Origin of the sequence: Streptomyces sp. NRRL F-525, assembly GCF_000716605.1 — a bacterium.
GTDB lineage: Bacteria > Actinomycetota > Actinomycetes > Streptomycetales > Streptomycetaceae > Streptomyces.
Map to the genome: position 1 here is coordinate 1 of NZ_JNXE01000053.1, position 48,506 is coordinate 48,506.

The following is a 48,506-nucleotide window of genomic DNA, read 5'->3' on the forward strand; positions in this document are numbered from 1 at the left end:
GAGGCGCTGGAGGTCCTTTCCGCGGATGGTGTGCGGGTGCGTCGGGTGGCGGTGGACTACGCCTCCCACACCCGGCACGTCGAGGCGATCGAGGAGACGTTGGCCACCGCCTTCGCCGACATCCGCGCCCAGGCGCCGCTGATTCCCTTCTACTCGACGGTTACTGGTGAATGGGTCCGCGAGGCGGACGTCCTCGACGGCGGCTACTGGTACCGCAACCTGCGCAGTCGGGTCCGCTTCGGTCCCGCGATAGCCGCTCTCCTCGCCGAAGGCCACACGGTGTTCGTCGAGTCCAGCGCCCACCCCGTTCTGGTCCAGCCGGTCAGCGAAATCGTCGACCAGACGGACGCCGATGCTGTGGTGAGTGGTTCGCTGCGCCGCGACGAGGGCGGTCCCCGCCGCCTGTTCACCTCGATGGCCGAGCTGTTCGTCCACGGTGTCGCGGTCGACTGGACCGGCATGCTCCCCGAGGGATCCGCCGGCCAGGTCGACCTGCCGACGTACGCCTTCGACCACCAGCACTACTGGCTCCGGCTCGGTCCGGCGGGTGACGCCGCCTCTCTCGGCCTGGCGGGTACCGATCACCCGCTGATCGGGGGAGTCGTGGCGGTGCCAGAGACCGGCGGTGTGCTCTGCACTTCCCGTCTGTCGCTGCGTACGCACCCCTGGCTGGCCGACCACGCCGTGGGTGACACCGTCCTCGTGCCCGCCGGGGCCTTGGTGGAACTGGCTCTCCGGGCCGGTGACGAGGTCGGGTGCGGCACGTTGGACGAACTGGTCGTCGAGGCGCCGCTCGTGCTGCCCGAGCAGGGCGGTGTCCGTGTCCAGGTCGCCGTCGGCGGACCGGCCGAGGACGGTGCTCGTACTGTCGCCGTCTACTCGGCTCGTGAGGACGCCACCGGCGACACCGGTACAGATGCCTGGACCCGCCACGCCACCGGCACCCTCACGGCGGCCGCCGCTCCCGCCCCCGGCTTCGACTTCACCGCCTGGCCGCCCCCCGGCGCCCGACGCGTCGAGACGGACGAGTTGTACTCCGAGTTGGCAGGCCACGGCTATGCGTACGGCCCGGTGTTCCAGGGCGTACGGGCGGTGTGGCGGCGCGGCGAGGAGGTCTTCGCCGAGCTCGCCGTACCGGATGAGGAGCGTGAGGAAGCGGGCCGGTTCGGTGTGCATCCCGCCCTGCTGGACGCCGTACTGCATCCCATGCTCCTGGAGGCTGTGACCGCCGGTGGGGACGCGGGCGAGGGCGGTTTCCGGCAGCCTCTCGGCTGGCACGGGCTGGGGTTGCACGCGGTCGGCGCGACCGTGCTCAGGGCGCGGATCGTGTCCACGGGAGAGGGGACCCTGTCGTTCGAGGCGGTCGACCAGGCCGGTGGTCCGGTCCTGACGGCGGAGGCGGTGGAGTTACGGTCGCTGAGCCCCGAGCAGGTGCGGGCCGGTGCGGGTTCTCCGGCCGACGACGCGCTGTTCCGCGTCGAGTGGACCCAACTGCCCGGCACCGAGAGCGTGTCGGCCGGGACCACGTCCTGGGCCGCGGTGTCCAGCGCGGGCGAGGTGACGGCCCTGGTCGAGGCGGTGGCGGCAGGCGGTGAACTGCCGACCGCCGTGCTGCTGCGGGCCGTCACCGTGGCCGACGACACTCCGGTGGAGGTGACCAACCGGGTTCTCGCGGCCGTGCAGACATGGCTGGCAGCTCCGGGCCTCGACGCGGTCACGCTGGTCGTGGCGACCCTGGGCGCGGTGGGCGCCGGGCCCGGGGGCGCGGTCACGGATCCCGCAGGCGGCGCGGTCTGGGGCCTGATCCGTGCCGCGCAGACCGAGAACCCCGACCGGATCGTGCTGCTCGACCTGGATCCGGAGATCCGGGCCGCCGACCTCGTCCGCGATCCGGATCACCACGGCGACGCCACCGCGGGTCTGCCTGCCGGCCTCGATTCCGTGATCGGTGCGGTGCTCGGCTCGGGAGAACCCGAGGTGGCCGTGCGCGGCGCGGCCCTCTCGATCCCGCGGCTCGCCCGCGCCTCCGGCGCGGGGCGGACGCAGGTGCCGGCGGACCTGGACCCGGACGGCACCGTACTGATCACCGGCGGTACCGGCTCGCTGGCCGGCATCCTGGCCCGGCACCTCGTCGTGAACCACGGCGTACGGCACCTGCTGCTTGTCAGCCGCCGAGGCCGCGCCGCCGCCGGAGCGGACGAGTTGGTCGCCGAGCTGAGCGGACTCGGCGCGGCCGCCGTCACGGTGGAGTCCTGCGACGTCACCGACCGGGACGCGCTGGCGGCGCTCATCGAGGCGATCCCGGCCGAGCACCCGCTGACCGCTGTCGTGCACACCGCGGGTATCGCGGACGCCGGCGTGATCGGCACGCTCGACCCGGCCCGGGTGGCGGAGGTCTTCGCGCCGAAGGTGACGGCCGTCCGGCACCTGGACGAACTGACCCGCGAACTCGCCCCGGAACTCAAGGTGTTCGTCGTCTTCTCCTCCGTCTCGTCCGTCTTCCTCGGCGCGGGCACCGGCAGTTACGCGGCAGCCAACGCCTATCTCGACGCGATTGCCCACCAGCGCCGGGCGGTGGGCCTGCCCGCCACCTCGCTGGCCTGGGGGCTCTGGGAGCAGACCGCCGGCGGTATGGCGGCCGGCATGGACGACCTCACCCGAAGCCGGATGAACCGGCGAGGCGGCGTACTGGCGATGACCCCCGCCGAGGGCATGGAACTCTTCGACGCGGCACTGCGCACCGGCGACGCCCTGCTCGTTCCGGCCAAGCTGGACCTGCGGGCGTTGCGTGCCGACGCGGCGGCGGGCCGTGGTGTCCCGACCCTGCTGCGCGGCTTGGTGCACACCGGCCGACGGCAGGCACGTGCGGCGGCAGGGGAGAGCAGTGGCGGGCTCGCCGCCCGGCTCGTGGGGCTCGCGCCCGACGAGCAGGAGGCACTGCTGCTGCAACTCGTCCGCTCGCAGGCGGCGACCGTGCTCGGGCACCCGGGGCCCGAGAGCGTCCGGACCGAGAGCGCGTTCCGCGACTCCGGCTTCGACTCGCTCACCTCGGTCGAGCTGCGCAACCGCCTGCGCGAGGCGACCGGACTCAAGCTGGCCGCCACGGTCGTCTTCGACCATCCCACCCCGCTCGCCTTCGCCCGCTTCCTCCACGGCGAGCTGGCTGAGGCGACCGGCGCGGCGCCGGCCGCCGGCGAACCGGTCCCGGTCCCGCTCGCCGACCCCGACGAGCCGATCGCGATCGTGGGGATGGCGTGCCGTCTGCCGGGCGGTGTGGCGAGCCCGCAGGACTTGTGGCGGCTGGTCAGCGAGGGTCGGGACGCGATGTCCGGCTTCCCGGACGATCGCGGCTGGGATGTCGAGGGCTTGTTCGACTCGGACCCGGACCAGGCCGGTACGTCGTACGTGAGCCAGGGCGGGTTCCTCTACGACGCGGGCCTGTTCGACGCGGGATTCTTCGGGATCTCGCCGCGTGAGGCCCTCGCGATGGACCCCCAGCAGCGGCTGCTTCTCGAAGGATCGTGGGAGGCGCTGGAGCGGGCCGGGATCGCCCCGGACTCGCTCAAGGGCACGGACGCCGGTGTCTTCTTCGGCGTCATGGGTCAGGCGTACGGAGCGGGCGGCACCGTGCCCGCCGAACTGGAGGGCTTCACCGGCACCGGCGGCATGGGCAGCGTCGCCTCCGGCCGCGTGTCGTACGTGCTCGGTCTGCAGGGCCCGGCGGTGACCGTGGACACGGCCTGCTCGTCCTCGCTGGTCGCGGTGCACATGGCTGCCCAGTCGCTACGGCAGGGTGAGTGCTCGCTCGCCCTGGCCGGCGGCGCGACGGTGATGGCGACGCCGGGGACGTTCGTGGAGTTCTCGCGGCAGCGGGGTCTGGCGGTGGACGGCCGGTGCAAGTCGTACGCGGATGCAGCGGACGGTACGGGTTGGGCCGAGGGTGCGGGTGTGGTCGTACTGGAGCGTCTGTCGGAGGCGCGTAGGAACGGGCATCGGGTGCTGGCGGTCGTACGGGGTTCCGCGGTGAACCAGGACGGCGCTTCCAACGGCCTGACAGCGCCCAACGGGCTTTCGCAGCAGCGCGTGATCCGCAAGGCGCTCGCCAACGCCGGTCTGTCGACGGCGGACGTGGACATGGTCGAGGGGCACGGGACGGGCACGGTCCTGGGCGACCCGATCGAGGCGCAGGCTCTGCTGGCGACGTACGGGCGGGATCGCGATCCGGAGCGGCCGCTCTGGCTGGGCTCCCTGAAGTCGAACATCGGCCACACACAGATGGCGGCCGGTGTCGCGGGCGTCATCAAGATGGTGGAGGCGCTGCGGCACGGCGTGATGCCGCCCACCCTGCATGTCGATGCCCCGTCGTCGCAGGTGGACTGGTCGGCGGGCGCGGTGGAACTCCTGGCGGAGCCGCGGGACTGGCCGGAGACGGACCGGCCGCGTCGGGCGGGCGTCTCGGGCTTCGGCGTGAGCGGGACGAACGCGCACGTGATCCTGGAGCAGGCGCCTGAGCCCGAGCCGACATCTGAGCCCGAGTTTGAGCCGACGGTGGATGTCGTCGGTGGTGTGGTGCCGTTGGTGGTGTCGGCGCGTAGCGCGGGTGCGCTGGCGGGGCAGGCGGAGCGGCTGGCGTCCTTCCTCGCTGCCGAGGAGGTGTCGCTGTCCCCTGTGGCGGGTGCGTTGGTCGCTCAGCGGGCGGTGCTGTCCGAGCGTGCGGTGGTGGTGGCCAGTTCGCGTGAGGAGGCGTTGGCGGGGCTTGGTGCGTTGGCGCGGGGCGAGTCGATCCCTGGTCTGGTCAGGGGGAGCGCCGGCGATTCGGTTCGTACGGTGGTGGTGTTTCCGGGTCAGGGTTCGCAGCGGGTGGGGATGGGCCGTGAACTGTACGAGCGGTACCCGGTGTTCGCGGCGGCTTTCGATGAGGCGTGTGCCGTGCTGGACGCGCAACTGTCGGGCTGGGTGGAGCACTCGGTCAGGGATGTGGTCCTGGGCGAGGCTGGTGATCTGAGCTGGACGGTGTTCACGCAGGCTGGGTTGTTCGCGGTGGAAACTGCGTTGTTCCGCTTGGTGGAGTCGTGGGGTGTCAAGCCGGATGCGGTGATGGGCCACTCCATCGGTGAAATCGTGGCGGCGCATGTCGCCGGGGTGTTGTCGTTGGCGGATGCGGCTGCGGTGGTCGCTGCGCGAGGTCGGCTCATGCAGGCGTTGCCCTCGGGTGGTGCGATGGTGGCCGTGGCGGCTTCGGAGGCGGAAGTCGCAGCGCTGCTGGGCGACGGCGTGGACCTGGCCGCGGTCAACGGTCCGGCGTCGGTGGTCCTTTCCGGCGTAGAGGACGCCGTTCTGGCGGTGGCGGCGAAGCTTGCGGAGCAGGGCCGTAAGACGAAGCGGCTGACTGTCTCGCATGCGTTCCATTCGGTGTTGATGGAGCCGATGCTCGACGAGTTCGCGAACGTGCTGTCCCAAGTGACGTGGTCGGAGCCGGAGTTCGCGGTGGTGTCGAACGTGACCGGGAGGCTTGCGGAGCCGGGTCAGTTCACCGACCCGCAGTATTGGGTGGACCATGTCCGTCGTCCGGTGCGTTTCGCCGACGGCGTGGCGGCCGCGGCGGGCGACGGCGATGTGGTGTTCGTCGAACTGGGCCCTGGTGCGGCGCTGTCGAGTGTCGTGGGGGAGTCCGCCGGTGAGCAGGCGGCTTGCGTCGCGGCTCTGCGGGACGGCCGCCCCGAGACGCAGTCTCTTCTCGCGGCAGTCGCCGAGGTCTTCGTGCGCGGAGGGTCGGTCGACTGGGCGGGCATGCTTCCGGTCGCCGGTGTTTCGCACCTCGACCTCCCGACGTACGCCTTCGACCACCAGCACTACTGGCTCCGCCCCACTCCTGCGGTCGACGCCGTCGCGCTCGGCCTCGCCGGTACGGCGCATCCGATGCTCGGTGCGGTGGTGAGGCTTCCGCAGTCGGACGGGCTGGTCTTCACTTCTCGTCTCTCCCTGCGTACGCACGCGTGGCTCGCCGACCATGCTGTCGGCGGGGTCGTCCTCGTCCCCGGTACCGGACTGGTCGAGCTGGCGGTACGGGCCGGCGACGAGGTCGGGTGCGGCACGCTGGACGAACTGGTCATCGAGGCGCCCCTCGTCGTCCCCGCCCAGGGCGGTGTCCGCGTCCAGGTCGCCGTCGGCGGCCCCGACGAGCACGGCGCACGCGCCGTCGATATCTATTCGACCCGCGACGAGGGCACGGAGGGCAGCGGCGCCGACGTGTGGATCCGTCACGCCACCGGCCGGCTGGTGCGGGAGGCCGTCGCGCGCGCGGCAACGGTCGACTTCGCCGCCTGGCCGCCGCCGGGCGCCGAGCGCGTCGAGGTGGATGTCGACGACTTCTACGCGGGTCTGATCCGGATGGGCTACACGTACGGCCCGGCGTTCCAGGGCCTGCGTGCGGTGTGGCGGCGTGGCGAGGAGGTCTTCGCCGAGATCGCCCTGCCGGAGGACCAGCGCGACAGCGCCACCAGGTTCGGCATCCACCCCGCTCTGCTGGACGCCGCCCTGCACTCCAACGGGTTCATCCAGCCGGTCGACGCCCCTGGCGGAGTGGACCGGTCCCGGACCGTGCTGCCGTTCGCCTGGAACGGCCTGGCGCTGCACGCCACCGGTGCTTCGGTGTTGCGGGTGCGGGTGGCGCCGTCCGGTCCGGACACGGTGTCGTTGCAGGCGGCCGACGAGACCGGCGGTCTCGTCCTGACCACGGACTCACTCGTGTTCCGGGAGGTCTCCGCCGAGCAGCTGGAGGCGGCCGGTGCGGCGGGTGACGACGCCCTGTTCGGTGTGGAGTGGACCGAACTGCCCGCCGCGCCCGCGCGTGCGGCCGTGCCGGTGCCGTCCTGGACACCGGTCGCCACCGCCACCGACGTTGCGGCGCTGGGCGCCCGCGACGAAGTGCCGTTGGCAGTGGTCGTACGAGCGGTCGCCGCGGAGGACGACGACGCGCTCGGACTCACCGCCCGCGTGCTCGGCGTGCTCCAGGCCTGGCTGGTGGCCCCGGCCTTCGAGAGCGGCAAGCTGGTGGTGGTCACTCAGGGCGCGGTACCGGCCGGCGGCGACGGTGACGTCACCGACCCGGCCGGCGCGGCCGTCTGGGGTCTCATCCGCACGGCCCAGGCCGAGAACCCCGATCGGATCGTCCTCCTCGACACCGACGACAGTGCCTTCGAGGGTGACTTGGGCGTGGCGCTGGCCATCGATGAGCCCCAACTCGCGGTTCGCGGCGAGAAGTTGTTCGTGCCGCGTCTAGTGCGTGCCGCCGCCGTCGAGTCGGTCGGGGGCCTTGCTCCGGTTGCCGCGGGCACGGTGCTGGTGACGGGTGGTACGGGGTCGCTGGGCGCGTTGGTGGCCCGTCATCTGGTGTCCGAGCATGGTGCGCGGCATCTGCTTCTGGCTAGTCGGCGTGGTGCGGATGCCGAGGGTGCGGCCGAACTGGTCGCGGAACTGCGGGAGTTGGGTGCGGAGTCGGTGGCGGTGGCGGCGTGTGATGTCGCCGACCGGGAGGCCGTGGCCGCGCTCCTCGATTCCGTCGCCGACGAGCATCCGCTCTCCGGGGTTGTGCACACGGCTGGTGTGTTGGACGACGGGGTGATCGGGGCGCTGACGCCGGAGCGGTTGGCGTATGTGTTCGGACCGAAGGTGGCGGCCGTAGACCACTTGGACGAGTTGACCCGGGGCATGGATCTGTCGATGTTCGCGGTGTTCTCTTCCGCGTCGGGTCTGTTCGGGTCGGCGGGGCAGGGTAACTACGCGGCGGCGAACGCCTACGTGGACGCGGTGGCCCACCGGCGCCGGGCGGCGGGCCTGCCGGGCACCTCACTCGCCTGGGGCCCGTGGGAGCAGACCGTCGGAATGACGGCGGGAACCGAGGCGGCCCAGCGCACCCGTACCAACCGGCGTGGCGGCATCGTGCCGCTCCGGCCGAAGGAGGGGCTGGCCCTCTTCGACGCGGCCCTGAGCGGTGACCGAGCGCTGTTCGTGCCGATCGACCTGGACCTACGGGCCGTCCGCGCCGAGTCGACGACGGGCGGGGGCGTGCCACCCCTGCTGCGGGGCCTGGTCCGAGGCACCCGCCAAGTGGTGCGAGCCGCGTCCGGTGACAACGGTGACGCCCTGCGCCGCCGGCTGGCCGGGCGCGCCCGGGCCGAGCAGGAGGCCGTGCTCCTCGACCTCCTTCGCACCCAGGTGGCGACGGTGCTGGGGCACAGCGGTCCGGAGGGGGTCGTGGCCGGTACGCGGTTCAAGGACGCCGGCTTCGACTCGCTCACCTCGGTCGAGCTCCGCAACCGCCTCCGCGAGGCCACCGGCCTCAACCTGGCCGCGACGGCGGTCTTCGACTACCCGACCCCGCTCGCACTGGCCCGCCACGTACACGCCCAACTCCTCCCGGACGGCGCGAAGAGCGGAACGGAGGTCGACGAGGAGCGGCTGCGTCACGTCTTGGCCTCCCTCCCACTGGCCCGGATCCGGGAGGCCGGACTGCTGGACGCCCTGGTGGAGCTGGCCGCCCTCGACACCGCCGCGCCCGGTGCCGGGCAGCCGGACGAGACCGACGGGCCGGAGACGCTCGCCGGTCTGGGCGTCGACGACCTCGTGCAACTGGCGCTCGGTGACAGCGACGAGGACCTCGAAGGCTGATGCGGTACCTACTGATGAGGACAGCTGAGTGAGTACTTCATATGACAAGGTCGTCGAGGCGCTGCGGAAGTCGCTCGAAGAGGTCGGCTCGCTGAAGAAGCGCAACCGCCAACTCGTCAATGCCTCACGGGAACCGATCGCGATCGTGGGCATGGCCTGCCGCCTGCCGGGCGGTGTGGCGAGCCCCGAGGACCTGTGGCGGCTGGTCACCGAGGGCCGCGACGGTGTGTCCGGCTTCCCGGCCGACCGTGGCTGGGACCTTGACGGCCTGTTCGACGCGGACCCCGAGAAGACCGGCACGTCCTACGTCGACCAGGGCGGATTCCTGCACGAGGCGGGCCTGTTCGACGGCGGCCTCTTCGGGATCTCGCCGCGTGAGGCCCTCGCGATGGACCCCCAGCAGCGACTGCTCCTGGAGACCTCGTGGGAGGCCCTGGAACGTGCCGGGATCGACCCCGAGACCCTGAAGGGCACGGACGTCGGCGTCTTCAGCGGCATCATGGGCGTCGACTACTTCGCGGGTGGCAACGTGCCCCCCGAACTGGAGGGGTTCACCGGCACGGGAGCGGCGGCCAGTGTGGCCTCGGGCCGGGTCTCCTACGTCTTCGGCTTTGAAGGCCCCGCGGTCACGCTCGACACGGCCTGCTCGTCGTCCCTGGTCGCCATCCACCTCGCCGTCCAGGCGCTGCGCCGCGGGGAGTGCTCGATGGCGCTGGCCGGCGGCGCGACCGTGATGGCCACTCCCGGTCTCTTCATCGACTTCTCGCGGCAGCGCGGGCTCGCCTCGGACGGCCGGTGCAAGTCGTACGCGGATGCAGCCGACGGCACGGGCTGGGCCGAGGGCGCCGGTGTCGTCGTCCTGGAGCGGTTGTCCGAAGCCCGGAGCAAGGGCCACCGGGTGCTGGCGGTCGTCCGTGGCTCGGCGGTCAACCAGGACGGTGCGTCGAACGGCCTGACGGCGCCCAACGGGCCTTCGCAGCAGCGGGTGATCCGCAAGGCGCTCGCCAACGCGGGCCTGTCGACGGCTGACGTGGACGTGGTCGAGGGGCACGGGACCGGTACGGTCCTGGGCGACCCGATCGAGGCGCAGGCGCTGCTGGCGACCTACGGTCAGGACCGGCCTGCCGAACGGCCGTTGTGGCTGGGTTCGTTGAAGTCGAACGTCGGTCATACCCAGGCGGCTGCGGGTGTTTCCGGTGTGATCAAGATGGTGCAGGCGTTGCGGCATGGCGTGATGCCGCCCACCCTGCATGTCGATGCCCCGTCGTCGCAGGTGGACTGGTCGGCGGGCGCGGTGGAGGTGCTGGCCGAGGCACGCGAGTGGCCGGAGACGGACCGCCCGCGCCGGGCGGGCGTCTCGGGCTTCGGCGTGAGTGGAACGAACGCGCACATCATCCTGGAGCAGGCACCGGAACCCGAGACAGAACCGGCAGAGCACGCCAACAGCGAGGGCGTCGTGCCCCTGGTGATCTCGGCGGCCTCCGCGGAATCACTGTCCGGACAGGCCGAACGCCTCGCCTCCCTGCTCGAACCGTCGGACAGCGTGACTCTGCCGGACGTGGCGGGTGCGTTGGTCGCTCAGCGGGCGGTGTTGTCGGAGCGTGCGGTGGTGGTGGCCGGTTCGCGTGAGGACGCGCTTGCCGGGTTGGGTGCGCTGGCGCGGAGCGAGTCGAGTGCTCTCGTTGTTACCGGTGGCGGTGCGGGGACTGTTCGTACCGTCTTGGTGTTTCCGGGTCAGGGTTCGCAGCGGGTGGGGATGGGCCGTGAACTGTACGACCGGTACCCGGTGTTCGCGTCGGCCTTCGATGAGGCGTGTGCCGTGCTGGACGCGCAACTGTCGGGCTGGGTGGAGCACTCGGTCAGGGATGTGGTCCTGGGCGAGGCCGGTGATCTGAGCTGGACGGTGTTCACGCAGGCGGGGTTGTTCGCCGTGGAGACGGCCTTGTTCCGTCTTACCGAGTCGTGGGGTGTCAAGCCGGATGCGGTGATGGGCCACTCCATCGGTGAAATCGTGGCGGCCCATGTCGCCGGGGTGTTGTCGTTGGCGGATGCGGCTGCGGTGGTGGCGGCTCGTGGCCGGTTGATGCAGGCGTTGCCCTCGGGTGGCGCGATGGTCGCGGTGGCCGCGTCGGAGGACGAGGTCGCCGGGCTGCTGGGCGACGGCGTGGACCTGGCCGCGGTCAACGGTCCCGCGTCGGTGGTCCTTTCCGGCGTCGAGGACGCCGTTCTGGCGGCGGCGGCGAAGCTCGCGGAGCAGGGTCGTAAGACGAAGCGGCTGAGCGTCTCTCACGCCTTCCACTCGGTTCTGATGGAGCCGATGCTCGACGAGTTCGCCGCCGCGCTGTCTCAAGTGTCGTGGTCGGAGCCGGAGTTCGCGGTGGTGTCGAACGTGACGGGGCGGCTTGTGGAGCCTGGTCAGCTCACGGATCCGCAGTACTGGGTCGACCACGTCCGCCGTCCGGTGCGCTTCGCCGACGGCGTGACGGCCGCGGTAGGCGCTGGCGGAGACGTGGTCTTCGTCGAACTCGGCCCTGGTGCGGCGCTGTCGAGCGTCGTGGGGGAGTCCGCCGGCGAGCAGGCGGCCTGTGTCGCGGCTCTGCGGGACGGCCGCCCCGAGGCACAGACCCTCCTCACCGCCACCGCCGAACTGTTCGTCCGGGGCGTCCCCGTCGGCTGGAGTGGGGTCCTTCCGGCCGGTGCCGGGAACGGCCGGGTCGACCTTCCTACGTACGCCTTCGACCACCAGCACTACTGGCTCCCCGCCACTCCTGCCACCGATGTCTCCTCGCTCGGTCAGGGCAAGGCCGACCACCCGATGCTCGGTGCGGTGGTGAGGCTTCCGCAGTCGGATGGTCTGGTCTTCACTTCTCGACTCGCTCTCCGTACCCATGCCTGGCTCGCCGACCACGCTGTCGGCGGAGTCGTCCTCGTCCCCGGCACCGGACTGGTCGAACTGGCCGTCCGCGCTGGCGACGAGGTCGGCTGCGGCACACTCGACGAACTGGTCATCGAGGCGCCCCTCGTCGTCCCCGCCCAGGGCGGTGTCCGCGTCCAGGTCGCCGTCGGCGGCCCCGACGAGCACGGCGCACGTACCGTCGAGGTGTACTCCGCCCGCGAGGACGCCGAGGCCGGTGCGGCCGACGGAGCCGGTGCGTGGATCCGGCACGCGTCCGGGATGCTGGCGCCGACGACGCTCGCCGCGCCCGCTGCGAAGTTCGACTTCGCCGCCTGGCCGCCGCCCGGAGCCCAGCCGATGGACATCAGCGGCGGCTACGACCTGCTCGCGCGCGCGGGCTACGCGTACGGGGAGTCGTTCCAGTGCGTGCGTGCCGTGTGGCGGCGAGGCGAGGAGGTCTTCGCCGAGGTCGCCTTTCCGGAGGAACTGCGCGACGGCGCGGCCCGGTTCGGTATCCACCCGGGACTGCTCGACGCCGCCCTGCACTCCAGCATGCTCAACGCGGCCGCCGCCCTCCGCGGCCGGGTGCCGGACGACACGCAGGCCGACGAGCCCGTCGTACGGCTTCCGTTCGCCTGGAAGGGGCTGGCGCTGCATGCTGCCGGAGCTTCCTCCATTCGGACGCGGGTCGTGCAACTCGCGCCGGACACCATGGAATTGGAGGCGGTCGACGACGCAGGCGGTCTCGTCCTCAGGCTGGACTCTCTGGTCTCCCGGGCCATCTCCGCCGAGCAGTTGGAGGCCGCGGCCGGCACCGCACCGGGCGGTGACTCCCTGTTCACGGTCGAGTGGATGGAACTGCCCGCCCCGGACCCGGCCCCGGAGACCGGGATGCCGTCCGCCCTGCCGCAGTTCACCATCGTCGAAGCCGTCACCGGTGATGACACCGACGCGCGCGCCGAAACCCCCTACGCACTCACCAGCCGCGTACTGGAGGCCGTTCAGGCCTGGTTGGCCGACGAGACGGCCGATGACGCCTCGCGCCTCGTCGTACGCACCCGGGGCGCCGTAGCCGCCGGCGGTGACGCGGCGCTCACCGACCCCGGAGGCTCGGCCGTTTGGGGCCTGGTCCGGGCCGCGCAGGCGGAGAACCCTGACCGGATCGTGCTCATCGACGCCGAAGTAACTTGCTCCGATGGTGAGTTGAGCTCCGTACTGGACACCGGCGAACCCCAGGTCGCAGTCCGCGGTACCCAGCTTCTCGTCCCCCGGCTCGCTGTGGCCGACGTGTCGGTGCCCGCACCCGATCGCACGGTTCTGGATCCGGAAGGCACCGTCCTGGTGACCGGCGGTACCGGGTCTCTCGGCGCGGTGCTGGCCCGTCACCTGGTCACCCGGTACGGCATCCGCCGCCTTGTCCTGACCAGCCGGCGCGGCCTGGAGGCGGACGGCGCCCGCGACCTAGTGGCCGAACTGCGAGCCCTGGGCGCGGAGTCGGTCGATGTCCCGGCCTGTGACGTGACCCACCCGGAGGCTCTGGCCGCTCTCCTCACCGAGCTTGCCGGGTCCGGGCACCGGCTCACTGCCGTCGTCCACGCCGCGGGCGTCTTCGACGGCGGGGTGATCGGCGACATCAGCCCTGAGCGGATGGCCCGCGCGTTCGCGCCGAAGGTCACCGCCCTTCAGCAGTTGGACGAGCTGACGCGCCAACTCGTCCCGGATCTCGACGCGTTCGTCGTCTACTCCTCCGTCTCCGCTGTCTTCCTGGGCGCGGGCACGGGCAGTTACGCGGCTGCCAACGCCTTCATGGACGGCCTGATGGCCAGGCGTCGAGCCGACGGCCTGCCGGCCCTGTCCCTCGCCTGGGGACCGTGGGAGCAGTCCTCCGGCATGGGCGCCGACCTGGACGAGCTGGCACGCAGCCGGATGAACCGGCGCGGTGGTGTGCAGCCCCTGTCGGCGGACGAAGGCCTGGCGCTGTTCGATGCCGCCCTGCACAGCGACCGTTCCCTCCTCGTCCCGGCCAAGCTGGACCTGCACGCCCTGCGCGCCGCCGCCACGGCCGGCGCCGGGGTGCCGCCGCTGCTGCGCGACCTGGTGCGGCCGGCTCGCCGGCAGGCGGCGCGCGGGGCCACACAGGACGGCGGCAGCGGGCTCGCCGCACGGCTGGCCGGGCTTGCGCCCGCCGAGCGGGAGGCGCTGCTTCTCGACCTCGTCCGTACCCGTGTCGCCGCCGTGCTCGGGCACGCGGGTGCGGCGAAGGTGGTGGCGGAACGGGCGTTCAAGGACGCCGGCTTCGACTCGCTCACCTCGGTCGAACTGCGCAACCGCCTGCGCGAGGCCACCGGCCTCAGCCTCCCCGCCACGGTCGTCTTCGACTACCCCACCCCGCTCGCCCTGGCGCGTTTCCTGGACGGCGAGCTGGACGGGACGGGGGTCGCCCTGACCGCGGCGGGTGCGGTGACGCCGGCTTCGGCGGTCGCGCACGATCCGGACGACCCGGTGGCGGTCGTCGGCATGGCCTGCCGCCTGCCCGGCGGGGTCGCGAGCCCGGAGGACCTGTGGCGGTTGGTCACCGAGGGCCGCGACGGGGTGTCCGGCTTCCCGGACGACCGCGGCTGGGGACTGGACAAGCTCTTCGACAGCGATCCCGAGAACGAGGGGACCTCGTACGTCGACCAGGGCGGCTTCCTGTACGAGGCCGGGCATTTCGACCCCGCGTTCTTCGGGATATCACCGCGCGAGGCCACGGCGATGGACCCGCAGCAGCGGTTGTTGCTGGAGACGTCGTGGGAGGCCCTGGAGCGGGCAGGCATCGACCCGGGCACGCTCAAGGACGCGGACGTCGGCGTGTTCAACGGCATCATGGGCGTCGACTACTACGCGGGCGGCAACGTCCCCGCGGAACTGGGCGGCTTCGCGCTGACCGGCACCGGAGCGAGCGTGGCGTCAGGCCGCATCTCGTACGTGTTCGGGTTCGAGGGCCCGGCGGTGACCGTCGACACGGCCTGCTCGTCCTCCCTCGTCGCCCTCCACCTCGCCGCCCAGGCGCTGCGCCAGGGCGAGTGCTCGCTGGCCCTGGCCGGCGGTTCGACCGTGATGTCGAGCCCGAGCATGTTCATGGAGTTCTCCCGGCAGCGGGCGCTCGCGTCCGACGGCCGCTGCAAGTCGTACGCGGACGCCGCCGACGGCACCGGCTGGGCCGAGGGCGCCGGCGTGGTCGTACTGGAACGTCTGTCGGAGGCGCGCCGCAACGGCCACCCCGTCTTGGCCGTACTGCGTGGCAGTGCGGTCAACCAGGACGGCGCGTCCAACGGCCTCACCGCCCCGAACGGTCCCTCTCAGCAGCGTGTCATCCGCAAGGCCCTCGCGGCGGCCGGTCTGTCGACGGCCGACGTCGACCTGGTCGAGGGCCACGGCACCGGCACCGTACTCGGCGACCCGATCGAGGCACAGGCCCTGCTCGCCACCTATGGGCGCGGCCGGCCCGAAGACCGGCCGCTCTGGCTGGGCTCGCTGAAGTCGAACATCGGCCACGCCCAAGCGGCCGCTGGTGTCTCCGGCGTGATCAAGACCGTGCAGGCGCTGCGGCACGGCGTCATGCCCGCGACCCTCCATGTGGACGCGCCCTCCGCGCAGGTCGACTGGACGGCCGGCGCCGTCGAACTGCTCACCGAGGCCCGGGCCTGGCCGGAGGTCGAGCGGCCGCGCCGGGCGGCCGTGTCCTCCTTCGGCCTGAGCGGCACCAATGCGCACGTGATCCTGGAGCAGGCGCCGGAGCCCGAGCCGACACCTGAGGTCGAGCTGTCGGTGGATGTCGCCGACGGTGCGGTGCCGTTGGTGGTGTCGGCGCGTAGCGCGGGTGCTCTGGCAGGTCAGGCGGAGCGGCTGCTGGCGTTCCTCGGTGACCACGAGGTCCCTCTGCCGGACGTGGCGGGTGCGCTGGTCGCTCAGCGGGCGGTGCTGTCCGAGCGTGCGGTGGTCGTGGCCGGTTCGCGTGAGGACGCGCTTGCCGGGTTGGGTGCGCTGGCGCGGGGGGAGTCGGCTGCGCGGGTGGTGACGGCCGGTGCTCCGTCGTCCGAGGCGCCGAAAGTCGTGGTGGTGTTTCCGGGTCAGGGGTCGCAACGGGTGGGGATGGGCCGTGAGCTGTACGAGCGGTACCCGGTGTTCGCGGCGGCTTTCGATGAGGCATGCGCTCTGCTGGACGCGCAATTGTCGGGCTGGGTGGAGCACTCGGTCAGGGATGTGGTCCTGGGCGAGGCTGGTGATCTGAGCTGGACGGTGTTCACGCAGGCGGGTTTGTTCGCCGTGGAGACGGCCTTGTTCCGCCTGGTGGAGTCGTGGGGTGTGAAGCTGGATGCGGTAATGGGCCACTCCATCGGTGAAATCGTGGCGGCGCATGTCGCCGGGGTGTTGTCGCTTGCCGATGCGGCCGCGGTGGTCGCTGCTCGGGGTCGGCTGATGCAGGCGTTGCCCTCGGGTGGCGCGATGGTGGCCGTGGCGGCTTCGGAGGCGGAAGTCGCCGGGCTGCTGGGCGAGGGTGTGGATCTGGCCGCGGTCAACGGTCCGGCGTCGGTGGTGCTTTCGGGTGTCGAGGATGCCGTGTTGGCGGTGGCGGCGAAGCTGGCGGAGTCGGGGCGTAAGACGAAGCGTCTGACTGTCTCGCATGCGTTCCATTCGGTGTTGATGGAGCCGATGCTCGACGAGTTCGCTGCCGTGCTGTCTCAAGTGTCTTGGTCGGAGCCGGAGTTCGCGGTGGTGTCGAATGTGACGGGGCGGCTTGCGGAGCCCGGTCAGCTCACGGATCCGCAGTACTGGGTCGACCACGTCCGCCGTCCGGTGCGTTTCGCCGACGGTGTGGTGTCGGCGGCGGGCGACGGGGACGTTGTCTTCGTCGAACTCGGCCCGGGTGCGGCCTTGTCGAGTGTCGTGGCCGAATCGGCCGGCGAACAGGCGGCCTGTCTCGCGGCTCTGCGGGACGGTCGTCCCGAGGCGCAGACTCTCCTTACCGCGACCGCCGAGGTCTTTGTTCGCGGTGGGTCGGTCGACTGGGCGAAGGTGTTGCCGGTTGCGGGTGTTTCGCACCTCGACCTGCCGACGTATGCCTTCGACCACCAGCACTACTGGCTCCCGGCGGGCGGTACCGGCGCGGGCGGCGATGTCGCCTCGCTCGGTCTGACCGGCACCGATCACCCCATGATCGGCGCGTTCGTCGAGGTGCCGGAGACCGGCGGTGTGCTCTGCACTTCCCGGCTGTCGCTGCGTACGCACCCCTGGCTGGCCGACCACGCCGTGGGTGACACCGTGCTCATGCCCGGTACCGGGCTGGTCGAGCTGGCGGTACGGGCCGGCGACGAGGTCGGCTGCGGCACACTCGACGAACTGGTCATCGAGGCGCCCCTCGTCCTGCCCGAGCAAGGCGGCGTCCGCGTCCAGATCAGCGTCGGGGGACCGGACGAGACCGGCGCCCGTACCGTCGCCGTCTACTCGACCCCCGAGGACGCCACCGGCGAGCCCTGGACCCGCCACGCCACCGGCACCCTCACGGCGACCGCCGCCGCTGCCGTCCCCGGCTTCGACGGCACCGCGTGGCCGCCGCCCGGAGCCGAACCGGTCGGGATCGAGCCCGAGGACTTCTACGCGGGGCTCCTCGCCCACGACTACATGTACGGGCCGGTCTTCCGCGGCCTGCGGGCGGCATGGCGGCGCGGCGACGAGGTCTTCGCCGAGATCGCCCTGCCCGAGGAGGACCGGACGAGCGCCGTCGGCTTCGGTATCCACCCGGCCCTGCTGGACGCCGCCCTGCACGCCAAGGCATTCCTGGCCGACGACGACGAGCGCACGATGCTGCCGTTCGCGTGGAACGGCCTGACACTGCACGCTGCCGGCGCCGCCACACTCCGGATCCGGGTCGTACGGCCGACGGCCGACTCGCTGGCCCTGGAGGCCTTCGACGAGACGGGCGCACCGGTTCTCACGGCGCAGTCGTTGGTCTTCCGTCCGGTGACGGCCGCCCAGTTGGGCGCGACGGCCGGGAGCGGCGGCGGTTCGCTGTTCGGGGTCGACTGGCCGCAGGCGCCCCGGAGGGTGGAGGCGCCGACGCCGTCCTGGGTGCGGCTGTCCGACGCCGAGGAGGTGGCGACGCTCGCCGACGACGTCCTGACCGGGGCGGCCGAGGCGCCCGAGGCGGTGGTTTTGATGGCCGTCACCGAGGGCGCCGACGACAGCCCGCTGGACCTGACCGACCGGGTCCTGGAGGTCGTCCAGACCTGGCTGGCGGGCGGCGGCCTCGAAGACACGAAGCTGGTGGTGGTGACCCGGGGCGCCGTCGCGGCGGGCGGTGACGCGACCGTCATCGATCCGGCCGGTGCCGCCGTGTGGGGCCTGGTGCGGGCCGCGCAGGCGGAGAACCCGGGACGGATCGTCCTTCTGGACGCTGAAGCCCCCGAAGCCGCTGAAGCCAGCGAAGTCGGCGACGCCGCAGCAGCGGCAGAACCTATCGAACTCTCCCTCAGCGGAGCACAGTTGGGTGCCGTCCTGGCGCTCGGTGAGCCTCAGGCCGCGCTGCGCGGTGCGGGGATCCACCTTCCCCGGCTCGCTCGGGCCGATGTGCCGAGGTCGGCGGACTTGCCCGGCCGTGGAGTGCTGGATCCGGAGGGTACGGTCCTGGTGACCGGTGGTACGGGCTCTCTGGGCGCGGTCCTCGCCCGGCACTTGGTCACCGAGTACGGCATCCGGCGTCTCGTGCTGACCAGCCGGCGTGGCCTGGAGGCGGAGGGCGCCCGTGACCTCGTAGCCGAACTGCGGTCGTTGGGCGCGGAGTCGGTCGAGGTCCCGGCGTGTGACGTGACCGATCCGGAGGCGCTGTCCGTCCTCCTCGCCAAGCTCGCCGGGGACGAGCACCGTCTTACCGGCGTCGTCCACGCCGCGGGTCTCTTCGACGCCGGAGTGATCGGTGACATCGACCGGGAGCGTCTGGAGCGGGTGTTCGCCGCGAAGGTGACGGCGACACGCCTGCTGGACGGGCTGACGCGTGAACTCGTCCCGGATCTGGACGCGTTCGTCGTGTACTCGTCCGTCTCGGCGGTGTTCCTGGGGGCTGGTACGGGCAGTTATGCAGCCGCCAACGCCTACATGGACGGGCTGATGGCCAGGCGCCGGGCCGACGGACTGCCGGCCCTGTCCCTCGCCTGGGGTGTGTGGGAGCAGACCACGGGTATGGCGGCGCACACCGACGACCTCGCCCGGAGCAGGCTGAGCCGACGCGGTGGAGTGCGGTCCATGACCCCCGTGGAGGGCATGGAGCTGTTCGACGCGGCCCTGCGCAGCGACCGTTCCCTGCTCGTCCCGGCCAAGCTGGACCTGCGCGGCCTGCGGGCCGACGCCGCCGCGGGCCGGGAGACGCCCGCGCTCCTTCGCGGACTGGTCGGGGCCCAGCGGAAAGCGGCCCGGCCGGTCGTGTCGGGAGACGAACGCCGCAGGCTCGCCGAGCGGCTGGTGGGACTGTCCCCGGCCGAGCGGGCGGCGACCCTTCTGGATCTCGTACGCGCCCAGGTGGCGGTCGTTCTCGGCTATGGGGCCGACCAGCGGATCGATGCCGACCAGGGTCTCTTCGAGATCGGATTCGACTCGCTCACCGCGCTCGAACTGCGCAACAGGATCGGCGAGTTGATCGGGGCCAAGCTGCCGACCGGACTGGTCTTCGACCACCCGACGCCGGCGCTGCTCGTCGCACACCTGCACGTTCGGCTCTTCGGCGAGGACGCTCCCGTCCTGTCGGGGGTGGCCGTGTGACAGGAGCGACGGCACCGGCCGACAGGCAGAAACGCACGGCGAGAGGGGACCAGGGAGTGTTCGACGCGGAGGCCTATCTCCGGCGCATCGGCTGCGACGGCGAGACAGACGTGGACATCGAGTCGCTGCGCAGACTGCAGAAGCGGCACCTCATGGCGATCCCGTACAACATCGCGGGCCAGGACTTCGCCGACAGCATCCATCTCGTCGAACTCGACGAGGACGCGATGTTCCGGACGGTCGTCCTCGACGGACGCGGCGGCACCTGCTTCCAGCTCAACCGCCTGTTCTTCCGGCTCCTGCGCGAACTGGGCTACGACGCGAGCCTGATGGCGGGCAGCACCGCCGAGGGCCGGGAGAACTTCGGCACCGAGGTGGAGCACATGTTCATCCGGGTCGCGCTGGACGGCGCCGAATGGCTCGTCGACGCGGGCTACCCGGGACCCTCGTACCTCGAACCGCTCCTGGTCACCGACACGGTGCAGACCCAGTACGGCAGCCAGTTCCGGCTCGTGGACCAGGGTGACGGGGCCCGGGCGGTGCAGCGGCGCGGGCGGGGCGGGCGCTGGGGAGGCGTCTACGACTTCCGGCTTCTCGAACGCCGGTGGGACGACTGGAAGGAGCTGGAGGACCACGCCCGGGCGAACCCCGCGCCGGCGCCGGACGGCGAGGGCGGGCTGTACGGGCGGACCTTCGACAACGGTCAGGTCGTCCTCAAGGGCCGCCGGTACCTGACGGTCCGCGACGGCCGCGAGCGGGCCCGCACGGTCGTCGACGACGACGAACACCGGGCCCTGGTGGCGCAGATCCTCTCCGGGGACCTGCCCTGGCCACCCTGAACGACTTCCCACAGGGAACGGCAGCATCCGCAATCCGAGACGAAGGCTGGAAGGAAAACAGAATGGCGAAGAAGACGGCTGACGTGGTGGTCATAGGCGGCGGACCGGCGGGGGCGGTCAGCGCTTTCGTGCTGGCCCGCCAGGGCCACTCCGTCGTGCTCCTGGAGCGTGACGAGTTCCCGCGGTTCCACATCGGCGAGTCCCTGCTGCCGTACATGATGGGCCTGTTCGACCGGATCGGTCTGCGCGAGGCGCTGGAGTCCAAGGGCTATGTGCCCAAGTTCGGCGGCGAGTTCATCGACCCGACGGAGACCAAGTTCTTCTCCGGTGTCTTCCGGGCCGACTTCAGCCTCCAGGGCGAGGGGCGCTTCGACCGGGCGTTCCAGGTCGAGCGGGCCCGGTTCGACGCGATGCTCGTCGAGGAGGCCGGCAAGGCCGGCGCCGAGATCCACCTGGGCACCCCCGTGAAGGACCTCCTCCTCGACGGCGAGCGGATCACCGGCGTCACGTACGAGAAGGACGGCGAGGAGCACCGGATCGACGCGTCCTATGTGATCGACGCCAGCGGCCGGGCCGGCCGGATCGCGAACAGGTTCGGGCTGCGCAAGACACTGGAGAAGCTCCGCATGGTCGGGGTGTTCCGCCACTACTCGGGCCTCGACGAGCGGCACAACCTCGGCAACGAGGGTGACATCCAGGTCGGCGCGCACGACGACGGCTGGGTGTGGGCGATTCCCATCTCCAAGGACGTCATCAGCGTCGGCACCGTGATGCCGCGTGACGTGTTCCGCAGGGGTACCCCGGAGGAGGCCTTCGACGAGCACCTCAGCCGGGTGCCCCGGATCACCGCGCGGCTCACCGGGACGACCCCGGCCACGGACCTCAGGATCGAGACCGACTACTGCTACCACGCGGACACCGTCACGGGCCCGGGCTGGGTCATGGTCGGCGACGCGGGCTGCTTCGGTGACCCGATGTTCTCCGGCGGGGTGCTGGTCGCGGCGTCCACCGCGGCGCGAGCCGCCGAGACGATCAGTGCCGCGCTCGACAACCCGGCCGACGCCGACCGGCTCATCGAGGAGTACGCGAACTACTTCAAGACGGGCTACGACACCTACATCCGGCTCATCCACGCCTTCTACGACGGCGAGCTGGTGGCGGTGGCGGCCGACGCCGGGCGGACCACCTCCCGCGAAGCGTTGGAGCGCTACCTGATCCGGCTGATAGGCGGCGACTTCTGGAGCGAGCACAACGCGGTCGCGCAGGAGATGCGGCGGCGCCCGGAGTGGGACACCTTCGCACCGTTCCAGCGGGTCTTCGGCTGCCCGGCCTACCCGCAGCTCGACGAGCAGGACCGCAAGGAGCGCGCCGAGGCCCGCATCCTGCGGGTGACCGCCGGCCAGTGACGTCCGCGGTCGTGCCCGGGGGCCGCGGCGGCCCCCGGGCGGGACGGCCGGACCGGCGTATGACCGGCTTCGACACGACAGGGTGAGGCGGCGTGAGAGAACAGATACCGGTAACCATCGGTGAGCGTTCGTACGATGTGCTGATCGGCTCGGGGGTGCGTTCCTCGCTGGCCGAAGTGATCCGGGGTCTCGGCGCCCGGCGGGTCGCCGTCGTGTCGGCCCGGCCCGCGGAGCGGGTGCCCGACACCGGGGTGGAGACCCTGCTGCTGCCCGCCCGGGACGGCGAGCGGGACAAGAACCTCGCCACCGTCGAGGCGCTGTGCGCGGAGTTCGTACGCTTCGGGCTCACCCGTGACGACGCCGTCGTCTCCTGCGGGGGCGGCACCACCACCGACGTCGTCGGTCTGGCCGCCGCCCTGTACCACCGGGGTGTGCCGGTGGTGCACCTGCCGACGACGCTGCTGGCCCAGGTCGACGCGAGTGTCGGCGGCAAGACGGCGGTCAACCTGCCCACGGGCAAGAACCTGGTCGGTGCCTACTGGCAGCCCGCCGCCGTCCTGTGCGACACCGACTACCTGGCCACCCTGCCCCGGCGCGAGATGCTCAACGGCCTGGGTGAGATCGCCCGTTGCCACTTCATCGGCGCCGGTGACCTGCGCGGGCTCGGCCTCGCGGAGCGGATCGCGGCCAGTGTGACCCTCAAGGCGGGCATCGTCTCGGCCGACGAACGGGACACCGGGCTGCGGCACATCCTCAACTACGGCCACACCCTCGGCCACGCGCTGGAGGTGGCCAGCGGCTTCGCGCTCCGGCACGGCGAGGCCGTCGCGATCGGTACGGTCTTCGCGGGTCTGCTCGCGGGTGCTCTGGACCGGATCGGCCCCGCGCGGGTGGCGGAGCACCGGGAGGTCGTCGAGTTCTACGGCCTGCCGAGCGCACTGCCCGAGGGCGTCGGGGCGGCCGAGCTGATCCGCCTGATGCGCCGGGACAAGAAGGCGCTGCGCGGCCTCGCGTTCGTCCTCGACGGTCCCGGGGGAGCGGAGCTGGTCCACGAGGTGCCCGAACACGTCGTCGCCGACGTCCTCGGACGCATGCCACGGCAGCCGATCGGCCGGCTCGTCGAGCCGTCCGGCCTCCACGGAACGGGAGCTCCGGTGGCATGACGCACTTATCAGGGGGAGCGGCCGGCGAGGCCCGGGTCAGGGTCGCGCGGGAGCAGCGGCTGGCGGACCGTCTCGCCGCGGCCCTGGCCCGGCCCGCGGCCCAGCAGCCCGAATGGCCGGACCCGGCCCGGGCGCGGACGGTGCTGGCCCGGCTGCGCACCGTGCCTCCGGTCGTGGCCGAGGCCGAGACGGCCCGGTTTTCCGAGCGGCTCGCGGCGGTGGCCCGCGGCGAGGCGTTCCTGCTGCAGAGCGGGGACTGCGCGGAGACCTTCGCGGAGACCACCGAACCGCACCTGCGGGCCAACCTCGGACTCCTGAAGCGCATGGCGCAGGTCCTGGCCCACGCTGCCGGGCTGCCGGTGGTCCCGCTCGCCCGGATGGCCGGCCAGTACGCCAAGCCGCGCTCGCAGCCCGTCGACGCGCACGGCCTGCCGGTCTACCGGGGCGACATCGTCAACGGCGCCGCTCCCTCCCTGGCCGCCCGCACACCCGACCCGGAGCGGATGCTGCTCGCCCACGGGCACGCGGTCCGCGCGATGACGCTCGTCCGCCGGATGGGTGCGCGGGATCCGGCGGAGGAGCGCGCCGGCGCCCCTGTCCACGGCGGCCCCGGCGACGACCGCTCCGCCCGCGGCGCCGAGGAGACCGGCCGCGCTCCGGGCCCGGGGACCGAGGAGATCTACGTCGGCCACGAGATGCTCCTGCTCGACTACGAGTCCGCTTCGCTCCACGCCGCCGGGTTCACCACCGGTCCGGACCCGCTGCTGGCCAGCCCGCTCGCGCACTTCCTGTGGATCGGCGAGCGCACACGGGGCCTCGACGACGCGCACCTCGCCGTCGCCGAACTCCTCGCCAACCCCGTCGGGGTGAAGATCGGCCCGGGCACCACGCCGGAGCAGGCCCTCGCCTACGTCCGCAGACTCGACCCCCACGGCACGCCCGGACGGCTGACCCTGATCAGCAGGATGGGTCACGCCCGGGTCCGCGAGGTGCTGCCGCCGATCGTGGAGAAGGTCACCGCCACCGGCCACCAGGTGGTGTGGCAGTGCGACCCGATGCACGGCAACTCCCGTACGACGGCGGACGGCCGCAAGACCCGCCGCTTCGACGACATCGTCGCGGAGATCAGCGGCTTCTTCGACGTTCACCGCGCCCTGGGAACCCACCCCGGCGGCCTGCACCTGGAGGCGACAGGCGAGGACGTCACCGAGTGCCTGGGCGGAGCCCGCGGACTCGGCGAGGACGACCTGGCGGCCCGCTACCGCACCGCGTGCGACCCCCGCCTGAACGACGAGCAGTCGATGGAACTCGCCCACACCGTCGCCGGGTTGCTCACCGCAGCCCGCCGGGCCGCCGCCGCGCGGCCCGTCCTCCACCGCCCCCGGAGCCCGAGATGACCGACACCGGCACCGACATCGCCTCCGGACCCCGTACCGGCACCCCGGCCCAGACCCCGATCAGCGGCACCACCCGTCTGTACGTCGTCCTCGGGGATCCGGTCGCCCAGGTCCGGTCGCCCGGGCTGCTCAACCCGCTGTTCGCCGAACAGGGCGCGGACGCCGTGCTGGTGCCGGTGGAGGTCCGCCCGGACAGCCTGGAGCGGGTCGTCCGCGGACTGCAGCGGATCGGCAACCTCGACGGCATCTTCGTCACCGTTCCGCACAAGGCCGGCGCCGCCCGGCTCGCCGAGCGGCGCAGCCGTGCCGTCGAGATCGCCGGCACCGCCAACGTGCTGCGCCGTGAGGCCGACGGCGGCTGGCTCGCCGAGAACTTCGACGGCTCCGGCTTCGTGGCGGGCCTCGCCCGCGCCGGGCACGAGGTGCGCGGCAGGCGGGTCGCGCTGGCCGGGGCGGGCGGGGCGGGCAGTGCCGTCGCGGCGGCGCTGCTGACGGCCGGCGCGGACCGGGTCGCCGTCACCGACCCGGACCTGCCCAAGCTGGAGGCACTCGTCGACCGGCTCGCCGGGTACTGGCCCGGCCGCGTCCACGCCGCCGCCGAACCACCCCTGCACGACAGCGACCTCGCCGTCAACGCGACCCCGCTCGGGCTGCGGCCCGGCGACCCGCTGCCGTTCTCGCCCGAGGACCTCGCTCCCGGATCGGTGGTGGCCGACATCATCATGAAGCCCCACGAGACGGCCCTGCTGCGAGCGGCCGCCGCCCTCGGACTCCCCATCCACCACGGCATCCACATGCTGACCGGCCAAGTGGCTTCCTACTGCGCGTTCTTCGGCCTGCGCGCACCCGCGAACGGCTGACGCACCCACCCCGAACACCCCCGTGGCCGACCGGTCCGCACCCGGCCGGCGACGACTACCAGACCGGGGGATGTGGGGCCCCACGGGCGGTGCCTACGGTGAAAGTCGCACCTTCCTGTGTGTGATCCCCGGGGTGAAGCGTTCCGTCGGCCACGTCCCCCGCCCGCTTTATGTCGCCCGTCGGCCATCGGCCGAGAAATGTCCGAAGCGGAGATTTGGAGATACATGAACGCGCGTCCGGCACCGGAGTTCCCCTCCTGGCCGCAGTACGACGACGGCGAGCGCACCGGCCTGATCCGGGCCCTGGAACAGGGCCAGTGGTGGCGCATGGGCGGGTCGGAGGTGGACTCCTTCGAAAGCGAGTTCGCCGACTTCCACGGCGCCCAGCACGCCCTGGCCGTCACCAACGGCACCCACGCCCTGGAGTTGGCGCTCCAGTGTCTGGGCGTCGGCCCGGGCACCGAGGTCATCGTCCCGGCCTTCACCTTCATCTCCTCGTCGCAGGCCGCTCAGCGGCTCGGCGCGGTCGCCGTCCCCGTCGACGTCGACCTCGGCACGTACAACATCGACGTGGCCGCGGCAGCCGCCGCCGTCACCCCCCGCACCAAGGTGATCATGCCGGTGCACATGGCCGGGCTCATCGCCGACATGGACGCACTGGACAAGCTCTCCGCCGACACCGGAGTCACCCTGCTGCAGGACGCCGCCCACGCACATGGCGCCCGCTGGCAGGGCAAACGGGTCGGCGAGTTCGGCACGGTCGCCGCGTTCAGCTTCCAGAACGGCAAGCTGATGACCGCGGGCGAGGGCGGCGCGCTGCTCTTCCCCGACGAGGAGACCTACGAGGCCGCCTTCCTGCGGCACAGCTGCGGCCGGCCGCGTACCGACCGCCGTTACATGCACCAGACCGCCGGCACCAACATGCGGCTCAACGAGTTCTCCGCGTCCGTGCTCCGGGCCCAACTGGGCCGTCTCGACGGGCAGATCGCGCTGCGCGAGCAGCGCTGGACACTGCTGTCCGGGCTGCTCGGCGAGATCGACGGCGTCGTGCCCCAGGGCGAGGACCCGCGCGCGGACCGGAACTCCCACTACATGGCCATGTTCCGCATCCCCGGCATCTCCGAGGAGGACCGCAACGCCCTCGTCGACATGCTGGTCGACGCCGGCCTGCCCGCCTTCGCCGCCTTCCGGGCGATCTACCGCACCAACGCCTTCTGGGAGACGGCCGCGCCCGACACCACCGTCGACAAGCTCGCCGAGAGCTGCCCGAACACCGAGGCGATCAGCACCGACTGCGTCTGGTTGCACCACCGGGTCCTGCTGGCCTCCGAGGAGGCACTGCACACCACGGCCGAGATCATCGCCGACGCCGTGGCCGGCCGGTGAGGGTCCGGGCCGCCGTCGTCGGGCTCGGCTGGGCGGGCCGCGAGCTGTGGCTCAGACTGCTGCGTGAGCACGAGGACTTCGAGGTGGTCGCCGTCGTCGACCCCGACCCCCGCTCCCGGGCGGCCACCGCGGCGGCGACCGGCCTGCCCGCCGCCGCCACCGTGGACGCCCTCGACCGCCGTACCGTCGACGTCGCCGTCGTCGCGGTGCCCAACCATCTGCACGCCGAGGTGGCCACGGCCCTGCTCCGCCGGGGGATCTCCGTCTTCCTGGAGAAGCCGGTCTGCCTGACCAGCGCCGAGGCCGACGCGCTCGCCGCGGCCGAACGGAACGGCGGGACACTGCTCGCTGGCAGTGCCGCCGCCCACCGCGGCGACGTCCGGGAACTCGCCGGACTGCTGCCCGAACTCGGCCGGATCCGCCACGTGGACCTGGCCTGGGTCAGGGCGCGCGGCGTGCCGCAGCCCGGCGGCTGGTTCACCCAGCGCAGCAAGGCCGGCGGTGGCGTGCTCGTCGACCTCGGCTGGCACCTGCTCGACGTCCTCACCTCCCTCCTCGGCCCCGCCCCCGTCGTCCAGGTGATCGGCTCGGTCTCCGACGACTTCGTCAACAGCGGTGCCTGGTCCGCCGCCTGGCGCGAGGACCGGGCCACCGACGTCCCGGCCGGCGACGTCGAGGACACCGCCCGCGGTTTCCTGGTCCGCGAGGACGGCATCTCGGTCTCGCTGCGGGCGAGTTGGGCCTCGCACGAGGCGCTGGACGCCTCCGTCGTCACCGTCGAGGGCAGCGCCGGAACGGCACGGCTGCAGTGCACCTTCGGCTTCAGCCCCAACCGGGCCCCCGAACCGGTGCTCACCCTCACCCGGGAAGGCACCACACAGCGCCTCCCGCTGCCCGCCGAGCCCATCGGCATCGAGTACGGACGGCAGCTCGACGGCCTCGCCGCGCTCCTGGCCGACCCGGGCCGACGCGGCCTGGCCGTCGCCCAGGCCCGCAGCACCGTCCGGCTGGTCGAGAACTTCTACGCATCGGCGCGCGCCGCCCGACCGGCGGACCGCGCCTCCGACTCCACCACCTACAAGGAGGTGCGGACCGCATGACCACAGCGTCGGAACGCGACGTGGGAGCGGACACCGGGCGGCAGCCCGCGGTCCCCAGGCAGGCCGTCGTCTTCGACCTCGACGGGGTCGTGGTCGACAGCTTCGCGGTGATGGGCGAGGCGTTCGCCCTCGCCCACGCCGAGGTCGTCGGCGACGGCCCGGCGCCCTTCGAGGAGTACCAGCGCCACCAGGGCCGCTACTTCCCCGACATCATGCGCATCATGGGCCTCCCGCTGGAGATGGAGGAGCCCTTCGTCCGCGAGAGCTACCGCCTCGCCGACCGCGTCCAGGTGTACGACGGTGTCGTCGACCTGCTGCGGACGCTGAACGAGCGCGGTCTCAAGCTCGCCGTCGCCACCGGCAAAGCCGGGGTGCGCGCCCGGTCCCTGCTGGACGTCCTCGGCCTGCTCCCGTACTTCGACCACGTCATCGGCTCCGACGAGGTGCCCCGTCCCAAGCCCGCCCCCGACATCGTCCGGCGCGCACTCGAACTCCTCGACGTCCCCGCCGACCGGGCCGTCATGATCGGCGACGCCCCCACGGACCTGGCCAGCGCCCAGGGCGCCGGTGTCACCGCCGTCGCCGCGCTGTGGGGCTGCCACGACGGGGCGGAACTGCTCGCCGCCGGCCCCGACGTCGTCCTGCGACAGCCGGCCGACCTGCTCGCCCTGTGCCCGGCCCTGCCCGGGCACTGAACCGGAAGGGCAGCCGTGCCGCCGTGGTATCTGGGCATCGACATAGGAGGAACGAAGGTCGCCCTGCGCGCCGAGTCGGCGGACGGCCGCGCCGAGGAGCACCTGTTCACCTGGCCGCACGACGACGGCGGCCCGGACCGCGACCTGGCCCGGCTGGCGGACGGTGTCGCCACCCTGACGGCCCGTACGGGTGAGGGCTTCCGGACGGCGGGGGTCGCCCTGCCCGCCACGGTCGGCCCGGACGGGCGGGTCACCGCCTGGCCGAGCCGGCCGTCCTGGACCGGCCTCGCGCTGGGACCTGCGCTGGGCGCCCTCGTGCCAGGCGCGGGTGTCGCCTGGGCGGACGACGGCGACGTGGGCGCCCTTGCGGAGGCGGAGGCGGCCGACTGCGCCGATCTGCTCTACGTCGGCGTCGGCACAGGCATCGGCGGCGGCCTGGTCCTGGGCGGCAGGCTCTGCCCCGGTCCGGGCCGGGGCTCCTTCGAACTGGGGCATCTGGTCGTCGCGCCGGGTGGCCCCCTGTGCGTCTGCGGCCGCCAGGGCTGCCTCCAGTCGATCGCCTCGGGCCCGGCCACCCTGGCCCGCGCCGGTCGGCTCCGCGGTGGACCGGTCGCCTACGGGGAGCTGCTCGAAGCGCTCCGCACCGACCGCCCCTGGGCCGTGGCCGCCGTCGACGCCACCTGTGCGGCCCTGGCCACCGCCATCATGGGTGTCACGGAACTGCTCCACCCCGACCTGGTGGTGTTGGGCGGCGGATTCACGGCAGGCATCGACCACCTGGTCGACCGCACGGTCACCCACCTCGCGCCGCTGTCCCGCCCGGGCCGCCCCGCGCCGCCCGTCGCCGCGGCGCGCCTGGGCGGCCTCTCCTCCCTGCGGGGTGCGGTCCTCCTGGCCCGAACCGTCACCGACATGTCTTAGCCGCGCCGACTTCGGACAGTGCCGCTGCGGGGAGCGGGTACCCGCGAGGCGCCGCCGCCGCGGTCGGGCCCGTACCCACCCCCGGGCCCGCTCAGGCCCCACTTCCTCCCGCACCCGCCGGAACGCCCGCGCCCAGCTGGGCCCGCAGGTCGTCCACCAGCGCCGCCGCTCCCAGGCCCGAGGCTGCCCCGTACACGTGGTAGTCCGGGCGGACCAGCACCGCGTCGGCCTGGTGGCGGGCCAGGAAAGCGCGGTAGACACCGCTCACGTCGGCCACCGCCCCGGCCTGCGGCTCCCCGTCCTCGGGCAGCAGGCGCACCACGTGCATGCCCAGGTCCGTCAGGAACGCCGACTGCTCCTCGTCGAGGCCTGCGTCTGCGCCCGGTGCGAGCAGCAGGACGAATCCGCGGCCGACCACGTCGTCGAAGAGGCCGGTGCCCCCAGGGCCGCGTACCCGGCCCTGGGGGATCACCTCGCCGGCCGGGGCCGAGGGTGAGCCGTCGCTCGCCCGGTGCAGGAGTCCCCGGGTGAGCGGCTTCGCCGGGTCCGGGACCGTCGGACCGCGACCGCGTCGGCCCGCCAGGATCGTGGCGTCGCGCTCGGCCGCGGCCATGGGATCGGTCACGCAGATCACCCGGCCCAGCTGGACCGAGGACAGGATCGACTCGTGCACCTGCGCGCGGCGTTCCTCGGTATAGGTGTCGAGGAGAGACTCCGGGGCGAGACCGCCCAGTACCAGGTCCAGCTTCCACGCCAGGTTGACGACGTCGCGGATACCGGAGCACATGCCCTGCCCGGCGAACGGCGGCATCAGATGGGCCGCGTCCCCGGCCAGCAGCACCCGGCCCGCCCGCCACCGTTCGGCCCAGCGGGCCTGGAAGATGTACGTGGTGCTGCGCAACAGGGTCGCGGTGTCGGGCGTGACCCCGTAGGGGGCGAGGAGCCGCCAGGCGGTCTCCTCGCGGTTCAGCTCCGCGGCGCGCTCACCGGGCAGGCGCATGAACTCCCAGCGCCGGTGCCCGGGACCGCTGCCGACCAGGGTGGTCGGCCTGGCCGGATCGCAGATCTGGAGGTTGGTCGGCACGAATACGCGCGGCTCGCGCAGCCGCACGTCGCACAGCAGCCACTCGTAGGAGAAACCGAGGTCGGTGACCGGCACGTCCAGGTGGTGCCGGACGAAGCTGTTGGCGCCGTCGCAGCCCACCACCCATCGTGCGGTGTACGTCCGGGCCGCGCCGTCCTCGTCCTCGGCCGTGACCGCGACCCGGTCATCCCGCTCCTCGATCCCCACCACCTCACGCCCCCGTACCACCGTGACGCCGGGCAGCTCGGCCGCCCGCGCGGCCAGCAGTTCCTCGAGGGCCGGCTGGTGCATGGTGTTGGCGTCCGGCCACCCGTAGGGGCCCTCGGTGCGGAAGGCGATGTCGAGGAGGATCTCGTCGGCGGCCGTGCGCCACTGGTAGGCGCCCGCCGGCTCGGTGATCCGGCCTAGGCCCGCGCCCGTCCCGCAGCCGGCCAGGAGCCGTGCCGTCTCGCCGTCGAAACTGGTGGCCCGGGGCAGGGTGTACGGGCGCCGGCGCCGTTCCAGCACGGTGACCCGCCGACCGCGCTGGGCCAGCAGGACCCCGAGCGCGGCCCCCACGGGCCCGTTGCCGACGACGATGACGTCCGCGTCCACGGCGGAACGCGCGCCGGGGGGTGGTTCGTACGATGACACCTCGGGCACGGGAAACCCCTCGTCGCAGGGTGGCTGGCGCAGGCACGGCTGCCGTGCTGGGAACGGCGCAAGACTAACCAGCCGTACCGGCGTTCGGGCCGTTCGAAGGCCAGGGCTATCAGATCTGGGGATACCCGGCACCGTCCGCACGACCCTAGGCTTGCGGTATTCCCCCACCGACCACGAGGAGCTTCTTCGGCATGCCTCAAGCAACGGCGCATTTCGAGAAGTGGGTGAGCGTCACCCACCCCGCGCCGCAGAGCCCCGTGCGGCTGGCCTGCCTGCCGTACGCGGGCGGCTCCGCAAGCTTCTTCTATCCGGTCTCCCGTGCCCTGCACCCGTCGGTGGAGGTGCTGGCCGTCCAGTATCCGGGCCGGCAGACCCGGCTCCACGAGCCGATGATCGACAACATCCCCGAGTTCGCGGACGAGATCTTCGCCGCGTTGCGGCAACTGGACGACAAGCCGCTGGCCCTGTTCGGCCACAGCATGGGCGCGGTCCTCGCGTACGAGGTGGCGCTGCGCATGCAGGACGCCGGACTTCCCACGCCGGTACGGCTGTTCGCGTCCGGCCGGCGGGCACCGTCCCGCTACCGCGACGAGCGGGTGCACGCGGCGAGCGACGCCGACGTCGTGGCCGAGATCAGGGCGCTCAGCGGTACCGACGAGACGCTGCTGGGCGATCCGGAGGTGCTGGCGATGATCCTGCCGGCCATCCGCAGCGACTACACCGCCATCGAGCGGTACCGGCACGAGCCCGGGCGCCGTCTCGACTGCCCGGTCACCGTGCTCACCGGCGACAGCGACCCCCGGGTCTCCCTCGACGAGGCCGAGGACTGGGCGCGGCACACCACCGGGCCGAGTGAGGTGAAGGTCTTCCGGGGCGGCCACTTCTTCCTCGCCGACCGGGCTTCCGAAGTCATCGACCTGGTGGCGGCACGACTGAGCTACTCCTGATGGACCTCCGCGGCGCCACGGCGTCCGGCACGGACACCCGACCACCGCACGGTGCGAAAGCCCTGGTGACTCCGCGGCGGTAACGGCCGCACGGCCCACCAGGAGCCGGCCTCGAACGCCGCTCGCCCACCTCCCGTAGATCCGTCAGAACAGCCCTGGCCTCGCAGGACCGCGCGACCGACCGCCGACCCTCCACGTGAGAGAAGCCGAGATGCCCCTCGCTGCCCCTGTGCCGACGATCGGCCAGCACGCCCTCCTGGTGTTCCTGCTCCAGGTCGCGTTCCTTCTGCTGCTCGCCCTGGTGCTGGGCCGACTGGCGACGCGGTTCGGCCTGCCCGCCGTCGCCGGTGAGCTCAGTGCGGGCGTTCTGGTCGGCCCGTCGCTCCTGCAGCCGCTGCTGCCCGGCTTCTCCGACTGGCTGCTGCCCCAACGGGCCGAGCAGATGAACCTGTTGGACGCGGTCGGGCAGTTGGGTGTGCTGCTGCTGGTCGGTGTCACCGGCGCCGAGATGAACTTCGCCCTGGTCCGGCGGCGCGGCCTCACCGCGGCCAAGGTCAGCGCCGCGGGCCTGCTGCTGCCGCTGGGCCTCGGCATCGCCACCGGCTTCCTACTGCCGGGATCGTTCGTGCCCGACGGCACCACCCCGACCGTCTTCGCCCTGTTCCTGGGCGTGGCGATGTGCGTGAGCGCCCTCCCGGTGATCGCCAAGACCCTGCTCGACATGAAACTGCTGCACCGTGACATCGGCCAGTTGATCCTCTCGGCCGGAGTCGTGGACGACGTGGTGGGCTGGTTCCTGCTGTCCGTCGTCTCCGCGATGGCCACCGTAGGACTGACCGCCGGTGTCGTGGCCACCTCCGTCCTCTACCCGGTCGGAGTCGTCCTCTTCGCGGCGGTGATCGGCCGCCCGCTGGTGCGGGCCGCGCTGCGGTGGGCCGGACACTCCGAGGGCGCCATGCCGACGGTCGCCACGGTCGTCGTCCTGGTCCTGCTCAGCGCGGCGGCCACCCAGGCGATGCACCTGGAGGCCATCTTCGGCGCCTTCGTCTGCGGTGTGGTGATCGCCACCAGCGGCGTGCTGGACCCGGAGAAACTGGAACCGCTGCGGACCCTCGTCCTCGCCGCCCTCGCCCCGCTCTTCTTCGCCACCGCCGGACTGCGGATGGACCTCACCGCGCTGGCCCGGCCGGCCGTCCTGGGCGCGGCCGTCGCCGTGCTCGCCGTGGCCGTGGCCGGCAAGTTCGGCGGCGCGTTCATCGGAGCCCGGCTCAGCAGGCTCAACCGGTGGGAGGCGCTGGCTCTCGGCGCGGGCATGAACTCGCGCGGTGTCGTCGAGGTGATCGTGGCGATGACCGGGCTCCGTCTCGGCGTCCTGAACACCGAGACGTACACGATCGTCGTCCTGGTCGCCATCGTCACCTCCCTGATGGCGCCGCCCATCCTGCGCTACGCGATGGCCCACGTCGACGAGACCGCCGAGACCAGGCTCGGTATGGACCCCGCGACCGCCGCCGCCCAAGGAACCCCGGACCGCGGACCGGATGCGGTCCGGACCTTTGAACACCGAGGTGACGCATGAGCACGATGCTCCTACTGAACGGTCCCAACCTCGGCATTCTGGGCCGCCGGGAGCCTGAGCTGTACGGCACCGACACCCTGGCCGACATCGAGCAGGCGGTCGCCGACGAGGTGGGCGAACAGGGCTGGAAGGTCCTCTCCGTCCAGCGGGAGTCGGAGGGCGAGCTGGTGAGCGCCATCCACGAGCACGGACCCGACAGCGTCGGCGCGGTGGTCAACCCGGGTGCTCTGATGATCGCCGGGTGGAGCCTGCGGGACGCGCTGGCGAGCTATGAGCACCCGTGGATCGAGGTGCACCTGAGCAACGTGTGGGCGCGGGAGCAGTTCCGGCACGAGTCGGTCATCGCACCGCTGGCCTCCGGCGTCGTGGTCGGCCTGGGCGCGTTCGGCTACCGCCTGGCGGCCCGCGCCCTGCTGCACGTGACCGGCGCGGGCCGATGACCACGCCACGGGAAGAAGCCGGGAAAGGAAGCCCTGGACGATGAGGCTCACGCTCCACGAGGTCGGCGACGGTGACAAGGTCGCCCTGCTCGTCCACAGCATCATCTCGTCGGCGGACACCTGGAGCCGCGTGGCGCCACGGCTCGCCGAGCGCGGATACCGCGTGATCATGCCGGACCTGCGCGGTCACGGCGACAGCCCGCACGCCGAGCAGTACACGCCCGAACTCTTCGCCGCCGACCTGGTGAAGTCGCTGCCGGCCGGCGCCGATCTCGCGATCGGCCACTCCTTCGGCGCGTCGGTACTCTCCCTGGCGGTGGCCGACCTGAGCCCCTCCCGGGTGGTCTACAGCGACCCGGCGTGGCGGTTCACCGACAAATCGGTGGCCGAGATCAAGGAGTTCGCGCAGTTCACCAAGGCGACCACGGCCGAGATGATCCAGCAGATGTTCCCGCGCTGGCTGCCCGAGGACGTCGAGGCCGAACTCGCCGGGTACGCGCGCTGGGACATACGCGCCGTGGACTGGCTGGACAGCGCCGTGCAGTACGTGCCCGAGCGGCCCCTCGTGCCTTCACTGGTGCAGGGCGCCGGCGACCACCACCTCGTACCGGACGACCTCGCCGGGCAGCTGAGGGCGGCCGGCTTCGAGGTCCGCTACGTGGCGGACACCGGCCACTGCATCCACCGCGACGACCTGGAGGGCTTCCTCGCGTCACTCGACGGCTGGATCTGACACACCGTCAACTCCCGTTCATGCGTGCGGTGTCCGGCCCGCCGGGCACCGCACGGAGGGCGTGTTAAGGTCGCCGACATGAGCGCGGGCAACATCGATCACACCACAGCGGACACCTCCCCGGACGGCGAGAACACACCGGTCAGGCACGGTTCGTTCGAGCTGCGGGTGCACATCGAAGCCCCGCCGGAGCGAGTGTTCGCGGCCTTCGCCGAACCCGAACTGCGCACTCGCTGGTTCAAACTCCCCGGCCCGTCCCACACCGCCGAACACGAGTTGGACTTCCGTGTCGGCGGCGGCGAGCGGGCGCGCAACCGCGTCCTGTCCGAGGACATGGACGAACGGGTCGAGTACCGCTCGCGGTTCGTCGACCTGGAGCCGGCGGAGCACCTCGTGTACGTCTACGAGGCGTTCGTGAACGACGTGCGCCGCTGGGTGTCCCTGGTGACCGTCCGGCTGGCCGCGCAGGACGGCGGAACCCGTCTGGACTGGATCGAGCAGTACACCTACCTCGTGTTGACCGGCCCGGACGGCGAGCAGGACTTCGCCCACATCCGAGGCGGCACCCGACTGCTCCTCAACGGCCTGAGGCGGGCGGTCGAGGAAACACACCAGTGGGCCCCTGCCAGCCTCCGCGACCCCGAGAACTGACCGGGCGGGCACACCGGCCCATCCCGGGCAGGCCGTGGCGTCCTGCTCGGGGTGTGCGTCTGCTGACTCTGTCTCCTCCCTGAACGGGCGCAGGCCATCACGTAAGTCTCCCTGGCGAACGGGCAGTTCAGCCGCAGGAGCCACGCGTCCTTCGCATCGGACGGCGAGGTGTTTGAGCTGGTGGGGGAGGGCGGGAGCCTGCTCGACGGTGTAGCGAGTGTGTGAGGCTCCGCCTGGCGTTCGCGACGTTCAGCCGTGTGGCGTGCCCGCTACCGGTTGGCCGCGAGGAAGTCCTCCAGGATCTCGACGAACCGCGCCGGCTGCTCCTCGGCCGGGTAGTGGCCGCAGTCGTCGAGGACGACCTCCGTGACGTCGTCGGCCGCCAGCCGCATCGTCTGGGCGGCATTCGCGCCGCTCCACAGCGCGCCGCCGAGGCCGAGCACCGGCAATGTCAGCCGGGTCTTGCCGCGCCGCTCGTTCTGCGCGATCGTCTCGTCCAGCGCCCGGTAGTACGCGAAGCTCGCCCGCAGCGCGCGAGGATCCGCGGTGATCGCGTCGACGTAGACGTCGACGGCGTACGCGGGGATCGCGGTCGGCGTGGCGGCCTTGGTGGCGAACTGCCAGCCGAAGAAGAGCTGTTCCCGTCCCCGGACCAGTTCCTCGTTGAGGCCGGTGAGCCGGCCCACCCGCTCGGGGTGATCGGCGGCGAGGGCGTATGCCGTCCACGTCCCGATGTCGTGGCCGACCACGTCGAACCGGTCGTGCCCGAGCGCGGCCATCAACGCGACCAGATCGGCGGCCAGCGTGCCGGCGTCGTACCCGTCGTCGGGCTTGTCGGAGAGCCCGGCCCCGCGCGAGTCGACGGCGACGACCGTGTGCCGGCGGGCGAGGGCGGGCATCACCTCCCGCCAGGCGTACCAGGTCTGGGGCCACCCGCCGATCAGCAGCAGCGCCGGGCCGTCCCCACCGGTGACCGCGTGCAGCCGCAGTCCGTTCACCTCCACGAGCCGGCTGGTGAAGACGTCGAGGAATCCGTCAGGCAGCCGCAGCGAACTCAAGGTTGTCATGCCGGAGACCCTACCCATCTTTGAACGATCGTTACAAGATGTGTAAGCTGCTGGACCATGGCAGGCCGCAAGCAGTTCGACGTGGACGAGGCGCTACGACGTGCGATGCACGTCTTCTGGCGCTGGGGTTATTCGGAGGCCTCGATCGACCGCCTGACCGAGGGCACGGGCCTGGGCCGGGGCTCGCTCTACGGCACCTTCGGCGACAAGAGCGCCCTCTTCCGCAAAAGCCTCCAGCGGTACGCGCAGACCTACCACCCGCAGTACGAGCAGGCACTGTCCGGCCCCCACCCGAGCCCCAGCGCCGTTGTGGCCGCCTACCTGCAGGTCGCCCTGAACCGCATCGCCGACCCGACGGTCCCGGACGGCTGCCTGCTCACGGTGTCGGCAACGCAGATCCCGGCGCTCGACGCGGAGGGCCGGGCGATGGTCCGCGCCATGATCGACGGTTTGCGGGCGAGGCTGGAGCAGGCGTTGCTGGCGGCGGGGGCCGGTGAACTGGAGGCGGTGGAGCTGGCGTTGTGCACGCTGGCGACTAATAAATCCCTGGCGGTGCTGAGCCGCGCCGGTTTCTCGGGCGAGGACCTGGCAATCGTCGCGGCAGCCGCGGCCAGGAATGCCGAGGCTCTGCCAAATCGGCCGGCCGAACCGTCGGGGCCGCGATAGCGCGATAGGCGGAGGCTCGTTCGCGTCTGTGCCGCCGCCGCGAGTGGTGTTGCGACCTGGGCCGGCCCATATGCCGCCCCCTTTTTTTATGTCCGGACGTGGGGGGAGTCGAGCGCCCTGTGAGGCCGGTTCGGGTGTGCGGCATGTAGCAGGATCCCGCACAGCACCTCGTAGTCCGGGAATGCCTTGCGACCGGATACCGAAACCTGCGCTCCCGCTGCGGCGGCAACGACTCCAGACGGTCCCACACCTCGTCCGACACGATCCACGGCTACGTTCCCACATGGGACCGCTCGCCCAACTCCCGCCTCGGACAAGGCCATCGGAACCGATCCACCTCTTTGTGTCAGCCGTTGATACCGCCTTGAGCGCCGGTTGCTGCGCGTGGTTCGGGCCTGACCGCGAACACCATGCCGATGTCGCCGGCCCGCTGCACCGAGTCCTGCTCGGTGCTGACTGCCAAGCCGTGTGTGCGGAGCATCTCGCAGACCGTGTCGCGGTTGTGCTGCCAGCGCTCCACCTCGACGACGGCCTGGCGGACCAGCGGCCAGTGTCGTTCCTCGATGCCTGTGAGTACCTCGAGTTCGGCGCCTTCCACGTCGACCTTGAGCAGGTCGATGTGGTCGATGCCCTGCTCGTCGAGCACCGATGACAGGGGTCTGACCTTCACCCGGTGCGTCTCGAGCTGCCGCAGCACCCGGAGCTTGCGGCTGATGAGAAGAGTGAGGACGGGGGTGGGTATGCGGCGCAGGACCGGTCCCAGGCCGCCCTGGCGGATCATTTCGACAACGCTGGCGGTGACCCGGCGCCGCTCGTCCTCGATGTTCCCCTGATCCCGTGAGGAGGACGAGAAGATCGTGGCGGCCGGGATGTAGCTGAAGTCGAGCTCGTCGTCGCGGGACGCCAGGCCATAGGGGAGCGCGGTCAGACGTCCGTTGAAGAATTCGCGGGCATTGCGTTCGAGTGTCGCGTGGAGTGGCGGCATCGGCTCGAAGGCGTAGATCCGCACGTCTCCGTCCAGCCGTTCATAGACGGCGGCCGAGAACACGCCGATGTTGGCTCCCACGTCGAGGACCGTCGCGCCCGGCGTGCACTCGATGCCGTGGGCGAAGTAGCCGTTCACCTCCTGGCGGAGGAAGGACGCCTCCCAGCGATTGATGCTGTGCAGTTCCATCGCACTCATGGTCATGACAAGGTGATGTATCAGGGTTGCGGTCAACAATCCAGCTCCGAAGGTCGAAGGGACCGTGACGCCCTGACTGGTCGGCCCGGCGCCCCGCAGAGCACCGCCCAGGGGTGGGCACCGCGATCTGCCCCGAGTGCCTTGAGCCCACCGTCTGGTCCCCGGCCACCGGCGTGGCCCCCTGCTGGGGCGATCTGATGTGTGGTCAGGCTTAGGGGTGGCGTTCCAGCAGGTCGGACCGGGGCACCCCGGTCCGGGCCCGGACCGGCACCTCGTTGATCATTCTGCGGTGATCCGCCCGGCCGGCCGGAGCGGTTGGATCTTCCCCCACCGCACCCGTGAAGTCGTGCCGTCGCACCAGGGAGACCTCCTGCCCGGCGACCCGCGAGCTCACCGAGCCCGCCAAGAGCGATCAGAAACGATCGAGTGGCGGACCCGGTAGCTAGGACTCGACGACTACGCCGGCAGCCAGGTCACCAGCTCGAACTCGTTGCCCGCCGGGTCGGCGAGCGTGGTCCAGCGGACCTCCGGGAGATTGACCTCGTCGACCGGCTTGGCGCCCAGGCCGGTCAACCGCTCAATCTCCTCGGCGTAGTACTCGGTGACCAGGACGGGACGGAACCCGTTGTTGGCCGTGCCGACCTCGGAGACGGTGTGGAAGATCATTCGAGGGCCGCTCTCGGGGCCCGCGGTGTCGACCGCTGTGTCACCCGCGACCTTGCCCGGGCTGACCGGGCGGCCGAGGGCCTTCCCCCAGAAGCCCGCCAGGGCGTCGGAATCGGTGCAGTTGATGTTCAGAGCTGCGAAACTCACACGGACAGGGGCAGGGACGGTCATGATTGCTTCCTTCGGTGGGCTTATTCATGGGCGATCACGTTCGGTGTACGGCGACGGCGGCTCTGGCTCCCCGGTCGGGAACCCCTGTGAGAGGCCGGTGGTTCTCCGGCCGACCGGGACCGGGCGTCCTTCCGGGTCGGTCGTGCGTTGTTACGCCGTCTCGGAGATCACGTCGAATTCGTTGCCTTCCGGATCGAGGAGGGTGGTCCAGCGCATGCCGCCCGGCTTGAGATCCGCTTTCCAGGTCGCACCGAGGCCGACCAGCCGCTCGACCTCCACCTCGAGGTCCGCGGTGATCAGGTCGGGGTGCATCCGGTTCTTCGCCGACTTGCCCTCAGGGACCTGAACGAAGCACCAACGCGGCTCGGACCGGCCGGAGTGGTGCAACCCGATGGAGGCGAACTCCTTGCTCGCGCCCGGATCCAGTTCCTGACTGAGTGCCTGGGCCCAGAACCCGCCGAGTACGGCGGCGTCCGCGCAGTCGAAGGTCACCGCGTGCAGTCGGATCGTCATGATTCCTCTTCTCGTCTCATGGAGAGCACCGGCCAGCACACCTCAGTGACCAGGCCGTGCTCGTTGTCCGTGTCGAACCGGCTCACCAGGTAGTTCTCCCGGATCGCCGTGCGTGTACGTGAACCCAGGCCTTGTTCGGCGACGAAGCCGCCCAACGCGGTGTAGGTCCGGTCGAGTTCGCTCAGTGAGCCGCGATGCACCGCCACCGCCACCGGGCCCTCGGGCAACCGGCCCCCGATCTGACCGGCGGACGCGCTGAGTGGAATGAACGCGGTGACCTCGCCTACGTGTGATTCGAAGAACTCCGCGCTGTAGAGCGCGCCGTCCGGACCACCACGAAGACCGGCGTCCGAGCCGATGTCCCGGCGCAGGCCGGCGAGCGTGTCGGGCAGCCACTCGAAGGCCTCGTCCCAGGCCACCCGCGCGCTGACGAGCAAGGCCGGGGTACTGGTCAGGGTATGGAAGGCGACGTCCGGTGAGGGTGATCCACCGCCTTCGAGGAGTTGACGCAGAGAGGCCACCACGGTCTGGGTCTGCTCCAGTTGGCGCTCCATGCTGCGCAGGTGGTCGGCGATCACCTCATCCCGCACCGTCGGATCGGTCGCGTTCAGCACGACCCTGACCTGGTCCAGTGGCATGCCCAGATCTCGGAAGCGCCGGATGAGCTGAGCCGTGGGGCCCTGGGCCGTGGCATAGAACCGATAGCCGCTGCCCGGGTCGATCCGCGCAGGGCGCAGCAGGTCCAGATCGTGGTAGTGGCGCAGGGCTTTGACACTGACATGGGTCAGCCGGGAGAACTCCCCGATGCTCAGCAAAGCGGCCATCAGTCCTTCCTCCCGTTCCGGCGCGCCGTCCGAGGGCGCACGTCGCCGACTACGACGGCCACGCCCGCCAGGTCCGCGGCGGCGAACGCCACGTGGCCCGAGGTGATCGTCGAACTCGCCGCACCCGCAGCGGCCTTGTGGACAGATGAGGCACTCAGCTCGGACAAGGCGCTTATCGCGGAATCTCCTTCCAGGTGTCGTCCAACCGGTGTCACGACTCTCGGCTCTCCCCTTACAGGAGGGTCAAGACGTGATCCACCACGTACCGCGAGCTTCGGCAACCCTTGAGTCCCAGTCCCAGTCCCGGTCCCAGTCGCCGTCGCTGACCGGCCCGCTGATGAGCTCGACCGCGGGAGGGCCGAAGTCCTCGGTCCACCCATGCGGTCAGTGTTCGAGGGTGTCCGCGAGCAGGGTGGCCATGGCGGCGTCGTCGAGTCGGGACGCGTCCCAGGTCGCGGTGAACCGGGTGATGCGGTCGGCCGCGTCGAGTTCGACCGCGATGATCCCGTGGCTGCCGGCGAATCCGTTGCCGATCCACTCGTAGCCGCCTCCCCGGCCGCTGCCGAGGGTGCGGCGCACAGTGGTGCCGACGCCGTAGGGCAGACGGGTGTGGGCCCGGCTGACGTAGGCGTCGATGGCCGCGGCGCCGGCGAACCAGGTGTGCAGCGCGAGGTCCTCGAAGACGGCGTCCTCGGCGAACAGCCCGGCGGTGTCGCCGGCGGCGAGGGCGGCGCGCAGGCGGCCGAGTGTCCGACGCAGGGCCGGCGAGGAGCGTTCGGAGAGGTGTTCCTCGCCGTAGGCCGTCGGAAACTGAGGGTCGGGGGTGCGTAGCGCGTCGACGGCGGCGATGCCGAAGTGGCGTCCGTCCCAGTAGTCGACCTCGCGCACGACGAGGCCGTTGTGGAAGTCGACGGCGGCGATCGCCCGGATCTCGTGGCCGAAAAGCTCCGGCGAGTCGGTGAACTCGACGATCGCGCTGTTCTCGTCTCCGATGATTCGGGTGGCGTAGGAGCGCGCGGTGTCGGGCCACGTCGGCATGTACTGCGTGAAGGTGGCATGCAGGGCCGTCCAGTTCGGTATGTACCAGCCCAGGGTGGCGTCCGTGTAGTGCAGCGGATTCCGGGAGAAGTGCGACATGAAGCGGCCGACGTCGCGGGCGGTCTTGTCGCGGAACAGGTTGTTGACCCGGCGTACGAGCAGAGGCGTCGCGTGCGTGACGTCCTGCGGTGGATCCGGGAGGGGGACGGGCGGCGCGCTCGGGATCGCGGCGAGGGCGGGCGTCGGACCGGGCAGGGCCGTGGCGGTGGTGATCGCCCCCGCTCCTCCCAGGACGACGGCACGGCGGGTGGGCTGGCGCACGGTAGCTCCTCACATCTGGCTTCGACGTTGTCCAACCGGTGTCATGACTCTCGGCCCTCCCCTTACAGGAGCGTCAACACGTGGTCCGCCAAGCGCCTGGAGTATCCGTAACCAGCGGATTCACCAGCACTGAAAGGTCGGCCATCGCTTGACTGGGCAAGTCAAACGTAGATTCATTTCACTTGATTGGTCAAGTGATCCAGGCGAGGTATGACTTTCCCGGTCACGTAACATGGGCTCATGACTCCACCCGATCCCGAGGCCGAGCCCGAGCTGCGCCGACTCGACGAGAGCAACCGCGAGACCTGGGTCGCTCTCGCCCGCCTGCTGATCCAGCTGCCAACGGCACTCGACAACCAACTGCAACGCGACTCCGGCCTGAGCCACTTCGAGTACGGCATCCTCGCCGCGCTGTCGGAAGCCGACGAGGGGACACTTCGGATGAGCGAGCTGGCGATCTATGCCAACGGCTCGCTGTCGCGGCTGTCGCGCGCTGTCACGCGACTGGAACGCCGTGACTGGGTGACACGCACACCGGACCCGGCCGATGGTCGCTACACCCTGGCCGTGCTGACCGGCAAAGGCAGAGACGTCCTCGTCGAAGCGGTGCCGGGACATGCCGAGGCCGTCAACCGACTCGTCTTCGATTCCCTCACCACCGCCCAGGCGCGCCAGTTGCGGACCATCGCGGGCCGCATCCTGAACGCGGTCAACGCCGAAGGCGGCATGACGCCGAAGCCAGGCCCCTGACTTGCCCCAAAGTCTGTGGAGAGGTGTTCCGGATCGAGGGGACGCCTTGGGCAGGGGCCTGGGATGTTGACCTGCCCACCATTACGCGCGGTGGCGAGGGCGGGGCGGTCGGACAGGCCCTGGGCAGAACGCGGGCAGACGGTCGGCTCGGCGAGGCCTGCGGCGGATGACATCGCGATCGGGACAACCCGTCCGACAGGACAGTCGGGTCCCAGCACCTCTGTGCCGGGGCCGTGCTGGGGACAACCCGAGCAAGCGAAGCGACCTGGCACTCTACAGGTCAACGGCGTGCCGGACTCAGACTGTCTGTCGCCCCGACGCAGCGCCGGCCGGAGCCGTTCAGCTCTGTGTCTGCTGTGCTTTTCTCCGCGTCACCATGGTGACCATGACCGTGTCCTCGGCCAGGGTTCCCAGGGCGTCTCCCCGCTTCGGGGAGGCATTCCCGAATGCGAGGGTGGTCGCGGCACGAGAGAGCGAGACGACGAGGATCGCGAGGGCGAGGACAGCGAAGGCGAGGCGGGACAGCGAGAACCCGCGCGCCTTCCTCGTTCTCCACCCCTGCCCGGGTCCGCCGCGGGTTCCGACACCTGCGCGCCAAGATCCCAACGCCAGCCCGAGTGCCGAAACCCACCCGGCGGGGCCCTGGCCGTCCACCAGGCTCGAAGAACTGCCGCCCCGCCCCTCTCCCTCTCTGCGACGCCGGCCCACCCACCACAAGACAGGCACAAAACCGCGCCGCGGCAGTTGAACAGCCACCCGAACTCGTCACCATGAAACCGACGATGTTGGATAGCGGCATGGCGAGACGCAAGAAGGAGAAGCAGCCTCCTCTCGGCATTCCGAAGGGAATCGTCCTGCTGGAAGCGCCCGACGGCTGGCGCCACACCATCCTGACCGAGGACGGCGGAATGCTCTGCGGCCGCCTGAACGTAGCGCCACACACCGCCCCACAGGACGCCCGCGCTGCGGCAGAGGCAGTGGCGAAGGGGCTCGCTCGTGACTTTCACCGCTCCGACGTCGAGGTGAACTGGGACCCGCCCCAAGACCCAGGGAACTGGAACGCACAGATCACCATCGTAGTCAGGAAAGAGTTCTCCTCGCCGGACGCCGGAGGATAAACGGCAAGCTCAGCGGCCATGGCACACCCCCCTGACTTCCGAACCGGTGGTCCTCTCAAACGATCTGGCTCTCGCGGAAGTGGTGAACTGCCGCATCGCCCAGAGCGGGTTCACACCTCGCGGAGCAGTAGGAAGCCGTCCCGCCGGCGGGTGACGACGCCCAGGTCGGTACGTGCGCCGGGCTTGGCCCGGCAGATGAGGCTCACCCGCTCACCGGAACCGACTTCGACAGGTACTTCACCACTGGAGCACCTGGAAATCCTTACCTGGACAGAATGCGAGCCCACGGCGACGGGGATGTTGACCAACTCCCCGCGCCGTAGCCGGCCGACGCGCTTGCCGTCGATGTAGACCTCATAGCGCCGCAACTGCGCATAGGAGTCCGCGTCATCGCGATAGACGGACACCTCGGTGCCTGCCGAGGCAGGATCACCCGACCCGGCGGACCGCGGTCTCACCCCCATGACCTTCTCCCTCGCCAGCAGGAAGGCCGGCTGTCCGGTGACCGCCACCATCAGCTGGGCCACGAAGGCGAGGCAAAAAACTACCAACCCCGCCAAGGCCACGGCGACGGCCGCCACCGGTCCCGCACGGTGCCCGGCTCCATCGGCGGGGAGCCAGGCTCCACCTAGAAACATCACGGACAGACCACTCAGGCAAGCCGCATTGAGCAGCGAGGCACGTTCGAGCCTGTCCTGGTTGGTCGCATTACTGCTCACGTATCCGACGGCGAGTCCAGCGATCGCCCCCGCCCCCCTTCGCTGGCCAGGCCTGCTCGTCAACACCCCTCCCCGCACGGGAGGTTGAACGGCAAGCTGAACACCCCGCCCACGAGAGCCCGGTCGAGGGCGGTCAGGTCACCTTCTGCTGTACGTACGGCGTGAGTCGGACCGGTCCGATCAGGCCGTAGGCCTGTCGCGCGGATGTGCCGAACACCGTGGGGTTGCTGATCCGCAGCCGGTTGAACAACGGGGTGGCCACCTCGACCTCGATGAGGTTGGCGCCGTGGCGCAGATGTCCGCCGAGGTCCACCACGGGGTTGAGCCGGTCGACGGGGCCGAGTTGTGTTCCGTTGACGGTGACCCGGCAGGTGTCGCTGACGCTGCCGAGGCGGAGCAGCGCCCCCATGTCGGAGGTCCAGGTGTTCGGCAGGGTGACCGTTGTCCGGTAGCGGCCGATACCGCCCACGTCGGCCAGTTCGGGGATCTGCGACCACGGCAGCAGGGCATCGAGGACGAGGCTGTGCGTGGCGATCGTGGTGGTGGTCGCGGTGGTACCGGGCCGCCAGTCGTCGACCGAGAGCGTCCACCGGTCGAGGGGGACGGCTGCCGGCACCTCGGGGATCGCTGTGGTGACCTTGCGGCCCGTCGACAGGGTGGTGGTGCGGATACCGGTCGTGAAGGCTCGTACGGCCAGTGATCCGTCCGCGAAGAGCGCGGTGTCCGCGTCGGTCGCGACCGCGTGCGGACGGCTCCCGGCGCGGTCCCCGAACAGTCCCGGGGCGCCCAGGGCGACGACGGGAGTCTCGCCCGGCTGGAGTGTCACCCGGAAGGTGAACGCGTCGCCGTCCTGGGTGTATTGGGCGAGCCGGGTGACCTGCCCGCTCCAGGGGTCCAGCAGGTACGGGACCGCGCCGGACCCCTTGCGGCGGGTCGCGCGCAGCGTGACGTCGTGGTCTATGAGGGCGACGGCGGGCTTGACGGTCTCGGCATGCTTGCCGTTGCACAGGTAGTAGAAGTCGGCGTCGTCGGTGACCCGGTGGGCGTTGAGCAGGGTCGACGACACGGAGTAGACGGCGTCGGAGGTCACGCCGAGTTCCGCGAACGCCGCGCCGACCAGGGTCTTGTCGGTGATCTGGCGGACGTTCGACAGAGAGAGCAACTGGGCGGTCAGGGAACGCAGTTCGGCCTGCTCCCCGTCGTCGGGGAGACCCGGGGTGAGTGCCTGGTCGAAGGCGCCGAGGAGCACGGTGGGCAGGCCCGCACGCGCGAACTTAAGGAGTCTGCGGGCGTCGGTGACGGCCAGCGTGGGGGTGGAGCCGTAGAAGAAGTCGCCTTCGAGGAACAGGGCCTTGTAGGCGGGCCCGTCGGGTGCGAGGCGCCCGCCGGAGACCTTGGCGCTGGGCAGGTCGAGCAGGGGGCCGCTCAGGAACTGGTGGGTCCAGCCGAGCGGGACGCCCGTCGAGGTCAGCCAGGACGCGCCGATGCCGGTGGCCGTGTAGCCGGTCTGCCGGAAGACGGCGATGTCCGCGCGGGCGGTGCCCGACTGGAGAACCTCGTGGACGCGGCCGAGGTAGGTGGTGATGTCGGGCACGTGGCGCCAGGTCGGCTGCCGGGGTCCCCACGACTCGCCGTATCCCGGGGCCCCGCTGTACGGGCTGAACGCGGCGAAGCCGGGCCAGCTGACGCCCGGGGCGGTGGCGTAGGAGAAGCCGTGGATCACGGTCTGGTTGACGCCCGCCGCGTACGCGCCACCCATGGTGCGCAGGAACTTGTCCCAGGTGGTGTTGTAGGCGCCGCCCGCGTACGCGCCCGCCTCGCAGGACAGGATGCGGTGACCAGCCATGTCACGTCCGCCGGCCAGGCAGCGGTAGTCGTCGAGGTTCTTGAAGCCGAGCGATTCGCCCTCGGGGACGTCGAGAACGGCCGCCGAGGCGATCGCGTCGGTCTGGAGACCGTACGGCTGGGAACGCATCTTCATGCCGTGTCCGTGCGCCCAGGACGTGAGCGCGCCGAGGTGGTGCTTGTTGAAGAGTCCGGAGACGGTCTCCCAGAAGTCGTGCCGGATCTCCTGGGTGAGCCGTGCCTCGAAGGCGAAGATCTGGTTGCCGTTGTCGAGGACGACGGCCGGCAGATACGGCAGCAGGTCGCGTCCGGTGTGCTCGCGGAAGGCCGCGGGCAGGCCGGGCGTCCACTGCAGCCCCTTGGTCTCCAGCTCGACGGAGTCCTCGAAGAAGGTGCCGCCCGCCGATCTCAGGAGTTGACGGAGCGTGGAGTCCAGGATCGTGGAGTCCCAGTAGCGGGTGACGGCCGCGGTCCCCGCCGCGCTGAAGTGGTCGACGACATACGCGGCGGGGGAGGAGTGCGGCCCTGCCTCGGGCTGCTGCCCCGAACCCCGTTGCCAGTACGACAGGATCACCCAGGTCGCCGAGTCGGGCGGAGTCCAGCTCAGATGGCCGCCCGACACCTGGCCGGTCAGGTCGGTGACGCTCTCGGCGTCCAGGCCGGTCGCCTTGCCGCTGGAGTAGGCGGTGTTGACGCGGGCGGCCTGCACGGCGACGAGCTTCTGCTGGGTGACACCGGAGGCGGCCGCGTAGACGGAGGCCGGCACCGGGCCGTCGTAGGCCGCGCCGGCGGTCAACGTGGCCTTGCCGTAGGCGAGTTCCTTCACCGCGGCGGCGTCGTCGGGGGTCACTCCGGGCACGGCGACGGGCCAACTCGGGCCGAGAGTGAGGTCGATGGTCAGCCCGCGTCGGGCGGCCTGGCGCAGCGCGGCCGTCACACCGGCGCGCCAGGCCGGGCTGCCCCATCCATGGCGGGCGGTGTCCAGCACAGAGGTGTCGGTGATGCTGTGGTGCACGGCCGCGATCTCGGCGCCGCCGAAACCCGCGTCGGCCATCTGGTCGACCTCCCGCGCGATCTCCACCGGGTCCACCAGCCCGTCCGGCCACCACCAACGGAACCTGGGCCGGGCCGACTTGGCGGGTTGGGCGAACCAACTCGCCGTGGGCGCGGCTGTGTTGGAGCGAGTCGACCCGGAGGATGCGGCGGCGCTCGCCGTCGGACCGAGTGTCGCGAGGACGCCCGTCGTCAGAGCGGCCGCCATGACGGACCGGCGTGTCGCACCGCCGTCACGCTGCGGGTGGGTTTCGTGCATGGTTCAGCCCCAACTTGTCGTGGGTGAGTGGGTTCTGAATCGTTTCAGTCACTGCAAGTGCCGGAACCGTATTTCGCCCTCCGAGCTGAGGTCAAGAGAAAGGACAACGATTCAAAGCAAGGAGAGGCGGGAGGAGTTGGGGAAGTGATTGGCCGCGGGACGGCGGTTCGGACCTGGCGCTGGGCGGGGGCGGGTCGGTGTCCGCCGGGAGAGGCGGCGATCCCGATCCCTGCCTCACTCGTCAGTCGGACGCATGCCCTGCTTGATCCGACGCGAGGCGGTCGGATACTGCGGCGCTGCCAGTCGTCGACCTCTGCCCGTCCCGTACGCGGGGGAGACTGAAGTGCTTCTGCTTGTCGAGGGATCAGTTGAGGCTTGTGCCATGCATCGTTCGTGCCGTCATGTCGTCGTCATGTGGATGACGGGGGCCGATGCCGACCGACTGTGGTCCGAACCCATGCTGACGGCCTACTAGCACTACCTCGTAGTGGTTCAGGACGACGGGGGGTTCGCGATGCTCGCTGTGTCCGTGGTTTCCGCTCCTGCTCGTTCTCGGTGAACTCGCGCAACACGGCTGCCTTGCTGTGAGCCGCGGGTTGCCGACCGGGCTCGAGTCGGGGAGCTGGGTCCGGGAGAGCAGGGCAGGACAGGGCGGTACGCGGGTGTTCAGCCGGATGTGAGCGGTGCTTGACCGGTTGCGCGACGGGTCACTGAACTTCCGGATGAAGAATGGACAGCCGTGTCGTTCGAGACTTCTCGTGGCTGTCGGTGATGGCTGTCGTGGAGTCAGAGGTCGAGGACCGCGCGGAGTGAGTTGTCGACGAGTTCTTGTTGTTCGGGGCCGATGTTCCCGTGTGGTGTGCCGGTTTCGAAGTGGAGTGTGGAGAGCTGTAGGAGATTGACGGCGACGGCGGAGGCGTCGAGGGGGGTGGTCAGGCGAACGCTCATCGCCGTGTCGGGGTGCTGTGCCGGGGCGTGCAGGACCAGGACGAGGACAGCGCCGTATGCCTCGGCGAGTCCGTCGAGGCTGACGACGAGAACGGTGCGTGTGCCTTTGCCGGTGTCGACGTCCCAGACGTCGCCCTTGCGGATGATCACAGGGCGTCGCCT

28 protein-coding genes and 1 pseudogene are annotated in these 48,506 nt (G+C 71.3%); 19 read left to right on the top strand and 10 right to left on the bottom strand.

All coding sequences use genetic code 11. The features are described from left to right. Window positions 1-6: 6 nt before the first annotated feature. From OO69_RS44250 to OO69_RS44300, 11 genes and pseudogenes are all read left to right on the top strand, one after another. Window positions 7-8,670: a type I polyketide synthase gene (locus OO69_RS44250; protein ID WP_078652858.1), complete on the top strand. Its 8,664-nt coding sequence runs from the start codon at window positions 7-9 to the stop codon at window positions 8,668-8,670. 64 nt (window positions 8,671-8,734) lie between these two features. Next, window positions 8,735-19,360, top strand: a pseudogene (locus OO69_RS53280) (type I polyketide synthase); the annotation flags it as partial. Window positions 19,361-19,416: 56 nt separating this feature from the next. Then, window positions 19,417-20,199: an arylamine N-acetyltransferase family protein gene (locus tag OO69_RS44260; protein ID WP_078652854.1), complete on the top strand. Its 783-nt coding sequence runs from the start codon at window positions 19,417-19,419 to the stop codon at window positions 20,197-20,199. Between the two features lie 62 nt (window positions 20,200-20,261). Next, a complete protein-coding gene (locus OO69_RS44265; RefSeq protein WP_033286670.1) occupies window positions 20,262-21,605 on the top strand; it encodes an NAD(P)/FAD-dependent oxidoreductase in 1,344 nt (447 codons plus the stop codon). A gap of 92 nt (window positions 21,606-21,697) precedes the next feature. Beyond that, window positions 21,698-22,768, top strand: a complete 1,071-nt coding sequence (locus OO69_RS44270; protein WP_033286671.1) for a 3-dehydroquinate synthase family protein — start codon at window positions 21,698-21,700, stop codon at window positions 22,766-22,768. Beyond that, window positions 22,765-24,165 carry a 3-deoxy-7-phosphoheptulonate synthase gene (locus OO69_RS44275; protein ID WP_078652855.1) on the top strand — a complete coding sequence of 467 codons (1,401 nt, stop codon included), beginning with the start codon at window positions 22,765-22,767 and terminating at the stop codon, window positions 24,163-24,165. Before OO69_RS44270 ends, OO69_RS44275 begins: the two co-directional genes overlap by 4 nt. Then, window positions 24,162-25,025 (top strand): shikimate dehydrogenase family protein, encoded by an 864-nt coding sequence (locus OO69_RS44280; protein WP_051801703.1) that lies wholly within the window; start codon window positions 24,162-24,164, stop codon window positions 25,023-25,025. The genes OO69_RS44275 and OO69_RS44280 overlap by 4 nt, the downstream gene beginning before the upstream one ends. A 225-nt stretch (window positions 25,026-25,250) precedes the next feature. After that, window positions 25,251-26,411: a 3-amino-5-hydroxybenzoate synthase gene (rifK, locus tag OO69_RS53285; RefSeq protein WP_033286672.1), complete on the top strand. Its 1,161-nt coding sequence runs from the start codon at window positions 25,251-25,253 to the stop codon at window positions 26,409-26,411. Further along, window positions 26,408-27,511 carry a Gfo/Idh/MocA family protein gene (locus OO69_RS53290; RefSeq protein WP_051801704.1) on the top strand — a complete coding sequence of 368 codons (1,104 nt, stop codon included), beginning with the start codon at window positions 26,408-26,410 and terminating at the stop codon, window positions 27,509-27,511. The genes rifK and OO69_RS53290 overlap by 4 nt, the downstream gene beginning before the upstream one ends. Then, window positions 27,508-28,206 (top strand): HAD-IA family hydrolase, encoded by a 699-nt coding sequence (locus tag OO69_RS44295; protein WP_033286673.1) that lies wholly within the window; start codon window positions 27,508-27,510, stop codon window positions 28,204-28,206. The genes OO69_RS53290 and OO69_RS44295 overlap by 4 nt, the downstream gene beginning before the upstream one ends. Before the next feature lie 15 nt (window positions 28,207-28,221). After that, entirely contained in the window at window positions 28,222-29,127 is a 906-nt protein-coding gene (locus OO69_RS44300) for an ROK family protein (protein ID WP_033286674.1), read from the top strand. A gap of 91 nt (window positions 29,128-29,218) precedes the next feature. Here OO69_RS44300 and OO69_RS44305 read toward each other — a convergent pair whose 3' ends face one another. Next, window positions 29,219-30,853, bottom strand: a complete 1,635-nt coding sequence (locus OO69_RS44305) for a bifunctional 3-(3-hydroxy-phenyl)propionate/3-hydroxycinnamic acid hydroxylase (protein ID WP_234444689.1) — start codon at window positions 30,851-30,853, stop codon at window positions 29,219-29,221. A 191-nt stretch (window positions 30,854-31,044) separates the two neighbouring features. Between OO69_RS44305 and OO69_RS44310 the strand changes: the two genes are divergently transcribed. The 5 genes from OO69_RS44310 to OO69_RS44330 all read left to right on the top strand — a co-directional run bounded on the left by OO69_RS44310 (window position 31,045) and on the right by OO69_RS44330 (window position 35,203). After that, the gene (locus tag OO69_RS44310; RefSeq protein ID WP_033286675.1) at window positions 31,045-31,800 is read left to right on the top strand and encodes a thioesterase II family protein; all 756 of its coding nucleotides are present in this window, start codon (window positions 31,045-31,047) and stop codon (window positions 31,798-31,800) included. Window positions 31,801-32,011: 211 nt separating this feature from the next. Beyond that, entirely contained in the window at window positions 32,012-33,379 is a 1,368-nt protein-coding gene (locus OO69_RS44315; protein WP_033286676.1) for a cation:proton antiporter, read from the top strand. After that, complete coding sequence (locus OO69_RS44320; protein WP_033286677.1) at window positions 33,376-33,819, top strand: type II 3-dehydroquinate dehydratase; 444 nt, start codon at window positions 33,376-33,378, stop codon at window positions 33,817-33,819. The genes OO69_RS44315 and OO69_RS44320 overlap by 4 nt, the downstream gene beginning before the upstream one ends. A gap of 40 nt (window positions 33,820-33,859) precedes the next feature. Beyond that, window positions 33,860-34,552, top strand: a complete 693-nt coding sequence (locus tag OO69_RS44325) for an alpha/beta fold hydrolase (protein ID WP_033286678.1) — start codon at window positions 33,860-33,862, stop codon at window positions 34,550-34,552. 78 nt (window positions 34,553-34,630) lie between these two features. Next, window positions 34,631-35,203 (top strand): SRPBCC domain-containing protein, encoded by a 573-nt coding sequence (locus OO69_RS44330; protein WP_078652856.1) that lies wholly within the window; start codon window positions 34,631-34,633, stop codon window positions 35,201-35,203. Window positions 35,204-35,472: 269 nt separating this feature from the next. Here the strand turns inward: OO69_RS44330 and OO69_RS44335 are convergent, their stop codons facing one another. After that, window positions 35,473-36,270, bottom strand: a complete 798-nt coding sequence (locus OO69_RS44335; RefSeq protein WP_033286679.1) for an alpha/beta fold hydrolase — start codon at window positions 36,268-36,270, stop codon at window positions 35,473-35,475. Between the two features lie 57 nt (window positions 36,271-36,327). On the opposite strand from OO69_RS44335, the gene OO69_RS44340 reads away from it, so the two are divergent. Beyond that, window positions 36,328-36,936, top strand: coding sequence for a TetR/AcrR family transcriptional regulator (locus tag OO69_RS44340; protein ID WP_033286680.1), 609 nt, complete (start codon window positions 36,328-36,330; stop codon window positions 36,934-36,936). A 346-nt stretch (window positions 36,937-37,282) separates the two neighbouring features. Here the strand turns inward: OO69_RS44340 and OO69_RS44345 are convergent, their stop codons facing one another. From OO69_RS44345 to OO69_RS44370, 5 genes are all read right to left on the bottom strand, one after another. Next, complete coding sequence (locus OO69_RS44345) at window positions 37,283-38,155, bottom strand: FkbM family methyltransferase (RefSeq protein WP_199811148.1); 873 nt, start codon at window positions 38,153-38,155, stop codon at window positions 37,283-37,285. Between the two features lie 420 nt (window positions 38,156-38,575). After that, on the bottom strand, window positions 38,576-38,956 hold the full coding sequence (locus OO69_RS44355; RefSeq protein WP_051801710.1) for a VOC family protein: 381 nt from the start codon (window positions 38,954-38,956) through the stop codon (window positions 38,576-38,578). Between the two features lie 150 nt (window positions 38,957-39,106). Next, window positions 39,107-39,469 carry a VOC family protein gene (locus OO69_RS44360; protein ID WP_033286682.1) on the bottom strand — a complete coding sequence of 121 codons (363 nt, stop codon included), beginning with the start codon at window positions 39,467-39,469 and terminating at the stop codon, window positions 39,107-39,109. Further along, window positions 39,466-40,293 (bottom strand): MerR family transcriptional regulator, encoded by an 828-nt coding sequence (locus tag OO69_RS44365; protein WP_033286683.1) that lies wholly within the window; start codon window positions 40,291-40,293, stop codon window positions 39,466-39,468. The genes OO69_RS44360 and OO69_RS44365 overlap by 4 nt, the downstream gene beginning before the upstream one ends. 384 nt (window positions 40,294-40,677) lie before the next feature. Then, window positions 40,678-41,652: a nuclear transport factor 2 family protein gene (locus OO69_RS44370; protein WP_051801712.1), complete on the bottom strand. Its 975-nt coding sequence runs from the start codon at window positions 41,650-41,652 to the stop codon at window positions 40,678-40,680. A gap of 240 nt (window positions 41,653-41,892) precedes the next feature. Between OO69_RS44370 and OO69_RS44375 the strand changes: the two genes are divergently transcribed. Together OO69_RS44375 and OO69_RS52225 are read left to right on the top strand one after the other, a co-directional pair. Further along, window positions 41,893-42,402, top strand: a complete 510-nt coding sequence (locus OO69_RS44375) for a MarR family winged helix-turn-helix transcriptional regulator (protein WP_033286684.1) — start codon at window positions 41,893-41,895, stop codon at window positions 42,400-42,402. 797 nt (window positions 42,403-43,199) lie between these two features. After that, entirely contained in the window at window positions 43,200-43,520 is a 321-nt protein-coding gene (locus OO69_RS52225) for a hypothetical protein (protein ID WP_033286686.1), read from the top strand. A gap of 110 nt (window positions 43,521-43,630) precedes the next feature. Here OO69_RS52225 and OO69_RS44390 read toward each other — a convergent pair whose 3' ends face one another. The 3 genes from OO69_RS44390 to OO69_RS44400 all read right to left on the bottom strand — a co-directional run. Continuing rightward, a complete protein-coding gene (locus tag OO69_RS44390) occupies window positions 43,631-44,239 on the bottom strand; it encodes a hypothetical protein (protein ID WP_158713491.1) in 609 nt (202 codons plus the stop codon). 133 nt (window positions 44,240-44,372) lie between these two features. Next, window positions 44,373-47,396 carry a glycosyl hydrolase gene (locus OO69_RS44395; protein ID WP_033286688.1) on the bottom strand — a complete coding sequence of 1,008 codons (3,024 nt, stop codon included), beginning with the start codon at window positions 47,394-47,396 and terminating at the stop codon, window positions 44,373-44,375. A gap of 786 nt (window positions 47,397-48,182) precedes the next feature. After that, window positions 48,183-48,506, bottom strand: a 324-nt coding sequence (locus OO69_RS44400; RefSeq protein ID WP_234444690.1) for a type II toxin-antitoxin system PemK/MazF family toxin, incomplete at its 5' end; no start/stop codon positions are given.

Bases quoted from the DNA above. Each gene is read 5' to 3' on its own strand.
- OO69_RS44340 (WP_033286680.1), top strand. From the start codon at position 36,328: ATGGCAGGCCGCAAGCAGTTCGACGTGGACGAGGCGCTACGACGTGCG.
- OO69_RS44395 (WP_033286688.1), bottom strand. From the start codon at position 47,396: ATGCACGAAACCCACCCGCAGCGTGACGGCGGTGCGACACGCCGGTCC.
- OO69_RS44325 (WP_033286678.1), top strand. From the start codon at position 33,860: ATGAGGCTCACGCTCCACGAGGTCGGCGACGGTGACAAGGTCGCCCTG.
- OO69_RS44355 (WP_051801710.1), bottom strand. From the start codon at position 38,956: ATGACCGTCCCTGCCCCTGTCCGTGTGAGTTTCGCAGCTCTGAACATC.
- OO69_RS44365 (WP_033286683.1), bottom strand. From the start codon at position 40,293: ATGGCCGCTTTGCTGAGCATCGGGGAGTTCTCCCGGCTGACCCATGTC.
- OO69_RS44330 (WP_078652856.1), top strand. From the start codon at position 34,631: ATGAGCGCGGGCAACATCGATCACACCACAGCGGACACCTCCCCGGAC.
- OO69_RS52225 (WP_033286686.1), top strand. From the start codon at position 43,200: ATGGCGAGACGCAAGAAGGAGAAGCAGCCTCCTCTCGGCATTCCGAAG.
- OO69_RS44335 (WP_033286679.1), bottom strand. From the start codon at position 36,270: ATGACAACCTTGAGTTCGCTGCGGCTGCCTGACGGATTCCTCGACGTC.
- OO69_RS44375 (WP_033286684.1), top strand. From the start codon at position 41,893: ATGACTCCACCCGATCCCGAGGCCGAGCCCGAGCTGCGCCGACTCGAC.
- OO69_RS44275 (WP_078652855.1), top strand. From the start codon at position 22,765: ATGACGCACTTATCAGGGGGAGCGGCCGGCGAGGCCCGGGTCAGGGTC.
- OO69_RS44360 (WP_033286682.1), bottom strand. From the start codon at position 39,469: ATGACGATCCGACTGCACGCGGTGACCTTCGACTGCGCGGACGCCGCC.
- OO69_RS44320 (WP_033286677.1), top strand. From the start codon at position 33,376: ATGAGCACGATGCTCCTACTGAACGGTCCCAACCTCGGCATTCTGGGC.
- OO69_RS44280 (WP_051801703.1), top strand. From the start codon at position 24,162: ATGACCGACACCGGCACCGACATCGCCTCCGGACCCCGTACCGGCACC.
- OO69_RS44315 (WP_033286676.1), top strand. From the start codon at position 32,012: ATGCCCCTCGCTGCCCCTGTGCCGACGATCGGCCAGCACGCCCTCCTG.
- OO69_RS44295 (WP_033286673.1), top strand. From the start codon at position 27,508: ATGACCACAGCGTCGGAACGCGACGTGGGAGCGGACACCGGGCGGCAG.
- OO69_RS44310 (WP_033286675.1), top strand. From the start codon at position 31,045: ATGCCTCAAGCAACGGCGCATTTCGAGAAGTGGGTGAGCGTCACCCAC.
- rifK (WP_033286672.1), top strand. From the start codon at position 25,251: ATGAACGCGCGTCCGGCACCGGAGTTCCCCTCCTGGCCGCAGTACGAC.
- OO69_RS44265 (WP_033286670.1), top strand. From the start codon at position 20,262: ATGGCGAAGAAGACGGCTGACGTGGTGGTCATAGGCGGCGGACCGGCG.